Origin of the sequence: Clostridium sp. AM43-3BH, assembly GCF_003479985.1 — a bacterium.
Taxonomy (GTDB): domain Bacteria; phylum Bacillota; class Clostridia; order Lachnospirales; family Lachnospiraceae; genus Otoolea; species Otoolea fessa.
In genome coordinates this window covers 1-56,835 of the sequence record NZ_QUIH01000005.1, presented here as the reverse complement: position 1 = coordinate 56,835, position 56,835 = coordinate 1, and the positions used below count along the sequence as shown (strand labels likewise).

The window sequence follows — 56,835 nt, the reverse complement described above, 5'->3', positions numbered from 1 at the left end:
TCCGAGGAGGACGGCGTCAAGGCTGCCGAGCTGGAGGGCGAGTTCGCCACGATGAACGGCTGGGAGGCAGAGTCCGACGCGGCGAACCTTTTAAATGGTCTGGGAATCGAGACGGATCTCCACTACAAACAGATGGCAGATCTGACCGGTGCCCAGAAGGTCAAAGTTCTTCTGGCACAGGCACTGTTCGGAAACCCGGACATCCTGCTTCTCGACGAGCCGACAAACCACTTGGATCTCGATGCGATCGCATGGCTCGAGGAGTTCTTGATCAACTTTGAGAATACGGTTATCGTGGTATCCCATGACCGTTACTTCTTAAATAAAGTCTGCACCCAGATCGCAGATATCGACTATGGCAAGATTCAGCTCTATGCCGGAAACTACGATTTCTGGTACGAGTCCAGCCAGCTGATGATCAAGCAGATGAAGGAAGCCAACAAGAAGAAGGAAGAGAAGATCAAGGAGCTGCAGGAGTTCATCCAGCGATTTTCTGCCAATGCTTCCAAGTCTAAGCAGGCAACCTCCAGAAAACGTGCTCTGGAGAAGATTGAGTTAGATGAGATCAAACCGTCCAGCCGTAAGTACCCGTATATCGACTTCCGTCCGGAACGTGAGATCGGTAATGAGGTATTAAGCGTAGAGAACCTGTCTAAGACTATCGATGGTGTGAAGGTTCTTGATAATATTTCCTTCATTCTCGGACGCGAGGACAAGGTAGCATTTGTAGGACCGAACGAGCAGGCAAAGACCGTTCTCTTCAAGATTCTTTCCGGCGAGATGGAGCCGGATGAGGGATCCTATAAATGGGGTCTGACCACCAGTCAGGCATATTTCCCGAAGGACAATTCGAAAGAGTTCGATAACGACGACACGATCGTAGACTGGCTGACCCAGTACTCTCCGGTTAAGGATGTGACCTATGTCCGCGGATTCTTAGGACGTATGCTGTTTGCCGGTGAGGACGGCGTGAAGAAGGTCCGCGTTCTTTCTGGTGGTGAGAAGGTGCGCTGCATGCTTTCTAAGATGATGATCTCCGGTTCCAATGTCCTGATTCTGGACGAGCCGACCGACCATCTGGATATGGAGTCCATTACCGCTCTGAACAACGGTATGATCAAGTTCCCGGGCGTGCTGTTATTCTCCTCCCGTGACCACCAGATCGTTGAGACGACCGCAAACCGTATCATGGAAATCGTAAACGGCAAGCTGATCGATAAGATTACTACTTACGATGAGTATCTGGCAAACGATGAGATGGCGAGAAAACGTCAGGTATTTACTGTTACGGATAGTGAGGAAGAGGACGACTAAGAGCTGGAATCAAAGTGATTTAGACAAAAGTCTGAAAGATAAAAGACAGCCCCAGACGCTGCATGTGAGCGATGCCTGGAGCTGTCTTTTGCACACCTATGGTATTAATGTCCTGTTCACTGCGATCAATCCTTCTTATGGCGTGATTCCAGATAAACCAGGTAATTGATGTATTCGATCAACTGCTTTTTCGTGGAAGTCTGGAAGGATGAGATACGTCCATTGACCTCTCCATAGGTGACATTTTTAAGAAATGGTTTCGCCATTTCGGGCGGATTCTTCGGGTAGGAGGTTCGACCGAGAATATAATCAGCGCTGACCTGATAATAATCCGCCAGTTTTATCAGATGCCGAAGAGGCAGATCTGTCCGGTTTGTTTCATAGCGGGAATAGATTTGCTGAGTTGTACCCAGCAGACTGGAAATTTCCGCCTGCGTTTTTCCTTTGTCCTCCCGTAAATCACGGAGCCGGTCACCAGCAGCAATCATTTAAAGCACCTCCCGCATACATCAAATATTTGTGAAAACAATCTATCATACAAGTATGCGCAGAACTAAAAGATACAATTAACTGGTGTAGAAACAGCAAAAAATACATTTATAAAAATGTAAACAAAAAAGAATATCCGCTCTATGGAATAAAACGGCAGCCGGGTTTTTGTTTTACTGTTTACAGTCTGCCCGAATTAGTTTAAAATAAAAGGAAACAGGCAATTCTGCTTTGAATGAAAACGGCAGGATTGTGGATAAGAAACAGAAAGCGAGGACAATTTTCATGAGTCAGAAGCCAGTTCTGGTGATCATGGCGGCTGGTATGGGCAGCCGGTACGGCGGCTTGAAGCAGATTGATCCGGTCGATCGGGAAGGAGATCTGATCATCGATTTTTCGATCTTCGACGCAGTCGAGGCTGGATTCGAAAAGGTCGTATTTATTATCAAGAAATCGATTGAGAAAGAGTTTAAGGAACATATTGGAAACCGCATGGAAAAGCACGTGCAGGTGGAGTATGTGTATCAGGAAAATGACCGTCTTCCGGATGGGTTTGAGGTTCCGGAGGGACGCGTCAAACCGTGGGGAACCGGTCATGCGATTCTCTGCTGCAGCGAGGTGATCGACGGACCGTTTGCGGTGATCAACGCGGATGATTACTATGGAAAATCGGCGTTCAAGGCGATCTACGATCGTCTGGCATCCTGCGGCGATGATGACAAATATCAGTATGCGATGGTTGCCTATCATCTCTACAACACATTGACGGAAAACGGCCATGTGGCGCGCGGCGTCTGTACAGTGGATGCGGATGGACATCTGGCGGATATCCACGAGAGAACGCGCATCGAGAAGCACGGCGATCAGGCGGAATATACCGAGGATGACGGCGCAACCTGGGAGCAGCTGGGGGAGGATACGCTTGTATCGATGAACCTCTGGGGCTTTACTTCCAGCATCTTAAAGGAGTTAAAGGCGCGCTTTGTTCCATTTTTGGAGAAAAACCTGTCGGTAAATCCACTCAAATGTGAGTATTTCCTTCCGTTTGTGGTGGATGAACTTTTGAAAGAGGGGAAAGCCGAGGTGACTGTGTTAAAGAGCGTGGATCGCTGGTATGGCGTGACCTACAAGGAAGATAAGAAGATGGTGACAGACGCGATCCAGGGGATGAAGGACAGCGGTCTGTATCCGAAAAAACTTTGGGAAGAGTAAGAATGAAGAGATAGGTATTAGGAAGGAAAAATGGGTATGAGCAAGTTGATGAAAAGCCTGCCGTTTCGGCTGGTGCTGGGTGTAGCGATCGGTATTATTGCCGGTCTTATAGCAAATGAAAGTTTTATGAATCTCGTTGTGACGCTGAATTATATTTTTGGGCAGATTATTTCGTTCTGTGTACCGCTGATCGTCATCGGCTTTATTGCCCCGTCGATCACGAAGCTTGGAAAGAATGCCTCCAGATTGCTTGGAGTAGCGCTGATTCTGGCGTATACATCGTCTCTTGGCGCGGCGCTGTTTTCGATGGCAGCCGGATATACGCTGATTCCGCATATGTCGATTCAGTCGGCAGTCGATGGACTGCGCAGTCTGCCGGAGGTTGTCTTTAAATTGGACATTCCGCCGATCATGGGCGTCATGAGTGCGCTGGTATTTTCCGTTATGATGGGTCTGGCAGCGACCTGGACCAAGGCGGTGACGGTAACGAAACTCTTAGACGAGTTCCAGAAGATCGTTCTGGAGATTGTACAGAAGATTGTCATTCCGATTCTTCCGGTTTACATCGCATTTACGTTCTGTTCCCTGGCATATGAGGGAACTATCACAAAACAGGCGCCGATCTTCATTTCGGTTATCCTGATTGTTATGGCAGGCCACTATATCTGGATGGCGCTGCTGTATACACTGGCTGGTATTTACTCTGGCCGTGACCCGAGAGGCGTTATCAAGCATTATGGTCCGGCATATCTGACGGCAGTCGGTACGATGTCTTCTGCGGCGACCCTGGCAGTGGCGCTCAGCTGTGCCAAAAAGGCAGAGCCGCTTCGTGACGATATGGTTGATTTCGGTATTCCGCTGTTTGCGAATATCCATCTGTGCGGTTCGGTTCTGACCGAGGTATTCTTTGTCATGACGGTATCCAAGATTTTGTACGGCGCCCTCCCGGATATGATGACGATGGTTCTGTTCTGTGTTCTTTTAGGTGTATTTGCCGTAGGTGCACCGGGTGTTCCGGGCGGTACGGTTATGGCATCCCTGGGACTGATCACCGGTGTCCTCGGTTTCGATGCGACTGGAACGGCGCTGATGTTGACGATCTTTGCGCTTCAGGACAGTTTTGGTACTGCCTGCAACGTAACGGGTGATGGTGCGCTGACCCTGATGCTGACGGGATATGTGGAGAAACATGGGATTAAACATCAGGATTTACACGTAGATTTATAAAAATGAGAGAGGTGGGGCAGGCAGCAGCCGCCCCGAAACAGGTCTGTGAATGCGCCGCTGGCTCTTCGCACTATCGTTGTTCGCTTGCTTTCACTACACTTGTTCGTCTGTGTCGGACTTGCGTCCGCCCCATTCGGACAAGCGTGTTCAAGATGCGTACAACTGATAGGCGAAAGCCTGCTCTGCATCCACAGACCAGTTTCGGAGCGTCTGCCACCTGCCTGCTGTCTTTTTATGTATCGGAAAAACCTTATTTGATAAAAAGGAGAGATAGAATGAAAAAAATGATTTCCTGGAACGTAAACGGCTTGCGGGCGTGTGTGGGAAAGGGATTTCTGGATGTATTCCATGAGCTGGATGCGGATATTTTCTGTATTCAGGAGAGTAAGCTGCAGGAAGGGCAGATTGATCTGGAGCTTCCGGGGTATTATCAGTATTGGAGCTATGCGGAGAAGAAGGGATATTCAGGAACGGCGTTATTTTCGAAGGAGGAGCCGATTAGCGTGAGCTACGGTCTTGGCATTGAGAAGCACGATCATGAAGGGCGCGTCATTACGGCGGAGTACCCGGATTATTATGTGGTGACCTGCTATACGCCGAACTCCCAGAATGAGTTGGCGAGACTTCCGTACCGGATGCAGTGGGAGGATGATTTCCGCCAGTTTTTGAAGAAGCTGGAGGAGAAAAAGCCGGTTATTTTCTGTGGGGATCTGAATGTGGCACACACGGAGATTGACCTGAAAAATCCAAAGACGAACCGGAAAAATGCCGGATTTACGGATGAGGAGAGAAGCAAGTTTACGGAGCTTCTGGACTCTGGATATATCGACACGTACCGCTATTTTTACCCGGATAAAGAGGGCGTTTATTCCTGGTGGTCGTACCGGTTTAAGGCGCGCGAGAAGAATGCTGGGTGGCGGATTGATTATTTCTGTGTTTCCAAGAGCCTGAAGGACCGGCTGGCGGGCACACAGATTCATACGGAGATACTGGGTTCGGATCACTGCCCGGTAGAATTACAGATAAAGGATCGGGATGAGACATGAATTTACTGACAGCAGAACATCTGAAAAAATCATATACGGAACGGCTGCTTTTTGATGACGTGGCATTTTCCATCGGTGAAGGTGATAAGATTGGTCTCATCGGCATCAACGGAACCGGAAAATCTACTCTTCTAAAGATTGTAGCCGGTCTGGAAGAGCCGGATGAGGGTACGGTAGTAAAGGGACGAAATCTCTATATCCGTTATCTGCCTCAGAATCCGGAGTTTGAAGCGGGACGGACCGTCTTAGACTGCGTGATCCGGGAAAATATGGCGCATGAGCACGCCTGGGATCTCGAGGGCGATGCGAAATCCATGCTGAATAAGCTTGGAATCACCGATTATAGTGCCAAGGTGGAGACACTTTCGGGCGGACAGAGAAAGCGCGTTGCCCTCGCAGCGGTGCTGTTATCGACGGCGGATCTGTTGATTTTAGACGAGCCGACGAACCATCTGGACAGTGCGATGGCGGACTGGCTGGAAGAGTACCTGAAAAAATTCCGCGGCGCGCTTCTGATGATCACGCACGACCGGTATTTCCTTGATAACGTGACGAACCGCATCGTCGAACTGGACAAGGGAAAGCTGTACAGTTATCAGTCCGACTATGAGGGCTATCTGGAATTAAAGGCAGAGCGCGAGGCGATGGCGGTGAGCTCGGAGCAGAAACGCCAGAATATCCTGCGGACGGAGCTGGCGTGGATCCGACGCGGCGCACAGGCACGCAGCACGAAGCAGAAAGGGCGTATTCAGCGCTTCGAGGCGTTGAGTGCGGTGGAAGCGCCGAAAGTAGATGGAAATGTGGAGATGAGCTCGATTTCCAGCCGTCTCGGACGAACCACGGTCGAGGCACACCATCTTCATAAGGCGTATGGTGACCGCCTCCTGATCGATGATTTTTCCTATATCTTCTTGAAGGATGACCGCATCGGCATCATCGGACCGAACGGCAGCGGCAAATCGACGCTGATGAAGATGATTACCGGCTGGGTGAAACCGGATTCGGGCGAGACGATCATCGGCCAGACCGTAAAAATGGGTTATTTTTCACAGGAAAACGAAGATATGGATCAGTCGATGCGCGTGATCGACTACATTAAAAATGTGGCAGAGTACGTGCGGACGGCGGACGGGCTGGTATCGGCATCCCAGATGTTGGAACGGTTCCTGTTCCCGTCCCATATGCAGTACACGCTGATCGGCAAGCTATCGGGCGGCGAGCGGCGCAGACTCTATCTGCTCCATATCCTGATGGGCGCGCCAAACGTCCTTCTGCTCGACGAGCCGACCAACGACCTGGATATCAGCACGCTGACGATTCTGGAGGATTATCTTGATCATTTCCAGGGGATCGTGATTACGGTATCGCATGACCGGTATTTCCTTGACCGCGTAGTGCGCCGGATCTTCGCCTTTGAGGGCGGCGGCGCGATCCGTCAGTATGAGGGCGGCTATACCGACTATCAGGCAGCCTGTGGGGAACGCATAGCGGCAGAGATGGAGGAATCCGGTCAGGAACACGGCAGAGGCCAGAAGATCGGAGGCGCTTCTGGTGCGGGAACGTCAGATGCAGCGGAGACGGCAAAGGATAAAAACCGCGGCCGCCAGCGCGAGAAAAAGCTCAAATTCAGCTATATGGAGCAGAAAGAGTGGGAGACGATCGAGGATGATATCGCGGCGCTGGAAGAGGCAATCGCGGATCTAGAGCAGCAGATGCAGGACTCTGCCCGCGATTATACGGCTCTGAACGGCATCATAAAGGAAAAAGAGGAAAAAGAAGCTCTTTTGGAAGAAAAGATGGACCGCTGGATGTATCTGAACGATCTGGCGGAAAAAATAGAAGCGCAGGCAGCTGCTCACAAGTAGGCACTTTTGGAACCGAAAGTGCCGTATGAAAACGTGGAGGGGATACAGGTGAAAGCAGAAAAAATCGTGAGACAGAAGATAAGAACCCCTGATTTTACACCGGGAATCAAGCGGACAGAGACGGGAATGCACTTGTGCGTCGAGGCACCGGGGACATTCTGCCATCTGACAATTTATGAGACAGGTAAAAAACAGGGTGTCCGGATCCCATTTTCCCCGGAAGAACGGGTGGGGGATCTCTGGATGATGGAGCTTGCGGGCGATGATTTTTCGGGACTGGAATACACGATCGAGACCGAGCAGGGGGAGCTGCCGGATCCGTGCGGGCGCATCTATACAGGACATGAGCGCTGGGGCGATTTAAAAGCGGCGCTCCGTCCGGTGCGCTGCCGTTTCCCGAAAGAAACGTATGACTGGGAAATGGATCAGCCGCTGAAACATCCGTATGATGAGACGATCCTGTACCGGCTGCATGTGCGCGGATTTACCCGTCATACTTCTTCTGGCACCGGGGAGCGGGGAACGTTCCGTGCGCTGACGGAGAAAATTCCCTATTTAAAGGAATTGGGTATCACAGCAGTTGAATTAATGATGCCGAATGAATTTCAGGAAGTGATGATGGAGGATGGGGCAGACGGGAATCCGTATGCGACCGGGACACCGACCGGACGGCTCAATTACTGGGGCTATGGGGCGGGATACCTGTTTGCGCCAAAAGCTTCGTACACATCCGGGAAAGAGAAAGAACCGGAGCGGGAATTTAAGGATCTGGTGAAAAAATTTCATAAAAATGATATTGAAGTGCTGGTTGAGCTTTATTTTACCGGCGAGGAGAGCGCGGCACTGGCGCAGGAGGCGGTTCGTTTCTGGGTTTACGAGTATCATGTAGATGGCGTGCACCTGTCCGGGTTTGCGCCGACCGAACTGCTGGCGTCGGATCCGCTGTTAGCTGATACGAAGCTATTAGCTGGTTCCTGGGATGGCGTGCGTGTGCCAAAAACGGCAGCGGCACCGAAGCTGCGGGAGCGCCGCTGGCATCTGGGCGAGTACAATGAAGGATTTTTGATCGATATGCGCCGGGTATTAAAGGGCGATGAGGATCAGGTCGGCCGTCTCATTTACCAGACACGCCGGAATCCGGACGCGTATGGCGTGATCAACTATATGGCGGCGACAAATGGCTTTACGATGATGGATATGGTTTCCTGTGAGCAGAAGCACAACGAAGCGAACGGGGAGAATAACCGGGACGGAAGCGATTATAATTATACGTGGAACTGTGGCGTCGAGGGCACGACGCGGAAAAAGAAGATTGTGCAGATGCGGAAAAAACAGCTCCGCAACGCATTTTTGCTGCTCTTTCTGAGCCAGGGAACGCCGATGTTTTTAGCGGGCGATGAGTTCGGCAATTCCCAGAACGGCAACAATAATGCTTACTGTCAGGACAATGAGATTTCCTGGCTCAACTGGCATCAGCTGGAGACAAACCGGGATATTTACGAATTTGTAAAATATATGATAGCGTTCCGCAAAGCGCATCCAGTGTTCCATCTGCCGGTGGAGCCGAAAAATATTGATTACCTCGTCTGCGGACACCCGGATGTTTCCTACCACGGCGTCAAAACATGGTGCCCGGAGTTTGAAAACTTCCGCCGCCAGCTCGGCATTCTCTACTGCGGCGAGTACGGGCGAAGAGCGGACGGCACCAGCGATGACTATTTCTTTGTCGCCTACAATATGCACTGGGAGCCGCATGAATTTGATCTTCCGAAACTTCCGAAGGGAATGCAGTGGACTCTGTGCATCAACACAGACGACGCAGACAATAACGGAATCTGTCCGCCAGAAAGCCTGGAGGCAGGGCAGGAGCCGCAGGAAGAGCTTCGCCAGTATATGGTTCCGCCGCGGAGTATTCTGGTATTTCGCGGCTTTAAGCCAATTTCCGGTCCGGCATCCGAAAAGGATGGCAAAAAAGCCGGGAAAGTGGTAAAATCGGTAAAACGGCAGAATGTCAGAAAAGAACCGGCAAAGGAAGCGGAGACTGTGGTTGCGGTAGCGCGCGAACTGTAAGAACGGAATTGAAAGAGGATAAAGCAAGTTGAAAAAGAAACTTTTTAGAGGGCTGGCAGCCGCCCTGTGTGCTGCCATGATGGCAGGGAGCGCGGCGCTTCCGGCATATGCGGCGGGTCCGTCACGGGAGTCAGTTCCCTATGCGGATTCCTATGCCTCCTATCAGTGGGCTTTTTTAAATACAGGTGAACTGCGTCTGGTGCCGAGCCATACGGCGGCAGTGGATGCAGCGATTGGGGCGATTACCGGCAGCCCGACGCTCTCAGCAGATGGAACGGTCCGTTCTCTGGAAGGGATCGATATGAATATTGTCCCGGCATGGAAGAAATATGACGCGAAAAGTGGAAAACGTCAGGTGATTGTGGCGCTGATTGATACGGGGGTTGACATAACTCACCCGGAGCTTAGCGGTTCGATCTGGACGAATACGGGGGAAATTCCGGGCGATGGCATTGACAATGACGGAAATGGTTATATCGATGACGTTTACGGCTGGAATTTCTATGATAATAATGCCCAGGTATTTACCGGGGCGGATGACAATCATGGTACCCACTCGGCGGGCACGATCGCGGCGGCGAGAAATGGAGTCGGAACGGTTGGAATCTGCGATCCGGCGTATGTGAAGATCATGGTGATCAAGACGCTTGGAACATCGTCCGGTGTCGGAACCGTCAGCAACGTGGTTAAGGCGATCCGGTATGCGCGGGCGAACGGCGCGTCGATCTGCAATCTGAGCTTTGGCACGATGAAATATAGCGAGGAGCTGTATCAGGCGATCAAGGATTCGGGGATGCTGTTTATTGTGGCGGCTGGAAACGGCGACGCCTCCGGCAATGGCTACAGCATCGATGAGCAGCCGATGTACCCGGCAAGCTTTGAACTGGACAATATCATTTCCGTGGCAAACCTGCGCTTTGACGGTCAGCTCGACCGTGCGTCCAATTACGGGATGAGAAGCGTGGATCTGGCAGCGCCGGGCAATTATATCCTGAGCACGATCACGGGCAATGACTATGCCTACATGAGCGGCACATCGATGGCGGCGCCGATGGTGACCGGAACGGCGGCGATGCTGTACTCCTACGATGCGTCCCTGTCGCTTATGGATGTGAGAAACCGTATTCTGCAGTCGGCGCGGCCGCTTGAGAGTCTGTCTGGCAAGGTGGCAACCGGCGGTATGCTGGATGCCGGGGCGGCAATGCCGTAGATGGGAAGTTACTGTTCGCAGGTAGGCACTTTTGGAACCGAAAGTGCCGTAAGAAAACGTGGTGGCAGCAGGAATTTGCCGTATTTAAATGCGAAGCCACGGCAAATTCCGTTACTGGGCACGTATGCGTGAACAGTAACGATGGGAAAAATGAAAAGAAAGATTGTTAAAAAAATATTGAAATTCTTGTTTGTATATGATACTATGAACGGGTGAGATAATTGCCCTGCAGATTCATATGTTTATATGTATGAAGACGGAGTAATTACCATGATTTCTTCGGGGCAGGGCGAAATTCCCTACCGGCGGTATAGTCCGCGAACCGCGATGGCGGCCGATTCGGTGAGATTCCGAAACCGACAGTATAGTCTGGATGAGAGAAGAGGCAGGAGTCAGAGAGTGTACCGTTTGAGCGTAAGCAGGCTGGTGTACATCGGCTAAGTTGCGATTTATTATCCCAGGTCCCGAACAACCTGGGATTTTTTTAGTTTTACAAATGCAGCTAGTCCGGCACTTGATTCATACTCCTCCTTCGGAGAAATGAGTTTTAAAACCGAAAGGAGATTTAAGATGAAGACAGGAAAATGGAGTATTCAAAAATTGATTTATACGGCGATGCTGGCAGCGGTTGCTGGCGTGCTGATGTCATTGGAATTTTCGGTTCCGATGATGCCGCCGTTTTATAAGGTGGATTTCAGTGATGTACCGTCTGTGATTGCCGTGTTTCTGATGGGACCGGTATCCGGTATCTGTGTAGAAGTCATCAAGCTGTTAATCAAGCTGATTACTGTCGGAACTAACACGATGTACGTCGGTGAGCTGGCCAACCTGATTGCGGCGTTCCTGTTCGTATGGCCGCTGTGGTTCCTCTATCAGAAGCTGGGCGCTAACCGTAAGGCAGCTGTAGAAGCACTTCTGATCAGTATCGTGATCCGCACCGCGTGTGCATGCTTTATCAATGCGAACATTACGCTTCCGTTATATGCGAAAGCGATGAGCCTGCCGCTGGATAAAGTGATCCGCATGGTAGCGTCGGTCAACCCGGCGATCAAAGACCTGAATGGATTTATCATCCTGGCGACGATCCCATTCAATGTATTGAAAGTGGGACTCAACTATATCGTTGGACAGCTTTTGTTTGTACGCCTGCGTGCGGCGAAGATTGTGCCGAAAGCAGTATAAAATGAAATAAGAGGAATGGTTTGACGGATTTGGCTGTTTGCTGTGAAACGGCAGAACCATTTCATAGAAAGGATTGTCGGGAAACCGCTGGGAAAGCTGCCTGGGGGAAGAATCCCGGACAATCCTTTTTTGTTTGATGGAACGTGCAAAGACATATCTGTTTTTATAAGAGGAGGAGATACTATGATACGTAACTATAGAGATTTGACAAGATGGGAAATGGAGCAGGTGGACCGTGAGAACACGATTGTCCTGATTCCGCTCGGGGCTCTGGAACAGCACGGCAATCAGGCACCACTGGGAACGGATGATATTATCGCGGAGGCGATGAGTCAGGAGATCAAAAAGGCACTGGAGGCAGAGGGGGAAGAAGACTTCCCGATGCTGCTGTTTCCGGTGATTCCGGTGGGCTTAAGTACAGAGCATAAGAATTTCTGTGGTTCGGTCACAGTCCGGCCGGACACTTACTATCATCTCTTATATGATATATGCGTCAGCCTGGCGCATCACGGTTTTAAGAAGCTGGCTTTTTTGGTATGCCATGGTGGGAATGCGCCGATTGCGCAGGTTTTAAGCCGGGAACTTCGGAGTGAGCTGGGGATTGCACCGTTTATCCTTTCATCGGGGGCATTTGGTCATCCGGATGTAAAAGCAACGATTTCAAAGGGGAATATCTGGGATTTCCACGGTGGAGAGATGGAGACATCGATGGTAATGGCGGTCGATGAGAGTCTTGTGAAGCTGGAACTTTCGGAAGCGGGAGAGCCGACGGCGTTTGAGAAGACCCGCGCCCTGAAGCCATACGGTCCGGTTTCGATCGGCTGGGTGTCGGAGGATTGGAAAACAAAAGACGGATCGCCGATTGGAATTGGAGGAGATCCGTCTGGTGCAAGCGCCGAGAAGGGGCGAATTATATTAGAGACGAGTGCGCGGGAACTGGTCCCGGGGCTGTTAGATATCCGGGATTGGAATGAATAGGAATCAAACTTAAAAATGGGGTGTCTATGTCATCCGAATACCAGTGTTATTTACCAGATTCCCAGCGTCCGGATGAACCGCATGGTAATACCAGTCCGGTGCGGGTAACCGGAAGTCCCAGCTCGTCCGATTTCACTGTGCCGCCGTGGGTGGAGGCAACTTCGGTTGAGAGCATATAGGTCAGGACGGACGGCGCCAGCCCGGTGGTGTAGGAGTTGATGAGGAAGAAGAGCGGGTTGTCCGATAACAGTTTCGTACAGAGCTGCACGAACGGGTAAATCGAAGTTTCGATCTTCCAGATCTCGCCTTTCGGTCCGCGGCCGTAGGACGGCGGGTCCATGATGATTCCGTCGTAATGGTTGCCGCGGCGGATCTCACGCTCAACAAATTTCACACAGTCATCGACGATCCAGCGGATGGGTGCATTTTCCAGCCCGGAGGAACGGGAGTTTTCCTTCGCCCAGGCTACCATGCCCTTGGAGGCGTCCACATGGGTCACGCTGGCGCCGGCTGCGGCTGCCGCCAGGGTAGCGCCGCCTGTGTAGGCAAAGAGGTTTAAAACCTTGATTGGGCGTCCGGCATTGCGGATGCGGTCACCGAACCAGTCCCAGTTTGCCGCCTGCTCCGGGAAGAGACCTGTGTGCTTGAAGCTGAACGGTTTTAAGTTAAAGGTCAGTTCTTTGTAATGGATCGACCACTGCTCCGGCAGGTCGAAAAATTCCCATTCGCCGCCGCCCTTGGAGCTTCTGTGGTAGTGTCCGTTCATCTTTTTCCAGCCGCGGTGTGTCTTGGGGGTGTTCCAGATAACCTGCGGGTCCGGGCGAACCAGAAGATAGTCGCCCCACCGCTCCAGTTTCTCTCCTTCGGAGCAGTCAATCACTTCATAATCGTTCCATCCATCTGCAATCCACATAAAATTTTATCCTTTCAAAAAAATGAGGCGCAAACCCCGGAAAAGGGTATCTGCCGCCTTTATAATCGGTGTTATCCATAAGCCATTTCCATCCAAATGGCATAAATGGTTACTGTTCCCGGGTAGGCACTTTTGGAACCGAAAGTGCCGTAAGAAAACGTGGTAACAGCAGGAATTTGCCGTATTTAAATGCGAAGCCACGGCAAATTCCGTTACTGGGCACGATGCGTGCACAGTAACCATAAACGCAGTCTGTCTGACCGGAAAAACGGTTCAGTTGAAATGCATACCTAATTATATCGGTCATTGATTGGCGTGTCAAACCTTTTGAACGGCTTCCTGCCAAAAAAAAGTAAATAAATTGAAAGATAAATCTCCTTGAAGATTCCTATATCTCCTGTTAAAATGTATATTAGGTAAAAGATAGATTGCACGTATCTGGAACAAAACAAGGCGTTATAAGCATCTGATGCAGTCTCCACACGACGGGAAGTGTGCGAATGCGCAGCAGGTGGGAGAATAGACGTTATCAATCGTGAACTGGGAGGGCTTGTATATGAAGAAACAGAAACTGGCAGTCTGCGTCCTTTCCGCAGCGCTGATGATAGGGGCGGCGACCCTGACATCTTACGCGGCAGAAGGCTGGCAGCAGTCTGGAAACAGCTGGATATATGTGGACAACAATGGCAACAAGGTGACGAATACCTGGAAGAAGGGCGCAGACAATCTCTGGCGCTATCTCGATTCCCAGGGCAACATCGCGTCGAACTGCTGGGTGGACGACGAATACTTTGTCGAGAGTACCGGCATCATGGCGACTGACAAGTGGCTGAAACTGCCGAAGCGCAATCCGGCATGGAACGAGACTTCCGCTACGACGGTCTGGTACTATTTCTCCACCAGCGGAAAGATGGTATCCGACGGCTGGTCCAAGATCGGAGGCAAGTACTATTACTTCGACGGTGATGGAGCGATGCAGACGGGCTGGGTGGATGATGACACCTACTACACGAATGCAGATGGTGTCATGCAGATCGGCTGGGCATATCTGGAAGATCCGGATGATACCAAAAAGGACGATGATGAAGTGAAACCCGGCGACGACGATGAGGATCATCATTGGTACTACTTTCAGAGTTCAGGAAAGAAATATGTGCCTTCTTTAGGCGGTGCTAAATATAAACAGTATAAGATTGACGGAACCTACTACTGCTTCGACGAAAACGGAGCGATGCAGACCGGCTGGGTCGATATGGGAAATTCCTCTGGATTTGCAAATTACCGTTATTATCAGAGCAACGGTCAGGTACAGACTGGCTGGCTCTCCACGACTCCGCCGGAGGAGGATGATTACAATCTGGATCTCGGCAGCGATGTACAGTGGTATTATTTTTCAAGCAACGGCGAGCCGAAGGTGGGTCCGAAGATTTCTGACGCTTCGACGAGCAACCTGGTCCGCATCAACAATATTACCTACTTATTTAATGAGAAGGGCAACCCGGTCTATGGTCTGAGACGTCTGGAGGTAGGAACGAGCGGTCAGTATGCCTGCTATTTCTTCGGCGCGGACAAGGCGACCAGCTCAGTCGTAAAAGGCAAGGGAAATGTAGTAGAGGGCGACGGAACGACCGGACAGTTCTATTTCACTGACAGCGGCAACAAGGCTGGACGCGGCTATTCAGGTGTGGAGGATGGATTCCTGTACTACATGGGTAAGCTTCAGAAGGCAGACAGCGGTACCAAGTATGAAGTCATTGAAGTCAATGACAAAAACTATCTGGTAACGACGAGCGGCAAGGTAGTGAAATCCAGCACCGTGAAGGATGCGAACGGCACAAAGTTTAAGACAAGCTCTGCGGGTGTTGTCACAGAGGTGGACGGCACAAGCGACGATGGCAGCGACGAGGCTAGAACCCCGGTGGAACCGACGTATTGGGAGGATTAATTAAAAAAGCTGGGAGTCTTCTCGACTGAGATAAAATTTCTGCATGGAAATATATTCTTGTGGATAAACAGGAGTTTCTTCTATATAAAAGGTGTAATTACCCACCGGAAGAAGAAACTCCTGTTTTTTCTTGAAAAATATAGATTTTTTCTTAAAAAAACACTTGCATTTCCCGGAAAGCTGTGTTATTATAACGAAGCTGTGGCATGATAGCGATGAAACGAGAGGTTGCTGCTTATGATAAGCAGGTTATTCCGCGGAGCGAATGTCAAGTTAGGAAACTGGCGACAAGTCACTGTACAAGAATAGAGTATCCTGAAGACAAATGACGGATTTGGTGTGTGGACTGCGAGGACACACACGGGTATGTGTACAGTCACCGCTTGTCGTGCTTAATAGTACGAAAAGGAGGCGACTTTTTTTATGGCAAGTCAAGTAATGAGAATCACACTGAAAGCTTATGATCATCAGCTGGTAGATACATCCGCTGCAAAAATCATTGAGACTGTAAAGAAAAACGGATCAAAGGTGAGTGGACCGGTGCCGCTGCCAACTAAGAAAGAGGTAGTAACCATTCTGCGAGCAGTTCATAAGTACAAAGATTCCAGAGAGCAGTTCGAGCAGAGAACTCATAAGAGACTCATCGATATCATTGCTCCGAGCCAGAAGACAGTTGATGCACTGCAGAGACTGGAAATGCCGGCTGGCGTGTCCATCAACGTAAAGATGAAAAACAAATAATTAAGAATCCTATACTAGTTTAGATAGAGACATCTGGACAGTTCTAGGATGAACGCGGGAGTTTGACGAACGCGTTCCGCTGTAGAAAAACAGGAGGTCAGATTAATGAAGAAAGCGATTTTAGCTACCAAAGTCGGAATGACTCAAATCTTCAACGAAGACGGAGTTTTAACTCCAGTAACCGTTCTTCAGGCTGGACCGTGTGTTGTTACACAGGTTAAGACAGAAGAGAACGATGGCTACAAAGCAGTACAGGTTGGTTTTGTAGACAAGAGAGAAAAACTTGTGACAAAGCCGGTTAAGGGTCATTTTGACAAGGCAGGCGTTGCTTACAAGAGATATGTAAGAGAGTTCCGCTTAGAGAATGCTGAAGAGTATTCTGTAAAAGACGAAATCAAGGCAGACATCTTCGCAGCAGGCGATAAAATTGATGCAACTGCTATTTCCAAAGGTAAAGGTTTCCAGGGTGCCATCAAGAGACACGGCCAGCACAGAGGACCGATGGCTCACGGTTCCAAGTTCCATCGTCATCAGGGTTCCAACGGTTCTGCAACCACACCGGGACGCGTATTTAAGGGCAAAGGAATGCCGGGTCACATGGGCAGCGTAAAAGTAACTGTTCAGAACCTGGAGGTTGTTAAGGTTGATACTGAGAACAACTTACTCCTTGTTAAAGGCTCTGTACCGGGACCGAAGAAATCCTTAGTAACAATCAAAGAGACAGTAAAGGTCGCTAGATAAGGCTTTTACGGGAAAGGAGGAACATACAGATGGCAAACGTATCTGTTTTCAATTTAGAAGGCAACGAAGTTGGCACATTAGAACTGAATGATGCTGTATTCGGTGTAGAAGTAAATGAACATCTGGTTCACATGGCAGTTGTAGCACAGCTTGCTAACAAACGTCAGGGAACTCAGAAAGCAAAAACCCGTTCCGAAGTTTCCGGCGGTGGTAAGAAACCGTGGAGACAGAAAGGTACCGGACATGCAAGACAGGGTTCAACAAGAGCTCCGCAGTGGACGGGCGGCGGCGTAGTATTCGCTCCGACACCACGTGATTACACAATCCGTTTAAATAAGAAAGAGAAGAGAGCTGCTCTTAAATCTGCTCTGACAAGCCGTGTAAACGAGAACAAGTTCATCGTAGTTGAGGCTATGAACTTCGACGAGATCAAGACAAAGAAATTTGTTGAGGTTATGAACAACCTGAAAGTAAACAAAGCTTTAGTTGTTCTGGATGAGGCTTGTGACAAGGCTGTATTATCCGCTAGAAACGTGGCAGACGTTAAGACTGCTTCCGTAAGCACCATCAACGTTTACGATATCCTGAAATACAACACAGTAGTAGCAACCAAGGCTGCTGTAGCTTCTATCGAGGAGGTATATGCATAATGGCAAACGTACAGTACTATGACGTAATCCTCAAACCGGTTGTAACTGAGAAGAGTATGAATGCTATGACAGACAAGAAATACACCTTCCTGGTACACACCGAGGCAAACAAAACTATGATCAAAGAAGCCGTTGAGAAGATGTTCCCGGGCACCAAAGTTAAGAGTGTCAACACCATGAACATGGACGGCAAGACAAAGAGAAGAGGCATGACCTTCGGTAAGACAGCTGCAACAAAGAAAGCTATCGTTCAGCTGACCGAGGACAGCAAAGAGATCGAGATCTTCGCTGGTTTATAATTCATCCTCAATAGACAATTATACGACGAACACTATGTCGTGAAAAACATGAAGAAACGCCAGGAGGCGTTGAACGAAAGGAGTCAAAGTCATGGGAATTAAATCTTACAGCCCATATACACCTTCCAGAAGACATATGACCGGCTCTGATTTCTCTGAGATTACAAAATCCACACCGGAGAAATCCTTAGTAGTTTCTTTAAAGAAGAACGCAGGTCGTAACAACCAGGGTAAAATCACCGTTCGTCACAGAGGCGGCGGTTCCAGAAGAAAATATAGAATCATCGACTTCAAGAGAAATGCAAAAGACGGTATCGCAGCAACCGTACTTGGTATCGAGTACGATCCGAACCGTACAGCAAACATCGCTCTGATCTGCTACGCAGACGGCGAGAAAGCTTATATCCTTGCTCCGGCTGGTTTACAGGTTGGACAGAAGGTTATGAGCGGTGCAGAGGCTGAGGCAAAAGTTGGTAACTGCTTACCGCTTTCTGAAATCCCGGTTGGTGCACAGATTCACAACATCGAGCTTCTTCCGGGCAAGGGTGGTCAGCTGGTTCGTTCCGCTGGTAACTCTGCTCAGTTAATGGCTAAAGAAGGCAAATATGCAACCCTTAGATTACCGTCCGGAGAGATGAGAATGGTTCCGATCAGCTGCCGCGCTACTATCGGTGTAGTTGGCAACGGCGACCACAACCTGATCAATATCGGTAAGGCTGGTAGAAAACGTCACATGGGTATTCGTCCGACTGTCCGCGGTTCTGTTATGAACCCGAATGACCATCCGCATGGTGGTGGTGAGGGCAAGACCAGTATCGGTCGTCCAGGTCCTTGCACACCTTGGGGCAAACCGGCACTCGGCCTGAAGACCAGAAAGAAAAACAAACAGTCTAATAAGTTAATCGTAAGAAGAAGAAACGGTAAACAGTAATAGGAGGTATACTAATGGGTCGTTCATTAAAAAAAGGACCATTTGCAGATGCTCATCTTTTAAAGAAAGTAGATGAGATGAACGCAGCAGGACAGAAACAGGTTATCAAAACCTGGTCCCGCCGTTCCACAATCTTCCCGCAGATGGTTGGACATACAATCGCAGTTCACGATGGTAGAAAACATGTTCCGGTATACGTGACAGAGGACATGGTTGGACATAAACTCGGTGAGTTCGTAGCCACTAGAACTTACAGAGGCCACGGAAAAGACGAGAAGAAAGCAGGACGTAAGTAAGTTACGCTTGAAAGGAGGTTTCACCAATGGCTAAAGGACATAGATCCCAGATTAAAAGAGAAAGAAATGCTAATAAGGATACGAGACCGTCGGCTAAGCTGTCTTACGCCAGAGTATCCGTTCAGAAAGCATGCTTCGTATTAGATGCCATCAGAGGCAAAGATGTGAAGACAGCGCTTGGTATTGTAACATACAATCCTAGATATGCTTCTACTTTAATTAAAAAATTACTCGAGTCTGCTGTTGCTAACGCAGAAAACAACAACCAGATGAATCCGGAGAACCTGTACGTTGCAGAATGCTTCGCTAACAAGGGACCGACAATGAAGAGAGTAAAACCGAGAGCACAGGGCCGCGCTTACAGAATCGAAAAGAGAATGAGCCACATCACAATCGTGCTTGATGAGAAATAAGAGGAGGCAATTATGGGACAGAAAGTTAATCCGCACGGCTTAAGAGTCGGTGTTATTAAAGACTGGGATTCCAGATGGTATGCGGAAGCTGATTTTGCAGATAACCTGGTAGAGGATCACAAAATCAGAACCTTCCTTAAGAAGAAATTATACAGCGCCGGTGTTTCCAAAATCGAAATCGAGCGCGCTTCTGATAAAGTAAAAATCATTCTTTACACTGCTAAACCGGGCGTTGTTATCGGTAAGGGCGGCGCAGAGATCGAGAAGACAAAAGCTCAGGTTCAGAAATTAACTGACAAGAAAGTTTTTGTAGACATCAAAGAAGTTAAGAGACCAGACAGAGACGCTCAGCTCGTTGCAGAGAACATCGCTCAGCAGCTTGAGAACCGTATTTCCTTCCGTCGTGCGATGAAGTCCGCTATGGGCAGAACCATGAAGGCTGGAGCTAAGGGTATCAAGGCTTCCGTATCCGGACGTCTTGGCGGTGCTGATATGGCTCGTACAGAGTTCTACAGCGAGGGCACTATCCCGCTTCAGACATTAAGAGCAGATATTGACTACGGTTTCGCTGAGGCAAACACAACATACGGCAAGACCGGTGTTAAGGTTTGGATCTACAAAGGCGAGGTACTTCCTGCGAAAGGAAATAAGGAAGGGAGCGATAAATAATGTTAATGCCGAAAAGAGTAAAGCGTCGTAAACAGTTCCGTGGTACCATGGCCGGCAAGGCGCTTAGAGGAAATGTAATCAACTACGGTGAGTACGGTTTAGTCGCTACAGAACCGTGCTGGATCAAATCCAACCAGATCGAGGCAGCCCGTGTTGCCATGACCCGTTACATCAAACGTGGTGGTAAAGTTTGGATTAAGATTTTCCCGGATAAACCAGTAACTGCTAAACCGGCTGAGACTCGTATGGGTTCCGGTAAAGGCGCACTTGAGTACTGGGTAGCAGTAGTAAAACCAGGCCGCGTAATGTTCGAGATCGCGGGTGTACCAGAGGAGACAGCGAGAGAAGCGCTTCGTCTTGCTATGCACAAACTTCCGTGCAAGTGCAAGATTGCTTCTAAAGCAGATTTAGAAGGCGGTGATAACAGTGAAAATTAATAAGTATGTAGAAGATTTAAAAGCTAAGACATCTGCAGAATTAAACGAAGAATTAGTAGCTGCTAAGAAGGAACTCTTCAACTTAAGATTCCAGAACGCTACCAACCAGCTGGATAATACAAGCAGAATTAAAGAAGTTCGCAGAAACATCGCTCGTATTCAGACTGTTATTACAGAGAAAGCGAACTAATTATCATAGATTCCTAAAATAGGAAAGGAGATATCTACCGTGGAAAGAAATCTTAGAAAAACACGTACCGGTAAGGTAGTAAGCAACAAGATGGACAAAACAATCGTAGTTGCTATCGAAAACCACGTAAAACATCCTTTAATCGGTAAGATTGTTAAGAGAACTTATAAATTAAAAGCACACGACGAGAACAACGAGTGCGGTATCGGTGATACTGTAAAGGTAATGGAAACAAGACCGTTATCCAAGGATAAGAGATGGAGACTCGTCGAAATTATCGAGAAAGCGAGATAATTTCTAAATCAGAAAGGAGTATTGGGCATGATTCAGCAGGAGACCAGATTAAAGGTTGCCGACAATACCGGTGCGAAAGAATTACTCTGTATCCGCGTTATGGGCGGCTCTACTAGAAGATATGCAAATATTGGCGATGTAATCGTTGCCAGCGTTAAAGATGCAACACCAGGCGGTGTTGTAAAGAAAGGCGATGTAGTGAAGGCCGTTGTTGTACGTACCGTTAAGGGCGCACGCCGTAAAGATGGTTCCTACATCAAATTTGATGAGAACGCAGCCGTTATCATCAAAGACGACAAGAACCCGAGAGGAACCCGTATTTTTGGGCCGGTTGCCAGAGAGCTTCGTGAGAAACAGTTTATGAAGATTGTTTCCCTGGCTCCGGAAGTACTGTAGGAGGTGTCAGCTGTGCATAAAATTAAAAAAGGCGACCTGGTAAAGGTTATCACAGGTAAAGACAAAGACAAAACCGGAAAAGTTCTTTCCGTTAATGTAAAGAAGAATACAGTCCTGGTTGAGGGATGCAACATGGTAACAAAGCATACCAAACCGTCTGCAGCTAATCAGCAGGGCGGCATCATCCATCAGGAAGGCGCGCTTGACATTTCCAACGTTATGCTGGTAGTGGATGGCAAGGCTACGAGAGTTGGCTTCAAAGTAGAAGACGGCAAGAAAGTCCGTGTTGCTAAGGCAACCGGTAAAGTAATTGACTAATACAGAGAGGAGGAACGTTAAAATTGGCTAGATTAAAAGAAATGTATCAGAGCGAAATCGTAGACGCTATGATCAAAAAATTCGGATATAAAAATATCATGGAAGTGCCGAAGCTGGACAAGATTGTTATCAACATGGGCGTTGGCGAGGCAAAAGAAAATGCTAAAGTTCTGGACTCTGCTGTAAGAGATATGGAAATCATCACTGGCCAGAAGGCAGTTCTTACAAAAGCGAAAAAATCAGTCGCTAACTTCAAACTTAGAGAGGGTATGGCTATCGGCTGTAAAGTTACCCTGCGTGGCGAGAAGATGTATGAGTTCGCTGATCGTCTGATCAACCTGGCTCTTCCGCGAGTAAGAGACTTCCGCGGTGTAAATCCGAACGCATTTGACGGCAGAGGCAACTACGCTCTGGGTATCAAAGAGCAGCTTATCTTCCCGGAGATCGAGTACGATAAAGTAGATAAGGTAAGAGGTATGGATATCATCTTCGTTACCACTGCTAAGACCGACGAAGAAGCACGTGAGCTGTTAACTCAGTTCAACATGCCATTTGCTAAATAATAGGAGGATTTATCATGGCTAAAACTTCAATGAAGATTAAACAGCAGCGTCCGGCAAAATTCTCCACCAGAGAATATAACCGCTGCAGAATCTGCGGTCGTCCGCATGCATATTTAAGAAAATACGGCATCTGCAGAGTTTGCTTCCGTGAATTAGCTTACAAGGGCGAAATTCCGGGCGTAAAGAAAGCAAGCTGGTAGGCATTGAGCACTTGATGAGGTAGTTTCGAATCTAGTGCGAAAGCCCGTCCCGAGACTTAGTGAGTCAGAGTCGAAGACGATAGACGAGCTTAGTCGAGTGGACGATGCCTATATTATAGAGGACACATCCTAGTGTTCCCAAAACCCACCGAAACCCACTTACAGTAAGTGGTAGTCAAATTATAAGGAGGCACACTCAAAATGACAATGAGCGATCCGATTGCAGATATGCTTACAAGAATCCGTAATGCTAACACTGCAAAACATGATACAGTAGATGTTCCGTCTTCCAAGATGAAATTAGCAATCGCTGACATCCTGGTAAAGGAAGGTTTCATCAAGAAATATGACGTTGTTGAGGACGGCAATTTCAAGACTATCCGTATTACCTTAAAGTACGGTAAAGACAAAAACGAGAAAATCATCTCCGGCATCAAGAGAATTTCCAAACCGGGTCTGCGTATCTACGCAAACAAGGAAGATATGCCGAAGGTACTGGGCGGTTTAGGTGTAGCTATCATCTCCACCAACCAGGGCGTTATCACTGACAAGCAGGCAAGAGAACTCGGCGTAGGCGGAGAAGTTCTTGCATTTGTTTGGTAGGCATTGAGCACTTTACGAGGTCTTTTCGAGTTTAGTGCGAAAGCCCGTCCCGAGCCTTAGTGAGTCAGAGTCGAAGACGATAGACGAACTTAGTCGAGTGGACGAAACATTATAGATACAACTGAAAACAGAGAAGCCGCTCAGGCTTCTCCGAAAATCTAAGTAGGAGGTAAAAGGCATGTCACGTATCGGAAGAATGCCAGTTGCGATTCCGGCGGGCGTAACCGTAACAATCGCAGAGAACAATTTAGTGACTGTAAAAGGTCCGAAGGGAACTCTTGAGAGAGAACTCCCGGTTGAGATGAACATCAAAGAAGAGGATGGTCATATCGTAGTTACCAGACCGAACGACTTAAAGAAAATGAAATCTTTACACGGTCTGACAAGAACCTTAATTAACAACATGATTCATGGTGTAACAGAAGGCTATGAGAAAGTCCTGGAAGTTAACGGTGTTGGTTACAGAGCAGCGAAGCAGGGCAAGAAACTGGTTCTCAGCCTTGGTTACTCCCATCCGGTAGAGATGGAAGATCCGGAAGGCATTGAGACTGTTCTGGAAGGACAGAACAAGATCACTGTTAAAGGTATCAGCAAAGAAAAAGTTGGCCAGTATGCAGCTGAGATTCGGGATAAGAGAAGACCTGAGCCATACAAGGGCAAAGGTATTAAGTATGCCGATGAGGTTATCAGACGTAAAGTTGGTAAGACTGGTAAGAAATAATTAAGGAGAGTGTGAAGATGGTTAGCAAACAGTCAAGAAGCGAAATTCGCGTTAAAAAACACGTTAGATTACGCAACCGTTTTTCTGGCACAGCCGAGAGACCGCGTTTAGCAGTGTTTAGAAGTAATAATCATATGTATGCTCAGATCATTGATGATACAGTTGGAAAAACTTTAGTAGCAGCTTCCACTGCCGAGAAGGAAGTTAAAGCTGAACTGGAGAAGACGAACGATGTTGCAGCAGCAGCTCACGTTGGAACTGTAATCGCTAAGAGAGCGCTTGAAAAAGGTATTAAAGAAGTTGTCTTCGATAGAGGCGGATTTATTTACCACGGAAAAGTTCAGGCATTAGCAGATGCAGCCCGCGAGGCTGGTCTGGAATTCTAGTAGGAAGGAGAACATACACATGAAACGTACAAAAATTGATGCCAACCAGTTCGAGTTAGAGGATACTGTAGTGGCAATCAAACGTGTATCCAAGACCGTTAAGGGCGGACGTACAATGCGTTTTTCCGCTTTAGTAGTAGTTGGAGATAAAAACGGCCACGTTGGTGCTGGTATGGGAAAAGCTGCTGAGGTTCCGGAAGCAATCCGCAAGGGCAAAGAGGCAGCTGCCAGAAACCTGATGGAGGTTCCGTTCGATGAGAACAATAGCATCCCGCACGATTTCCTCGGCAAATTCGGAAGCGCTAACGTACTTCTGAAGAAGGCTCCGGAAGGTACCGGTATTATCGCTGGTGGTCCGGCTCGTGCCGTACTGGATCTGGCTGGTTACAAGAACATCCGTACAAAATCCCTTGGTTCCAACAACAAGGCAAACGTAGTTCTTGCTACCCTGGCAGGCTTAGGTTCTTTAAAGACTCCGGAAGAGGTTGCAAAACTTCGCGGTAAGTCTGTAGAAGAAATTCTGAACTAATAGGAGGAGATAAAAATGGCAGAGAAATTAAAAATCACATTGGTTAAGTCTCCTATTGGCGCTATCCCGAAGCAGAAAGCAACGGTTGCAGCTCTTGGTTTAAACAAGACTGGCAAGACAGTTGAGCAGCCGGACAACGCCGCTATCAGAGGCATGATCCAGAATGTTAGACATTTAGTTAAAGTAGAGGAAATCTAAGATATTTGCAAGGAGGTGCAGTCATGGATTTATCCAATTTAAAGCCGGCGGTAGGCTCTAAGCACAGCGACAGCTTCAGAAGAGGTCGTGGTCACGCATCAGGCAACGGTAAGACTGCTGGTAAGGGACATAAGGGACAGAAAGCTCGTTCCGGCGCTCCGAGACCAGGATTTGAAGGCGGTCAGATGCCGTTATATAGACGTCTCCCGAAGAGAGGCTTCACAAACAGAAATTCTAAGACCATCGTTGGTATCAACGTAAGCGCTCTTGAGAGATTCGAGAACGACACAGTTGTTACGGTTGAAACATTAATCGAAGCAGGCATCGTAAAGAACCCGCGTGACGGCGTTAAGATCCTCGGCAATGGCGAGCTGACCAAAAAGCTGAACGTAAAGGTTGATGCGGTAAGTGAAGGCGCGAAAGCTAAGATCGAGGCCGTTGGCGGAACCTGCGAGGTGATCTAATATGTTAAAAACGCTCCAGAATGCATTTAAGATAAAAGAGGTCAGAGAAAAACTCCTCTATACGTTCTTTATGCTGGTTGTGACCCGTATCGGATCGCAGCTGCCGATTCCCGGAGTTAATACAACATTTTTCCAGGAACTGTTTACAAGACAGTCCAATGATGCGTTTGGTTTCTTCAATACGATTACCGGCGGTTCGTTCACGAACATGTCGGTATTCGCATTGAGTATTACCCCGTACATCACTTCTTCCATTATCATGCAGCTTCTGACAATTGCAATTCCGAAATTAGAGGAAATGCAGCAGGAGGGCGAGGACGGAAGAAAGAAGATTGCGGAATATACGCGTTACCTTACGGTTGCACTGGCGCTGATGCAGTCCGTCGCTATGGCGATCGGTTTCGGCGGCAAGGGACTTTTAGTTGAGTTTACTGCCCTGAATGTGATTGTCGCTATTGTGACAATGACAGCCGGAAGTGCCATGCTGATGTGGATCGGTGAGCGAATCACCGAGAACGGCGTCGGAAACGGTATTTCTATCGTGCTTCTGTTCAATATCATTTCAACCATGCCAAGCGATATGATTACGCTCTATGAGCGTTTCCTGCAGGGCAAGATCGTGGCGGTTGCAGTTGTAACAGCCGTGATTATCGTAGCGGTTATCGTAGCGATGGTTGTATTTGTTATCATTTTACAGGATGCAGAGCGGAGAATTCCGGTTCAGTATTCTAAAAAGATGCAGGGACGTAAGATGGTTGGCGGTCAGTCCACAAGCATCCCGTTAAAAGTAAATACAGCAGGTGTTATTCCTGTTATCTTTGCTTCATCCCTGATGTCTTTCCCGGTGGTAATTGCTGGATTTTTCCAGGTTAATTATGACACCATCGGAGGAAAGATTCTTCTGGCTCTGAATTCCAGCTCCTGGTTTAATCCAGAGCGTCCGGCTTATTCAGTTGGTTTAATTGTCTACATCGCGTTGATTATTGTGTTTGCGTATTTCTACACATCCATTACATTCAACCCGCTTGAAGTAGCAAACAACATGAAGAAATCTGGCGGCTTCATCCCGGGCATTCGTCCAGGAAAGCCAACATCCGATTACCTGGATGGAATTCTGGAGTATATTATACTGATTGGTGCCTGCGGACTGATCATTGTCTGCCTGGTTCCGATTATTGTCTCTGGACTGTTCTCAGTGAGCCGTCTCTCCTTCGGAGGTACTTCTCTTATCATTATCGTAGGTGTAGTACTTGAGACAATCAAAGCAGTCGAATCACAGATGCTGGTTCGCAACTATAAAGGATTCTTAAACGACTAAGACAACTCGCTTTCTGGGCGGGAGCTTGCTTACTTTACGGCTGGAGGTGGCCGGAGACAGCTCCTGCCTGGAGGCGATTCTGTTGTATATAGGGAGATTGTAACCATTATGAAGATTGTTATGTTAGGAGCACCGGGAGCCGGAAAAGGAACACAGGCTCAGAGAATTGCAGAAAAATACGGCATTCCGCACATTTCTACCGGAGATATTTTCCGTTCCAATATCAAGGCAGGCACAGAGCTTGGTAAAAAAGCAAAATCGTTCATCGATCAGGGCCTTTTAGTACCGGACGAGGTAACGATCGGCATGCTTCTTGACCGGATCCATGAGGCTGACTGCAAGAACGGCTATATTCTGGATGGATTCCCAAGAACGATCCCGCAGGCTGAGAGTCTGACAGAGGCACTGGCAGCAAACGGCGAGGCGATTGATTTCGCGCTCAACGTAGATGTGCCGGATGCAAACATCGTAAACCGCATGGCAGGACGCCGTGCGTGCTTAAAGTGCGGCGCTACCTACCACATCCAGTTCGCAGCACCGAAAAAAGAAGGAATCTGCGACAAGTGCGGTTCTGAGCTGGTGCTTCGTGATGATGACAAGCCGGAGACTGTACAGAAACGTCTGGAAATATACCATGACCAGACACACCCGCTGATCGAGTACTATGAGAAGAAGGGCGTTCTTCATACGGTAGACGGTACACAGACCATGGAAGACGTATTCAAGAACATTACGGATATTTTGGGAGCTTAAAACATGGCAGTGACGATAAAATCTCCCAGGGAGATTGAACTGATGCGTGAGGCGGGAAGAATTCTCGCCAAAACGCATGAGGAACTGGCGAAGAATCTTCGGCCGGGTATGTCCACCTGGGATATTGATCATATGGGAGAGGAAATCATCCGGAGTTACGGCTGCATTCCCTCGTTCAAAAATTACAACGGCTATCCCGCATCGATCTGCGTCTCTGTCAATGATGAGGTTGTACATGGAATCCCGCACAAGGAACATTTTCTCGATGAGGGAGACATCGTCAGTCTGGATGCAGGAGTGATCTACAAAGGATACCACTCAGACGCAGCCCGGACTTACGGCATCGGAGAGATCGACGATGATGCCAAAAAACTGATTGAAGTTACCAGACAGAGCTTCTTTGAGGGAATTAAATTTGCCAAAGCTGGCAATCATCTCAATGACATCTCTGCAGCGATCCAGAAATATGCCGAAAGTTTCGGTTTTGGTGTTGTCAGGGATCTGGTTGGTCATGGAATCGGTTCCCATCTGCATGAGGATCCGGAGATTCCGAATTTTGCAAGAAAAAGAAAAGGAATTCTCTTACAGCCCGGCATGACGCTCGCGATCGAGCCGATGATTACCGAGGGCAGCTACGAAGTAGTCTGGCTCGATGATGACTGGACCGTCATGACGGAAGATGGCGGCTGGGCTACTCATTATGAAAATACGATTCTAATTACAGAAAATGAGCCTGAGATTCTGTCGTTATAGATAGAAAATAGGAAAGAACCTTTTGTGAAATTCGAAGCGTTGATTTGGCTGGCTTCAGCTGGCTGCCACTGGTTATTTCTCCAAACTGGTTGCACTTTGTGAAATGGACAAAAATCGTTTGTTTCAGACAAACCTGCATGTTTTTTGGATGTTTCAGGCAGAGTGGGAGAAATGGCAGCGTATCTGCTGGAGCTACGTCAATCAGCAGCGATGTTTTTTAGAAAGTGTCTGTCTAAGCAGAAACGGAGATCAGAATGACGGAATATGGAATGGCCTGTCTAGTCCGCTCGCTGGCGGGGCATGACAAAGGCAATTATTATATCATAGTCAGAGAAGATGCACGCTACGTGTATCTGGCAGACGGACGCACTAAAACCGCCGCCAAGCCGAAACGCAAGAAGAGAAAGCACGTGCAGTTCTCCCACAAATGGGATGAGGCGCTGGCAGCCCAGTTTGCGGACGGCGCGGCAGTCCAGGATGAAGCGATCCGCTATTTCATTCAGAAATCATTGCAGGGAGGTATATAGAATGTCGAAAGCAGATGTAATTGAGATTGAGGGCGTAGTAGCAGAGAAGCTGCCGAACGCTATGTTTAAGGTAGAACTGGAAAACGGACACATCGTACTTGCTACGATCAGCGGAAAACTCCGTATGAACTACATCCGTATTCTGCCGGGCGATAAGGTTACAATGGAAATGTCGCCATACGATCTCTCTAAGGGAAGAATCATTTGGAGAGATAAATAAAGACCAATCCATTTTTCTCAATAAAAATATTGAGAGAAGTGTAAATTTCGCTTGCATTATAGGATTTTAAATGTTATAATGCTTTAGCGAACTTTGTTGAAGCATCAGGTAAGATCCGCCCTTTTGTCCTCTCACGGCAGGGGGATGGAACGAGTCTGTTGTACCTGTAAGTCCGACACAGGACTACAATAGGTTATAAAAAATTGTATGTCCGAGATTGGACGGACTATTACGGAAAGGAGAATTGCTGTGAAGGTTAGATCATCGGTTAAACCAATTTGCGAAAAGTGCAAGATCATCAAGAGAAAAGGCAGTATCAGAGTAATCTGTGAGAATCCGAAGCACAAACAAAGACAGGGCTAATTTGATTTAGCACCTATTTTTTCGCGTGGCTTTCTATTATGAACCACTCGGATGAGTTGTTCAGTAGTTTAAGCAAATTTATACATTATCAACGAAGAAGTAAGAAAAACTAATGGAGGTGTACTACACACATGGCTCGTATTTCAGGTGTCGATTTACCAAGAGAGAAACGCGTAGAGATCGGCTTGACTTACATCTACGGTATCGGTAGAGCAAGTGCAGCCCGTATCCTGGCCGAAGCTGAAGTTAATCCTGACACTCGTGTTAAGGACTTAACTGACGACGAAGTTAAGAAGCTTGCGGCAATCATCGCTGACAGTCAGGTGGTTGAGGGTGATCTGAGAAGAGAGATCGCTATGAACATCAAGAGACTGCAGGAGATTGGATGCTACAGAGGCATCCGTCATAGAAAGAGCCTTCCGGTTCGTGGTCAGAAGACAAAGACCAACGCTAGAACTCGTAAGGGTCCGAGAAAGACAGTAGCAAACAAGAAGAAATAATTAAGTAACAAGGAAACTGAATCAGGTTAGGTTTAGCAACAGGATTCAATATTTGAGAAAGTAGGTTAGTTTAAAATGGCTAAAAAAGTGTCCACTGGCAAGAAAGTGACAAAAAAGCGTGTAAAGAAAAACGTTGAACGCGGACAGGCGCACATCCAGTCATCTTTTAATAACACAATCGTTACTTTAACAGATGCACAGGGTAATGCCTTATCATGGGCAAGTGCAGGCGGTCTGGGATTTAGAGGTTCAAGGAAATCTACTCCATATGCAGCTCAGATGGCTGCAGAAACTGCAACGAAGGCAGCTCTTATCCATGGCTTAAAGTCTGTAGACGTTATGGTAAAAGGTCCGGGATCCGGTCGTGAAGCAGCAATCCGTGCTCTTCAGGCATGTGGTCTGGAAGTAACAAGCATTAAGGACGTAACTCCGGTTCCGCATAACGGATGCCGTCCGCCGAAACGTAGAAGAGTCTAATTAGGAGGTGCAAGTAAAGTGGCAGTAGATAGAGTTCCTGTACTTAAAAGATGTAGATCTCTTGACCTTGATCCGGTTTATTTAGGAATCGACAAGAAATCAACGAGAAAATTAACGAGAGCCAACAGAAAGATGAGCGAGTATGCACTCCAGCTGAGAGAGAAGCAGAAAGCAAAATTCATCTACGGTGTGTTAGAGAAACCGTTTAGAAATTACTATGCAAAAGCATCCAGAATGAACGGTCAGGTCGGTGCTAACCTGATGATCCTTCTGGAGTGCAGACTGGATAATGTATTATTCAGAATGGGCTTTGGCCGTACAAGAAAAGAGACACGTCAGATCGTAGATCACAAGCACGTTCTCGTAAACGGCAAGAGCGTAAACATCCCGTCCTACTTAGTTAAGGCTGGCGATGTAATCGAGATCAAAGAGAAGTATAAATCTTCACAGAGATATAAAGATATCGCTGAGGTAACCGGCGGAAGAATGGTACCGGCATGGCTGGAAGTTGACGCTGAGAACCTGAAAGGTACTGTTAAAGAGTTACCGAGCAGAGACGAAATTGACGTTCCTGTAAACGAAGTGCTTATCGTCGAGCTGTACTCCAAATAATAAGAAGTATTACTATTATGTTAGTCCAGAATCTCCCATGTATCTGCTTTGGCAGCTGCTTGGGAGATTCCGAGACTACAAGAGTATGGCAGACCCTCAAAAATGTTCCCAAAAGGAGGGGCTATCGTGTTCGATTTTGAAAAACCAAAAATTGAAATTGCTGAGATTTCCGAAGACAAAAGATATGGCAAATTTGTGGTTGAACCGCTGGAAAGAGGCTATGGTACCACATTAGGCAATTCTTTAAGAAGAATTATGCTTTCCTCTTTGCCTGGTGCAGCAGTAAGTCAAGTGAAAATCGACGGCGTTTTGCATGAGTTCAGTTCTATCCCTGGTGTAAAAGAGGATGTAACTGAAATTATCATGAACATCAAGAGTCTGGCGATCAAAAACAGCAGCGAGACGAATGAGCCGAAGACGGCTTATATCGAGTTCGAGGGCGAAGGCGTCATCACAGCAGCTGACATTCACGCTGATTCTGACATTGAGATTTTGAATCCGGACCAGGTCATCGCTACATTAAGCGGCGGCGCGGACAGCAAATTCTACATGGAGCTGACGATCACGAAGGGCCGCGGCTACATCAGCGCAGATAAGAACAAGAGTGAAGATCTTCCGATCGGAGTTCTGGCTGTTGATTCTATCTACACACCGGTGGAGCGTGTCAATATGACCGTTGAGAACACCCGTGTGGGTCAGGTGACAGATTATGATAAGCTGACATTAGATGTATACACAAATGGAACGCTGGCACCAGACGAAGCTGTCAGCCTGGCAGCAAAGGTTCTGAGCGAGCATCTGAACCTCTTCATTGACCTTTCCGAGAATGCCAAGACCGCAGAGGTTATGGTAGAGAAGGAAGACAACGAGAAAGAGAAAGTGCTTGAGATGAACATCGACGAGCTGGAGTTATCCGTTCGTTCTTACAACTGTTTAAAGAGAGCCGGAATCAATACAGTGGAGGAGCTGTGCAACCGCACACCGGAAGATATGATGAAAGTCAGAAATCTGGGCCGCAAATCCCTGGAAGAGGTTCTTGCAAAACTGAAAGAATTAGGTCTGCAGCTCAACCCGAGCGAAGAGGCTTAAGATACCGCGTGGGTGGACGTGCTTTGCAGTGCGTCCCTTTCATGCAGATACGGGGACGGGTAAGTCCGAATGGCACAGGTCCCTGCATAACCATCAAACAATTATATTTTATATAGCAGACATTCAGTAAGTCCAAAGGGCATGAGTGTCGGCTTCCGCAAATGGAGGAGAAAGAATCATGGCAGGATATAGAAAACTTGGAAGAACTTCCAGTCAGAGAAAAGCAATGCTGCGCAGCCTGGTAACCGCACTGTTATTCAACGGCAAGATCGTTACCACTGAGGCAAGAGCAAAAGAAGTGAAGAAGATCGCTGAGGGTCTGATCGCTCTGGCAGTAAAAGAGAAAGATAACTTCGAGACCGTTAAAGTTACCGCTAAGGTAGCTCGCAAAGACGAGAACGGCAAGAGAGTAAAAGAAGTTGTTGACGGCAAGAAAGTTACCGTTTACGACGAAGTAGAGAAAGAGATCAAGAAAGATAAAGCTTCCAGACTTCACGCTAGAAGACAGATGCTGAAGGTTCTCTACGATGTAACAGACGTTCCGACTGCAAGAGCAGGCAAGAAGAAAAACACTAAGAAGGTAGATATGCCGGCTAAGCTGTTTGATGAGCTTGCACCGAAGTACGCTAACCGCAATGGTGGTTACAGCCGTATCGTTAAGATCGGTCAGCGTAAGGGCGACGGCGCTATGGAAGTTCTGTTAGAGCTGGTATAATTTAGATAGATTCGTTTGTTTAAGTTGTATCAAATCTTCGTTCTTTTACGCAAGTTTTGAATCATAAGATGATTTTATACCCCCGGTTTGGGAGACAGAGAAATCTGTCTTCTGAACCGGGTTTTTTGACGTTAGAATGGAATTTTTCAGGTTTTCCATTTACCTTGAGAAAAAGTCAGGGTTTTAATAACACTTGAATGAAAAAAATAGAAAGAATGGCGCAAAAATAGCAGACTGAATTTTACGGTTTTCCGCATACTAGGATTAAACGATTTTATCGAACAAGTTCTTGGATTCAAACAGAGTGTACATCTGCATTTCGTTGAGATTCGCCGCAGTGCGGAATCTACGGAACGGGGGAGGTACATAAGAGTAGAAGGAGGAAAAACCGTGCGAAAAAACTCTGGTATGTGGAAAACAATAAGTCGGAAGGAAAAACTTCGCCGTGTTCTGCTGATAATCTTTGGTGCGGGGGTCATTGCGCTTGCCGGTGTGTCTTATCAATATGTGAAGAACGCGGTTCCCGACCGCATCAATGTGGTGGTGGATCGGCAGGAGCAAGTTCGCTTTGGGCTGCCGTTTCGGGCATTGCTGGAAAGTGAGAGCGAGGAGGTGGTTCTAAACGGCAGCTCTAAAATTCCGTCCGACCAGATCCATCTGCAGCTCAACCAGCCCTTTTCCATCTATTCTGAACAGGAGGGAACGTACCGTTTAAGTCTCAAACTCTTTGGAATATGGAAATTAAAGGATATCGAGGTAGATGTGTCGGACGTCCAGTACGCGGTTCCCTGTGGGCTGCCGGTGGGTATTTACATGAAATCCGATGGACTGATGGTGATTGGAACCGGAAGGGTGACGGCACAGACGGGGGAAGTGATAGATCCGGCGGACGGGATCCTGCGTTCTGGAGATTATATCGAGGCAATCAACGGGACGCCGGCGACGGACAAGAAAGATATGATACGGGCGGTCAAGGAAGCGGGAAATATGGCTCTGACACTTTCAGTGCGCCGCGAGGGAGAGACGATGGATGTACAGATGACGCCGGTACAGACGCAGGAGGGAGACTATAAGCTTGGGCTGTGGATCCGCGACGATACGCAGGGCATCGGTACGATGACCTATGTATGTGCTAACGGCGCGTTTGGAGCGCTGGGACACGGTATCAGCGACGGCGACACGGGACTTCTGGTGCAGACCTCCGGCGGCGAACTATACGATACGGAGATTCTGGGCGTGGAGAAGGGAAGTTTCGGAAAGCCGGGCGTGATGTCGGGCGTTATTTACTATGGAAATCAGTCGCGGCTGGGAAGTGTGGAGGCGAATACGGATCAGGGCATTTTCGGGACGGCAAATCCGCGCTTTTTAAGCCGGGTAAAGAACCCTGCAATTCCGATCGGTTACCGTCAGGACGTCAAAAAAGGCCGTGCCTGCATCCGCAGCAGCGTGTCCGGGGAATTGAAAGACTACGAGATTGAGATTCAGAAAATAGACCACTCCTCCAACCGCCACAACAAGGACATGGTCATTCGCGTAACCGATCCGGAACTTCTGTCCCTGACCGGCGGGATCGTCCAGGGCATGAGCGGCAGCCCCATCATCCAGAACGGAAAACTCATCGGAGCAGTCACGCACGTTTTTATTCAGGATTCGACGCGAGGGTATGGGATTCTGGTGGAGAATATGCTGGGACATTGAATCTGGATGCAAAGTAACTGTTTACAAGTGGGAATTTTCTGAACTGAAAATTCCATATGATACAGTTCTGGCAGCAGATTTTGCCGATTTTGAATACGCAGCATCGGCAAAATCCTGTTGCTGGGCACACGTGTGTGAACAGTAACATGCAAAGTACAAAGTTTTTGCTCTCTTTATTGACAGGATATAAAAAAAGCGTATATAATAGAGCAAATTACATATTTGGCAAAACAGTTGAAAAGCTGCGACGCAAAGCTATAGGGCCTGTAAAATGGCAGCCAGTTGCATTAACACGATAACAGAGTATGTTATAGTTGTATGGCTATGGCGTAACTCTGTTTTTTTATAGGAATTTATCGAAACTTGATCTGCAAAGATGGAATTTTCATGTTCAGAAACCGGTCGTGGAGGCTTTTTAATTGCGTGTATTTTGTGTGTCTTTCGACCGGAATCGGTAAAACGTGGTGATAAGGGATCGTTAGATAGGCGTATGGCGGCTGGGCGGTAGAAGGTTTATAGCGGAATCTTAACAGATACGGTTAGCTACAATACATGCTTATATATAGTTTGCATCTTGTGTAATTTGTTTTGCATCAAAAGAATTGATAGACAAAATGAGCGTTGAGTGTCGAACTGCGCGATCAAAACGAGTTGAAACTTGTTAAAAAAAGAATTTATAATTATTTTAATCATCACAGGTGCCGAGGAGGAGAATATTATGGCAGAAATGAAGATTGCGATCGCAGAGGATAATCGTCAGGCATTGGATATGCTTGGAAATATACTGGAAAGTGATAAGGAGATTCAGGTGGTCGGAAAAGCGGAAAACGGAACCGATGCCTATAATATGATCGTAAAGACAAAGCCGGATATTGTATTTCTGGACGTAGTGATGCCGGGAATGGATGGAATTTCGGTTATGGAGCGCATCAAGACAAATCAAGACTGTTCAGCTGACACTTCCTTTGTTATGATTACAGCTGCGAGCAGCGAGAATCTGACAGCGGATGCTTTTCGGATGGGCGCCTGTTATTACATAGTAAAGCCATTTTCGAAGGAGGCGGTTTTAGACAAGGTACATCGCCTGAAGAATTACAGGAACCGCGCTTCGACCCTGGCGGGCAACCGGAAGGTGGAGCCGTATATGGTGTCGGCGGAATATGAAAGACAGAATCTGGAGAGCGATGTGACGCAGATTCTGCATGAGATTGGGATTCCGGCTCATATTAAGGGATATCAGTACCTGCGGGATGCGATTATTTTGTCAGTCAGTGATAAAGAAATGCTCGGTTCTGTGACGAAAATCCTGTACCCGACCATCGCCAAGAAGCGCCAGACCACTTCAAGCCGTGTCGAGCGGGCAATCCGCCACGCGATTGAGGTCGCATGGAGCCGCGGCAAGATGGACACGATCAACGATCTATTTGGATATACCGTCAGCACAGGGAAAGGAAAGCCGACCAATTCGGAATTTATCGCATTGATTGTTGACAAGATTTGCCTGGATTATAAGCGGGATGTATAAAATCGTGCGGTGCTTTTTGGAGCCGAAAGTGCTGTAAGCCTTTTTAACACGATTGTAACACATTTATGAAAGTGACTGATTGCATGGGTAAATGTGTGTATGATAAGATAAAGGGGAAATAAAAGATGCAGGACTGAAAAACTGCCCCTGTATAAAACAGCTGGACAGAGAGGTCAGGAAAGCAGCTAAAAGAACGGAGAATTGCCTATGAAAAAAAAAGTACCGGCGTACAATGGAACCCTGCGGGATCACACGATTATGTGTCCGTATTGTATCAGTGAATGTTCAGGAATCCGCATCTTTGGAAAGCGTATCAAATCGATCGCCTTCTCAACGGATGTGGCAATCATCAAAAATATCAACGCGGATGCGATCATCGCAGTTTATCCGTTTACTCCGCAGGCAGCTATCTCACAGTCGATCATCAGCATCTCGGATGTGCCGGTGTTTGTCGGGGTCGGCGGCGGTCTGACCGGAGGAAAGCGTTCCGTCCGTCTGGCGCTTCAGGCAGAACATCAGGGAGCCTACGGTGTAGTGGTCAATGCGCCGATCGCGGATGAGGTCATCACGGAGATCAAGCGGGTGGTTGACATTCCGGTCATTGCGACGATTGCTTCGGTTCACACGGATGTCCGCCGCAAACTGGAGGCGGGAGCCGATATTTTAAATGTATCAGGCGCTGCCGCCACCGCATCGATGGTAGCCGAGATCCGGAAGGAGTATCCGGACGTTGCCATTATCGCGACCGGAGGACCGACTAATGAATCGATTTTGGAGACGATCGAGGCAGGAGCCAATGCGATCACGTACACGCCGCCGTCCAACGGCGAGCTGTTTGCGCGGACGATGAAGAAATACAGGGAGATCAATCCCTGATTATACAAAAGCCGGGGCCGAAGAGAAAACATAATTTTCTTTTCGGCTCCGTCTTTTATTTTTGTTTCATAGGAAATTGCGTCCTATGAAACAAAAAAACGCTCCGCGAGGATGCGCACTCGCGCGAAGCAGAAACATGTCGCAAGCGACCGCGCTCGGCGCGAGAATGTGCCAAGGCACATTCTTTTTCATGCGGTAAAATTTATAATTCATCCGGTACTATGCAAAATATCCAATTCAGAAAATACAGTCTGCAAATCGGAACTATTTGTCATATATTTCCCGATTTTTTTCTCTGTCGCCTACTTTCTAATTCCCTGATTCTATTGTATAATAATTTTAATAGGGTGCCAGATCGCGAGCGGGCACGGTTGGGAGGTAGTAGCTATGAAGAATATTCTGTTTATTGCATCGGAGGCGGTTCCATTTATCAAAACAGGAGGTTTGGCAGACGTTGTCGGATCCCTTCCAAAATGTTTTGATAAGCAGTATTTTGATGTGCGTGTCATGATCCCGAAGTATCTGTGCATCAAAGAGTCATTCCGCAATGAAATGAAGTATGTGAACCATTTTTATATGGATTATCTGGGACAGAACCGGTATGTGGGCATCCTGGAATATGAATATGAGGGCGTGACCTTCTATTTTATTGATAATGAGAGTTATTTCTGGGGTGATCGCCCGTATGGGGACTGGTATTACGATCTGGAGAAGTTTTCTTTCTTCTGCAAGGCGGCTCTCTCATCCCTGCCGGTGATCGGCTTCAAGCCGGATGTCATCCACTGCCACGACTGGCAGACGGGACTTATCCCGGTGCATCTCAAGGACAAATTCCACGGCGGCGAGTTCTTCCGGGATATCAAGTCCGTCATGACGATCCACAACCTGAAATTCCAGGGTGTGTGGGATGTGAAGACAATCCAGCATTTCTCTGAGCTGCCGGACTACTATTTTACACCGGATAAGCTGGAAGCTTACAAAGACGGCAATATGTTAAAAGGCGGCATCGTATACGCGGATGCGATCACGACGGTCAGCAACACCTACGCGGAGGAGATTAAGACTCCGTTCTACGGCGAGGGACTGGACGGTCTGATGCGTGCGAGAAGCAACAGTCTGCGCGGTATCTTAAATGGTATTGATTACGATGAATTTAATCCGGAGACAGATAAACGGATCGTACAAAATTATAACGCAAAGACATTCCGCAAGGAGAAATCCAAGAATAAAAAGGCGCTGCAGGCGGAGCTGGGACTGGCGCAGGACGAGAAAAAGTTCATGATCGGTATCGTCTCCCGTCTGACCGACCAGAAGGGACTTGACCTGGTACAGTGTGTGATGGATGAGATCTGTACGGAAGATGTACAGCTGGTTGTGCTGGGAACCGGAGATGAACGGTATGAAAATATGTTCCGCCACTATGACTGGAAGTACAATGATCGTGTTTCCGCTAATATTTATTATTCGGAAGATATGTCGCATAAGGTATATGCAGCCTGTGACGCATTCCTGATGCCGTCGCTGTTTGAACCATGTGGGCTGAGCCAGCTCATGGCGCTTCGCTACGGAACCGTGCCGATCGTGCGTGAGACGGGTGGCCTCAAGGATACTGTATGGCCATACAATGAATACGATGGAACCGGAACAGGATTTTCCTTTGCTAACTACAATGCACATGAGATGCTCGACTGCATCCGCTATGCAAAATACATCTATTATAATAAGAAGCGCGAGTGGAACAAGATCGTAGACCGCGGCATGGCGGCTGATTTTTCCTGGCAGACATCGGCTGGAAAATATCAGGAATTGTATGACTGGCTGATAGGATATTAATGACGAACCGAGTGATTTAGGACAGTGGCATATGTGTGGAAGAAAACAGAGGAATTAAGATAGTACAGGAGAGAAACATGACTTTTTTTCAGGAATTGACATCAAACCAGACGCTGATGACCGGCGTGACCGGGTGGGTGGTCGCCCAGGTGCTCAAGACGATTCTGGACATCGGGCTGAACCATTCGTTCAACCCGGAGCGTCTGATTGGCTCCGGCGGTATGCCGAGTTCCCACTCATCCACTGTATGTTCGCTGGCAACGGCGGCGGCGCTGCGGTACGGAGTGGGAAGCTTTGAATTTTCCATCAGCTTTATTCTGGCGATGGTTGTTATGTATGACGCGATCGGTGTCCGGCAGGAGACAGGAAAGCAGGCAAGAGTTCTGAACCGCCTGCTTTTCGATGATTTCCTCAAGCTGGACGGCGTGGTATTACAGGAAAAATTGAAGGAATACGTGGGGCATACGCCGATACAGGTAGCAGCAGGCGCGATTTTAGGCATTTTGATTGCATTTATTCTCGATCCGATGTTCATATAACGAACATCGGATCTTTTCATTTTGGCTGATAGATGGTATAAATATAGGGATAACGTGTATCTAAGCGTTAAATGAAACTGAGGAAATGAGAACAGAACAATGGAACAGAGAAGAGACATAGAAAATATCAAACCAGCCTGCCGGTTAATTCTGGCGAGTGCGTCTCCGCGCCGCAGAGAGCTTTTGGAGCGGATTGGGCTGAAACCGGAGATTCATCCGAGCACTTTGGAGGAAAATCCGCTCTGTACGGAACCGGCGCAGGTTGTGATGGAACTGGCGGGACAGAAGGCGCGCGATGTGATGGCGCAGGTGCGTGAGGAGGCGCGGACGACGGAAATCCCATTTTCCGGGATTATCATTGGTTCCGATACCGTTGTCAGTGTGGATGACGAGATTTTAGGAAAACCGGCGGATCGGGATGAGGCGCTTGAGATGATCGGACGGATCCAGGGGCGCAGCCACCGTGTATACACGGGCGTGGCGATCCTGACTGAGGATCGGGAGAGCTGCTTTGCGGTTGAGACGCGGGTGGATGTATATCCGATGAGCGATGCGGAGATCGAGGCGTATGTAGACTGCGGCGAGTCGATGGACAAGGCGGGCGCATACGGCATTCAGGGAAGCTTTGCCGCGCATATCCGCGGAATCGACGGTTCTTACACGAATGTGATGGGGCTGCCGGTCGGAAGGCTTTATCAGGAATTGAAGCGGATCTGCCCGGAGAAGATAGAAGATCTGCTCAAGCATACGGCCTGAGGTGGATGGCTGATGGAAAGAAAGTTACTGTTCACGGGTAGGTACTTTTGGAACCGAAAGTGCCGTAAGAAAACGTGGTGGCAGACCGTGAACCAGAGTGGAAGGATTGACAGAACGCAGCGCTGCTGGTCATATGTGTGAACAGTAATAAATCAGCCGCTCAGAGAGAATATGTGACAGGAATTGCTAAAATATGCAGGAGAAAGGGAGTATCCATGCAGAAACAGAAAAGGAAGACAAACCATATCCACCGGGCGGCGTGTGCCCTGCTTGCGGGGCTGGCGCTCAGCCTGGGGCTTTTGACTGGATGCGGCTCGGACGGCAGCACGATCGTGGTGGGAAAGAAGAATGAAAAAGGTTATTCCCGCGCGGAAGTGATGGTGATCGCCATGACGGAGAAAAAACGCTATGAGGAGGTCTGTACGGATCAGATCTGGGGCGTTTCAGTTGGAGAAAAGGGCGATGATTTTGAAACGTATCTAAAAAAACAGATCCGTTCGTTTATGGATGAGCTGAAAATCATGAACCTGCTGGCAGCCGACCGGGGGATTTCCCTGACTTCAGAGGAGCGGGCGGCGATGGACCGGGCAGCAGCCGAGTATTTTGGGCGTCTGCCGCAGTCGGCGATTGACTCGATGGGCGTGACAGAGGCGGATGTCCAGCATATCTATGAGGATTATGGTCTGGCGGAGAAGCTGGCGGGACAGCTCACGGACAATGTGGCGCTGGAGGTCAGCGACAGTGAGGCAAAGGTGATCCATGTTAGTCAGATAAAGACATCGGATGAGAGCGAGGCAGACGCCTTCCAGCGGGCGGCATCGCAGGAAGATGCCGATTTCCAGTCCTGTGCCGATGAAGCGGGGCTGACGGTGAGTGACCGGGTGCTGGGGCGCGGCGATGAGTCGGATGCCTATGAGAAAGAGGCATTTTCCCTTGCCGAGGGCACAGTCAGCCAGGTGATCCATGCGGACGACGCGTACTATGTGCTCAAATGTACGGACGATTACGACGAGGACGAGACGGCGGCGCGCAAGGAGCGCATCTACGAGGAGCGGAAAAAACGCGCCTTTCAGGAGATCTACGACCGGTTCAGCAATACGATCTCCGTTTCTTACAGCAGCGGGCTCTGGGACAGTCTGGATCTGACCTCGGAGTTCGAGAAAAATGACGCGGATTTCTTTGAGATTTACGCGGAATATGCGATCAAATAGGTAGTCTGTACCTGGGGCGGGTGGATAAAAAGTAAACTTATTTTTAAAAAAGGATAACAATTCGGAACAACCGCTTGACTACCGGGGAAAATTCTTCTACAATGAACGGTAATGTCCGGTCAGGCGGACATACTGTGGAGGAAAAATACATGAATATCATAAAAGCGGTCAATCTTGTATTTGATTATATAAGACGCGATGAAGAGGGGCAGGTAGAGGAAGTAAAGCGCGCCCTGGATCATGTGAATCTGGAGATTGAGAAAGGCAGCTTTGTGGCAATCCTGGGACACAATGGTTCCGGCAAGTCCACATTTGCCAAGCAGATCAATGGCATTTTGAGCCCGACCGACGGTACGCTTTTTGTATCGGAGATGGATACAAGGGACGAGGCGCATCTGTGGGATATCCGCAAAAATGCGGGCATGGTCTTTCAGAACCCGGATAACCAGATCATAGGAAATATAGTGGAAGAGGACGTCGGATTCGGTCCGGAAAATATCGGAGTTCCGACCGAGGAGATCTGGAAGCGAGTGGATGAGAGCTTAAAGGCAGTCGGGATGACGATGTACCGCAAGCAGTCCCCGAACCATCTGTCCGGCGGACAGAAGCAGCGTGTGGCGATCGCGGGCGTCATGGCGATGAAACCAGAATGTATCGTGCTCGATGAGCCGACGGCGATGCTCGATCCGAACGGACGCAAGGAGGTTATCCGCACCGTCCATGAGTTAAACCGGGCGGAAGGAATCACGATGGTGCTGATCACCCATTATATGGAAGAGGTGGTCGATGCAGACCGCGTGATCGTCATGGATGACGGTCATATCGTGATGGACGGCACGCCGAAGGAGATTTTCTCCCGCGTGGAGGAACTAAAACAATACCGGATGGATGTGCCGCAGGTGACGGAGCTTGCGTGGGAGCTGCAGAAAAAGGGAATTCCGCTTCCAGATGGAATCCTTCGTAAATCGGAGCTTCTGGACGCACTGGTACCGCTTTTGAAAGAGGAATAGAGATGGCAATACAGGTAGAAGATTTGTGCTACACCTACGGCGAGGGCACGGCGTTAGAGCGCCAGGCATTAAAGCACGTAAGTTTTGAAATTCAGGACGGCGAATTTGTCGGTCTGATTGGTCATACCGGATCGGGAAAATCAACCCTGATCCAGCATTTAAACGGTCTGATCAAGCCGACCAGCGGCGACATTAAGTATCAGGGTGTCAGCATTTACAGCCAGGGTTATAAATTAAAGGATCTGCGGAGTAAAGTGGGGCTGGTGTTCCAGTATCCGGAGTACCAGCTCTTTGAGGCAGATATTTTTACGGACGTCTGTTTCGGACCGAAAAATCTGGGACTTCCGCAGGAAGAGGTGGAAAAACGTGCCCGCCATGCCTTAAAGCTGGTCGGCATGGATGAAAAATTTTATAAGCAGTCCCCGTTTGAACTTTCCGGCGGACAGAAACGCCGCGTCGCGATCGCGGGTGTACTGGCGATGCGTCCGGAGATGATGATCCTCGACGAGCCGACGGCGGGACTCGATCCGCAGGGGCGCGATGAGATTTTAGGTCAGATTGAGCGCCTGAACCGGGAGCATGGGCTGACGATTTTGGTGGTTTCCCACAGCATGGAGGACATGGCGCGCTACGTGGACCGCATCATGGTCATGAACGACGGCGTGAAGATGTTTGACGATACGCCGAAGGAGGTATTCCGCCATTACAAGGAGTTAGAGGCGATCGGTCTTGCCGCGCCGCAGATCACTTATGTGGTGCAGGAACTTCGGGAGCGCGGGATTCCGATCGACGACGCGATCACGACGGTAGAAGAGGCGCGGGAGGCGATTCTGGCGCTGTATAACAAGCGGAGGGAGAAACAATGATACGGGATATCACAATCGGACAGTATTATCCGGTCGAATCAGTGGTTCACCGGCTGGATCCGCGTACCAAGCTGTTTGGAACGCTGATCTACATTATTTCATTATTTTTCGCGGATAACCTGCTCTGCTATGCGGCAGCGACCGTATTTCTGGCGATGGCGGTCCGCGCCTCACGCGTACCATTTAAGTTTATCGTGCGGGGACTCAAGGCGATCGTGTTCCTGTTACTTATCAGTATCAGCTTTAACCTGTTTCTGACAAATGGACGGGTGATTTTTCAGATAGGATTCTTAAAAGTGACGCATGAGGGCTTGCGGCTGGCAGTTTTCATGGGTCTGCGCCTGATGTATCTGGTGATTGGTTCCTCTGTCATGACGCTGACGACGACCCCGAACCAGCTCACGGACGGCTTGGAGCGGAGTCTGGGATGCTTGAACCGTCTCCATGTGCCGGTGCATGAGATCTCGATGATGATGTCGATCGCGCTGCGTTTTATCCCGATCCTGATTGAGGAGACGGATAAGATCATGAAGGCACAGATGGCGAGAGGCGCTGATTTTGAATCTGGCAATCTCGTACAGCGGGCAAAGAGCATGATCCCGATTCTGGTGCCACTTTTCGTATCGGCGTTCCGCCGCGCGACGGATCTGGCGATGGCGATGGAGGCGCGCTGCTACCGGGGCGGAAGTGGGCGCACGAAGATGAAGCCGCTGCATTATGAGAGGAGAGACCGGATTACCTACTTGATTCTTCTGGCTTATCTGGGAATTGTGATTGTACTGCGGATCGTTTTTTAGCGAAAAAGGGGTTACTGTCCGCGGGTAGGCACTTTTGGAACCGAAAGAGAGGTGCATAGGCTGTGCAAGCTGTGTGCCTCTTGATTTTTGTATTTTGGTTAGTTACAGCTAACATAAGGTGGAATGGAGAACAACAGAAGGAGGACTTCAATGGAATTAAAACAGCTTGAATATTTTATGGTTGCCTGTGAAAAAGGTAGTTTTAATCAGGCAGCAGAATGCCTATACACATCCCAACCGAATGTCAGCAAGGTGATCGGGATGCTGGAACAGGAGCTGGGGCGTGCGTTATTTGAGCGGACAAGCAGAGGGCTCAGGGTTACCCCATATGGAGAAACGGTCCGGGAGTATGCACACAATATTTTAAATCATGTGAGTCTTATTAACTCGCTGGCAGAAGATACGCAGGAACGGAAATTTACCGTTTCTACCTACCCGAGCAACATGATTGCGAGGCTTCTGACAGATTTTTATAAGAAATATGGCTGCGAGTGCCAGATTTCCCACCGGGAAGGCAGTGTGGAGGAGATTAGTGATCAGGTATCCCAGGGAATTTCGGAGTTGGGGATTGTGTATGTAGCACAGAAACAGGTTCCGGCATTCCGGCATATTTTGTCCCACAAAAAATTGTCTTTTCAGGAACTGGATGTCAAACCTGCCTGTGTTTATGTGGGACCAAATCATCCGCGTTATGAGGATGAGAGTATCGATTTTACCGAGCTTCCGCAGTTAAAATTCGTCAGCGGAATCCGGGATTTTTTCTCAATGGAGCATCATTTAAACCATGTGAGCCTGGGAGCGATCAGTACGGATATGCTGAATACGGTTGTACATACCAATAGCGATCATATGACAATGAATCTCCTGATGCAGAGCGATATCTGCAGCCTGGGAATTGATTTTTTATATGAGGATTATAAACAATATCCAATCCGTAATCTGAAGATCCGGAATAGTGAACCATTTCTGGTAATCGGATATATTTACCAGAATGAAGAAAAGCTGAGTGCGGAGGCAGCGTGGTTTTTAGAACATTTCAAAAAAATGCTTTAATTGTTTAGATATAACAAATCGTTATAGCAATCCCCCTGTAAAACGATAGTGGTTAGTTGTGCGTAACTATGTTATCCTTTTATCTGCCGGTAAAAACGAATTGTTTTAACAAAGTAGATAAAAGAGATGCAGGCTTTCAAACCTGCGTCAGGCATAACAGGAGGACATATATGAAAAAAAGTAAAAGACTCATAGCGGCAGCTGGTGTTCTTTCCGTGGCTGTCTTGGCTGGATGTGGCGGAAACGCTTCAAACAGTACAGAAGGGACAAAATCAGAGCAGAGTGCATCGGCAGAGAGCACGAAGGATGAACTGGTATTTGTTAATTACCGGGATATCCGTGATCTGAATCCACATCTGTATGCAGGTGAAATGTATGCACAGGAAATGCTCTACGAGACCTTAGTCAATATTACAGAAAATGGGTATGAGGGCTGCCTGGCAGAGAGCTGGGATATCAGTGAAGATGGAAAGACCTACACGTTCCACATCCGTGATGGAGTGAAATTTTCGGACGGAGAGGTGTGTGACGCCAACGCGATCAAGGCAAACTTTGATGCAATCATTGAAAACAAAGATCGTCACACCTGGCTGGAAATGATGAATCTTCTGGTTGGGGTTTCGGCTCCGGATGATAAAACCTTTGTGATCGAACTGTCGGAGCCGTACTATCCTCTGCTGACAGAGTTGGGAGTTACCCGTCCGTTTGCAATGATTTCTCCGAAGGCGATGAAGGACGGAAGCACAAAGGATGGCGTAAACGAATACATTGGAACAGGTCCATATGTCCTGACCGATTTTGTGACAGATGAGTATGCAGTATTTGAAGCAAACGAAAACTATTGGGGGGAGCAGCCGTCCATCAAAAAGATTACGGTAAAAGTAATACCGGATAATCAGACGCGTATCATGGCACTGGAAAAAGGGGAAATTGATCTGATTTTCGGTAAAAATATGATTGATGCGGATGCAATTAACCAGTATACGGGAAATGACAATTTTACGGTTGCGTTATCGGATCCGACCTCGACCCGGCAGATTGTACTGAATACAACCCGTGATATTCTGGATGAGAAGGAAGTGCGTAAGGCACTTCAGCATGCGACAAACAAAGCAGCGATTTCAGAAGGTATTTTTTATGGTCTGGAACAGCCGGCGGATACACTGTTTGCATCTACCGTTCCTTACTGCGATATCAATCTGACCCCATATGAGTATGATGTGGAAGAAGCAACGAAGATGCTGGAGGAAGCAGGCTGGACGTTGGCTGGAGACGGCGTACGTGAAAAAGACGGCCAGAAAATGGAACTGGAGCTGCTTTATAACAGCGATAGTGTGACGGAAAAAGCGATTGCGGAGTACCTCCAGAGCGAATACCAGAAGCTGGGTGTCTCCCTGAACATTCATGGAGAGGAAGAACAGTCTTACCGTGATAGTATGAAGGCTGGAAACTTTGACATGGTATTTAATATCTGCTGGGGAACTCCGTATGACCCGCAGTCCTCCCTGGCGGCGATGCGCGCTCCGGTTTATGGAGATTTTGCGGCACAGCAGGGACTGGAAGATAAGGCAGATATCGATGATGCGATTACAGAGATCCTGGTTTCCACGGATGAAGAGCGCCGTCAGGAGCTGTATACATTTGTGCTGACCCGTCTGCATGAGGATGCGGTCTATATTCCGCTTACTTATGAGTGCAATAAGGCAATCTACCGTTCGGATCTGCAGGGCTTCCATTTTACGCAGACTCAGTATGAGGTTCCGTTCGCTGATTTCTATTTTGGAGAGAAGAAATAAAGGAAAAATAAATGAAACAATATATCATAAAACGAATCCTGTCGGCAATTCCGCTTCTTATTATCATTTCGTTTGTGTGTTTTGTGTTTATTAACCTGATACCATCCGATCCGGCGGAGGTGGCACTGCGCATCCGCCAGGTACCGATTATTACAGAAGAGGCGGTGGCACAGGTAAGGGCGGAACTTGGATTGGACAAACCATATCTGATACGATATATTTCCTGGCTGGCTGACTGTCTGAGGGGAGATTTTGGAATCAGTTACGTCAATCCGAGCCGTACAGTTGCGGGCGAACTGATGCGCTGTCTTCCGGCGACTCTGCAGCTTGCGGGTGTATCGTTTGTGATGGTTCTGGTACTGAGCATTCCGATTGGAGTGCTCTGTGCCGTTTATAAGGATGGTGTGTTTGACCGCATCATGCGGGCGATTGTTTTTATGACAACGGCGATGCCTGCATACTGGGTAGGGCTTCTTCTGATCTGGCTGGTTTCGATCAAGCTGGATCTGCTTCCAACGAGCGGAAGCGGGAGCTTTAAACACCTGATTCTGCCATCGTTTACGGTATCATTGAGTTATATATCGACGTATATCCGCCTGATCCGCAATAATATGTTGGAAAACATGAAACAGGATTATGTTCTCTATGCCAATGTGAGAGGCATTCCAAACCGGCAGATTCTTCTTAAACACATTTTGAAAAATTCGATGCATACTTGTATTGTAGCGATCGGAATGAGCATACCGCAGCTGATTTCCGGAACGATCGTCGTTGAGAATGTATTTGCCTGGCCGGGGCTTGGGACACTCTGTATCAGCTCGATTTTTAACCGGGATTATCCGGTGATCCAGACGTATGTGCTATTGATCGGAGTACTATTTGTCGGATTTAATTTATTATTTGATATTCTTCAGACAATTTCAGATCCGCGTCTTAGAAAGGAGAGTCATTGATGGTAGGACGATTGATTCGAAACCGGGCGGCCGTTGGAACGATTGGTCTGGTGCTTATCGTGGCGCTCATAGGGATCTTTGCACCGTTTATCGCACCGAATGATCCGTATGCAACGGATATTTTAAATAAATTTGCCGGATTCAGCCAGCAGTATCCACTTGGTACCGATAATCTGGGACGGTGTATTTTGTCGAGAATGATTTATGGAATCCGTCCGACGCTGGGGCTGGCAGTCCTGACCATGCTTGGAACGATTGGCCTGGGAGCGTTGATGGGACTTTTGGCAGGTTATTTCCGCGGGATCGTGGAAGAGGTGATCATGCGCACAGTCGATGTAATGCTTTCATTTCCGAGCCAGATCATGGTGTTTGCAGTGGTAGCCCTGTTGGGAATCAGCGTGCAGAATGTAATTCTGGCCAATGTGTTTATTAAATGGGCCTGGTATGCGCGGATGATCCGGACAGGTGTTATGCAGTATCGTGACCGGAACTTTGTGCGCTTTTCACGATGTATAGGAACACCAGAATCTTTTATATTATTTCGCCATCTTGTACCGTCAATTGCGGCAGATCTGGCAGTTTTATCCTCTCTGGATGTCGGATGGGCGATTATCAATATTTCAACCCTCTCATTTCTGGGACTGGGTGTACAGGCACCGACACCGGAATGGGGAGCGATGCTGAGCGAGGCGAAGAATGTCCTCACCAGCAATCCGGTACAGATGCTGGTTCCGGGAATTGCGGTGGTAATTCTGGTAGCAGCGTTTAACCTGATGGGAGATGCCCTGCGGGATGTGCTGGATCCGAAGGAGGTGCAGAAATGAGCCTGAATCATGAGCGGGTGCAGCCGATTCTGCGGGTGGATGGACTGAATGTAGAACTGAAAATCAGAAATAAACAGAAAAAATTGGTCGAGAATGTAAGCTTTGAGGTAGAGCCGGGGCAGTGCCTGGGTATTCTGGGAGAATCCGGAAGCGGAAAAAGCATGACGGTAAAAGCAATTCTGGGACTTCTGGACCGCCAGTTCCGGATAGAAGGACAGGCATGGTTTGAGGGAAAGGATCTATGCCGGGCAGGACGGGATGAACTGCGGCGGCTGCGTGGGCAGAAGATAGGCATGGTTCTCCAGAATCCGATGACCTGCTTTGATCCACTTTACCGGATTGGAAGCCAGATGGCCGAGACCTTTGCAGCCCATACAGATTGGGATCGGGCAAAGATCCGGGAGATTTCCCTGGAAGTATTGGAAAAAATGAGAATTCATAATCCGGAGGAAGTGCTGGGGCAGTATCCACACCAGCTTTCCGGAGGAATGCTTCAGAGAATCATGATTGGGCTGGCACTGGCGATGAAGCCGGCACTTCTGGTGGCAGATGAACCGACAACGGCAATCGATGCCATCACCCAGGCTGAAATTTTGAAGGAATTTCAGCGGATCAAGGAAGAAAGTCATACGGCGATGATATTTATCTCCCATGATTTGGGGGCGGTTTCGAAGATTGCGGACGAGATCGTCGTGATGAATGGAGGAAAACTGGTCGAACAGGGCGATTTTGAACATATCTTAAGGCATGCAAAGGATCCGTATACACGGATGCTTGCAGAGACACGGCGCTCGGTCATGGAGCGCTACCGGCTTTGCCTGGATAATCAGGAGGAATTATGCTTGAATTAAAAGATATATGTGTCAGCTTCCGGAGTGAGCGTCAGGATAAATTGTTTGGAACCTCCAGGGACCAGGTGCTGTTTGACGTATCTTTGCAGGTGGAAAAGGGAAGCTGCCTGGGGATCTTAGGAGAAACTGGAAGCGGAAAATCGACGGTTGGACGTGTCCTTTGCGGACTTTTAAAACCGGATTCCGGGCAGGTGCTTCTGGATGGGGAGGAGATTTATCGAAACCGTCAGGGGAGAAAGAATCTGCAGAAGAAAATCAGTATTGTTTTTCAGGATTATACAACCTCGGCGAACCCGCGTTTCCGTATACGGGATATTCTGGCGGAGGGACAGCGGGCAGCAGCACGTAAAAAGGGAATCCGGAAGCTTTCAAGAGAGAAAATAAAAAAAGGTGCCGGAGAGCTGATGGAGATGGTGGGACTAAGTTCAGATTTTCTGGATCGATATCCCCATGAATTGTCCGGCGGTCAGCTCCAGCGAGTCTGCATTGCCCGGGCGGTAGCCTGCGAACCGGAGATAATTCTGTTCGATGAGGCGATTTCATCTTTGGATGCACATACGCAGGTGCAGGTTATGGATCTGCTTATAGATTTAAAGGAGAAACTGAATCTGACGTATGTATTTATTACGCATGATTTGACGTCGGTTACCTATCTGTGCGATGAGGTGCTGTTTTTATACCGCGGACATATCACAGAATGCCGTCCGGTCCGGGAGCTGGGAAAGACAACGGATGAATATGCGCGCAGGCTGCTGCAGGCGATCGTTTAGATGGAATTGAGTAAAAGGAGCAGAAAAGTTCTCAGAACAGGAAATAGAACATGAAAATATATGAAACGAAGGTGGAGGCAGGCACGAAGCAGTGGCTGAAAATTCCGGTGGATGAGGAATGCAGCCTGAAAGCGGCGGCTTTCTGTGGTTCAAGACCGGGAAAACGGTTGATTGTTACAGCGGGGGTACATGGCTGTGAGTACATAGGAATTCTGGCAGTTTCCCGTCTGATTCAGGAACTGGATCCGAGGCAGATGAAGGGAGAGGTTGTATTTCTTCCGATTGCTAATGAAGGTGGATTTTATAAGGAAATCAAGCAGCTGGTACCGGAGGATGGTGTCAATTTAAATCGGGCATTTCCGGGAACGGAAATGGGAAGCCGGTCAGCGAAGATAGCAGCAGCTGTGGAAACGTATCTGTATCCAGATGCGGACTTCCTCGTGGATCTCCATAGTGGAGATATTCACGAGATGGTAGTTCCGTTTGCCTTTTTTCCGGTGGCAGCAGGCGAGACGGTAGAAAAAAAGGCGGCTGCAGCGGCAAGAGCGATGTCTTTGTCGTGGAGAGTGGCATCAACGGCGAAAAATGGTCTGTACAGCTGGGCAGCGCAGAAAGGAATCCCGGCTCTTCTACTAGAACGGGGCGGACTGGGACGTTGGACAGAACGGGAGGTGGATGCATATCGGATAAACCTGTATGAACTGCTGGTTCATCTGGATATTTTGCCAGAAAGTATTCTGGAATCAGTCAAAGGAATGAATTTAAAAGATTCAGAAAGCTCCCCGGAATCAGAGGTACTTCCATCCGGGAAAATAGAGCAAAGGGAGATTCGGATCATGCGCTATCTGGAGGCACCGGGAAATGGATTCTGGTATCCGGCTATCCGGGAAGGAAGCTGCCTGAAAAAAGGAGATTTACTGGGAGAAATCCGGCGGCTTGACGGCAGCCTGATGTATCGTTATGAATCAGAGCTTGACGGCATGGTCTTTTACTATACCTTGTCACTGGGGGTAAGTGAGGGAGAACCGCTGGTAGCATATGGCGAATGCTAAGAAAAAAGCATCTTTGGATGAAAGGATCCAAAGGTGCTTTTTGCATAGGAAAAGACGGTCAATAAAAAAATATCTGTCAAAAAAAGGGGATTATATGGTATGATAAATAGCAGAAAATAGATTTTTGAGGATAAATATAGAAATAGAGGAATATATATGAGACGAATTAAGCTAGTGGTTTCTTATGACGGAACCGCCTACTGCGGGTGGCAGCTTCAACCCAACGGAGTGACCATTGAGGAGGTGCTGAACCAGGCACTTTCTTCTCTTTTAAAAGAGGATATCCAGGTCATCGGGGCGAGCCGGACGGATTCGGGTGTCCATGCGATGGGAAATGTGGCAGTTTTCGATACCGAGAGCCGGATTCCGGGGGATAAGATCTGCTTTGCACTCAACCAGCGTCTGCCGGACGATGTGCGGATCCAGGCATCGGAGGAGGTACCCCTTACCTTCCATCCACGCAAGGCAAACTGTGTGAAAACCTATGAATACAAGATTTTAAACCGCAAGATCGATATGCCGCTGCAGCGCTTATACAGCTATTTCTGCTATTTCAATCTGGATTTAGAGAAAATGCAGAAAGCGGCATCCTATCTCATCGGTGAGCACGATTTCAAGAGCTTTTGTACGGTGCGGACCCAGGCGGAGGAGACGGTGCGGACCATCTACAGCTTAGATATCACCAAGGTAAATGACCTTATTACTATCCGGATCAGCGGCAGCGGCTTTCTCTACAACATGGTCCGCATCATCGCCGGGACGCTGGTTAAGATCGGCATGGGCGTTTACCCGCCGGAGAAGATGGAGGAGATTCTGGAGGAGAAAAACCGAGCGGCAGCAGGTCCTACGATCCCAGCACGCGGGCTGACGCTCGTAAGCCTGGAGTATGAAAAAGAGCTGGCACCGTACCTGGAGGGCGAAAATAAGCACTGGCACTATGTGCTCGATCAGAGAAATGTCCCGGAGAAAGGGCTTGCATACCTCACGATCGAGCGCTGTGAGCCGGAAGAGCTTGACGGCGTGCTGCGCCGCGTGATCCATCAGGCATACCGAAACGGCGCGAAACGGGTGTTTGTGCGGGATACGTTTGGAGAAGAGGGGAGCATCTGCGGATATTACCGGCTGAGACGGCAGCCGGAGACGGAAGAAGGCTGGCTGGAAGCCGTCTACGAGGGTGAACATCGGTGAGCATGAGTAGAACATTTGATTATCTGGTCTGTTTCAGCGTCTATTCGCTGATTATCCTGATTATAGGAAAATCATCGTTCGGTGAGAGCGATTCGATAGGGAAATTTTTTATCGGAGAACGGAAATGCGGGTTCTGGCGGCTGTTTTCCACCTTCGTCGGGACCTGGGTGTCCGCTGCGACCATTCTGGGATACACGGGCAATGTTTTTGAAAATGGAACCTCCGTGATCGCTGTGACGGTTATCCCGTGGTTCATCGGCGCGGGGCTGCTGTATCTCATCAGCGGTCGTATCTATGACTGCGACATGCTCACGATCCCGCAGTTTATCGGGGAGCGCTACCATTCCCGCTTTCTGCGGACCTGCTGTGCGCTGCTGCTCTCGGGCGGTTACGTTTTTTATCTGGTGATCCAGATAAAGGGATTTGGAATTGCGGCGGCGACGCTTTTAAATATTGATTATAAAGTTGCAATTTTTTTGGTTTATCTGTTTATTCTGTATTCTACCTTTGGAGGATTCAATTCGGTTACCAAGACGGATGGCGGAAACCTTATCATGCTCACGATCAGTATAGTGGTTGTCTATTTTGTCGTGGTCGGAGGAATAGAGGGAAGCGGATTTTTGACAAACGCGGAGGTGTTTAGCCGAAATGCGGCGGGCAGCGGGACGGACAGTTTTGGAAATCTGATGAAAGATTACAGCCTTACCATGTACCTCACGATGTTTTTTGGCTGGGGTATGGGGCTGGCAGCGAACCCACAGTATCTGATCCGGATTGTGGCGGCAAAGAGCCGTGAGACGGCGCGGAAAGTCCTGATCTGTTCGCTGGTGTTCTTGACATTTTTTTATTTCTGCCTGACTCAGATCGGTCTGGGGCTTCGGATCCTGTTTCCTTATCTGTCCTATTACTTCGGATCAGACGATATTTTTGTCTACGCAATTAATTATTTGCTCCGATCGCGGTTCAGCGGATTTTTCTTAATCAGCGTGATCGGCGCGTGCATGTCGACGGCGAACTCGCAGCTGCTTCTGATTGGCTCGATGATGTCCTACGATGTGGCGGCGCAGTATGGAAAATGGAAGAAAACAGAGGACCGTATCCTGGGGCTGACGCAGCTCTTTATCTTTCTCGGCGGAACGCTGGCGCTTCTGCTCTCCTTAAATCCACCGTCCAACAGCCTGTTTTTCGGCGCGGATATCTGGGGATTGTTTTCAGCAATTCTGACGCCACTTCTCTACGGCACGCTTTATTATAAGCGGGCAACGAGGACGGGCGCATGGGCGGCATTTGTGACAGGGGTAACCGGGACGGTGCTGCTTCAGCCACGCGAGCTGCCGGTTTACTGGGGATTTCCGGTGACGCTGTGTTCGACCCTGGTTTTTGTCCTTGCCCCGGTGCTGGAGAGTATATGGAAAAAACGTGCTTGCTAAAGGCGGGCATTTGGAAACATGAAGCTGTCAGACAACAGCGAGAAGGAGGCGAAAACGAGCGATGAATAAATGGCTGAAACGTCTTTCAAATTGGTTTTTCCAGATTGAAAATGAGGTCATGATTCCCTTTGTTCTGGTGGGAATCCTTGTCATCGGAAGTTTCAGCGTGATTTCCTATTATAATGGCTACACGATGCAGAAAAACAGCGAGCTGGAGCTGGCGGATACGCTGTTTGAGGATGTAAACCGCGATCTGCATTTTCTGGAAAAGCGTCTGCCGGAGGAGGAGATCGCGGAAAAATACCGGAATTTTGAGCGCGGGCGGATTCGGATTCTGGATCGTGACGGTGAGGAGATCACGGCTGGAACCCGTTGGGAAAACACATCGGTACTGGCAGTCAGCAAGGGGGACAATCCATTTGGCTGGCGGCTGGAGTACCGGATGGATGAGAGAATATTCGGGGAACGCATCTTAGAGCAGCAGAGCTATTTGGTAGTCGGCGCCATCGCGTCGCTGATTCTCATCTGCCAGGCAAGCATTTTCATTTCCCACAGTATCACGCGCCCCATCCGCCGGATGAGCCATACCTGTAAGGAAATCGAGGAAAACAAGGGCAGTTATCAGAAATACCGGTTTGAGGCGGTCAGCCGCCACGACGAGATCGGACAGCTGGCGGTTACCTTTGAGGGGCTGCTCAAAAACATGGATAATTACACGAAAATGGAATATACCAGCCGGATGGCAGCGACGCTGGCGCATGAGATCAAGAACCCGATCGCGGGCATCCGCTCCGGCATTCAGCTTTTAAAGGGCAGGACGGTCAAGGACGGCGATAAAATGCTCTGTGACAGCATGATCCATGAGATCGACCGTGTCACGGCGCTGATCATGAACCTTCTGACTTTGTCAATCCGGCGTGAATCACCGAAAACGGAGATTTCTGTGACCGGTGTTTTAAAGGAGATCGGAATGATCTATGCGAAAGGACCGGACAGCCGCCGCGCATCGCTTTTTGTGGAGGCAGAAGAGGGACTGAGGGCGTGTCTCAATGAAAATGAGTTTCGCCAGATCATTCACAACCTGATCAGCAACAGCCTGAGGGCGCTGGTACCGGACCGCGAGGGCCAGATCAAGCTCATGGCAGCCGCGCAGGAGAAAGAAGTGCTTGTGACGGTGCGGGACAACGGGAAAGGCATGACGGAGGAAGAAGTCTCCAAGGCGCTGGAACCATTTTATACAAAGAGCATCAACGGAACCGGGCTGGGGCTCTCAATCGTGAGCCGCCTGGTGGAGTCAAATGGAGGAACGATGGAGATCGTGAGCAAGCCGGGGGTAGGGACAGACGTGGTTTTAAAATTTCCGGGGAAAATGGTATAATGTGAACACTTGACGAGGTATTTTCGAGTCTAGTGAGAACATATACCTGAGCACTTAATGAGGTGTTTCACGAATTTAGTGGTCATGGTATAATGTTATGAAACAGGGAGGAGGATGCACATGGATCGAATTTTGATTGTGGACGATGAATTTCTGATTCGCTATACACTGGAGGAAGGACTGAAGGACCGGGGATATGACGCCTATTCAGCCGCAACCGTTGAGGAAGGACTGGAGTTTGTCAGGAAATATCATCCGGGGGTGCTCCTTCTCGACAATCTCCTCGAAAACAGTGTCGGGATGGATGAGATTGTCAATTTCAAAAATGCAGATGAGGAACTGCAGGTCATCATGATGACGGCGTACGGTTCCGTCTCCCAGGCGGTTGAGGCGACGAAGCGCGGCGCATATGATTATATTTTAAAGCCGTTTGATGTGGATGAGATCGATATGCTGATCAAGCGGTGTCTGGAGCAGAAGCGCAACCGGGATTCACTCGTCTTCCTGAAAGGCGATGTGCCGCAGTTTTTAGGTGTCAGTGAGGCAGCTGCCCGGATCCGGCATCTTATTCAGGTGCTTGGGGAAAATTTGTCGGTCAATGTACTCCTGCGCGGGGAGACGGGAACGGGCAAGGAGGTTGTGGCGCGGCAGATTCATGCGAACAGCGCCCGCAAGGATAACCTGATGGTACGCATTAACTGCGGTGCGATTCCGGAAAATCTGATGGAGAGCGAGCTCTTTGGCTACGAGCGCGGCGCGTTTGCGGGGGCGCTCAAGACGAAAAAGGGCTTGATTGAGCTGGCGGACGGCGGTACGGTCTTTTTGGACGAGATCGGCGAATTGCCGATGGCGATGCAGACGAAACTTCTGACCTTCCTGGATGACCGGAAATTTAAGCGGATCGGCGCGCTGGAGGACACGGCGGTTGATGTTCGGATCATTGCGGCGACGAACAGAAATCTCGAGGAGGCGATCAAGGCGGGGCAATTCCGGGAGGATCTGTTCTACCGGCTGAATGTTATGCAGATCGAGATTCCGCCGCTTCGTGACCGGCGCGAGGATATCCCGGTGCTCTGTGACTATTACCTTGACTATTATAATAAAGCCTTTGCCCGCAATATTGAAAAAGTGGATCCGGATTTCATGCGGGAGCTGCTCTTGTATGACTGGAAGGGCAATGTCAGGGAGCTTAAAAATATTTTTGAGCGCTGTTTTCTCTTCAGCCAGGGAAATATCCTGGAAAAACACGTGGAGCTGGCGCCGGTCGAGCGGGAGGCAAGGCCGGAGAGCGGGGACTGCATCTATCTGAAAGATCTGAAAAAAGGACCGATCGACCTCGAGCAGGAGGTCGCGGCGCTGGAGAAACGATATATGTCGGAGGCGTTGAAACTTTCCGGCAATAACCTGACGCGGGCGGCGGCGCTGCTCGGTGTCACCCGGTTCTCAATGAAACGGAAGATGGAGCGGGAAGACGGGGAGAAGTAGAAAAAGCAGAAAAACTGTATCAGGAGGAAGGACGAAAACGGTTGTCTGGTAAACCGGGTGCAGGAATGAATGGTAAAAAGGTGCAAAAAATCACATCGTGCAAAAACGCACGCCTAAAACGTGCGTT

Annotated in this window: 65 protein-coding genes and 2 riboswitches (1 of these 67 only partly in view); of the genes, 63 read left to right on the top strand and 2 right to left on the bottom strand. The window is 48.6% G+C overall.

Translation table 11 applies throughout. The features are described 5' to 3' along the window. Nucleotides 1–1,314: the 3' portion of an ATP-binding cassette domain-containing protein gene (locus DW931_RS09135; RefSeq protein WP_022360588.1), read on the top strand. Its footprint begins 324 nt before the window's first position; the window shows 1,314 of its 1,638 coding nt (coding positions 325–1,638); the start codon falls outside the window, past its left edge; the stop codon is at nucleotides 1,312–1,314. 125 nt (nucleotides 1,315–1,439) lie between these two features. Here DW931_RS09135 and DW931_RS09130 read toward each other — a convergent pair whose 3' ends face one another. Beyond that, nucleotides 1,440–1,802, bottom strand: coding sequence for a helix-turn-helix transcriptional regulator (locus tag DW931_RS09130; RefSeq protein ID WP_022360587.1), 363 nt, complete (start codon nucleotides 1,800–1,802; stop codon nucleotides 1,440–1,442). A gap of 286 nt (nucleotides 1,803–2,088) precedes the next feature. Here DW931_RS09130 and DW931_RS09125 point away from each other — a divergent pair, with 286 nt between their 5' ends. From DW931_RS09125 to DW931_RS09090, 8 genes are all read left to right on the top strand, one after another. Further along, nucleotides 2,089–3,015 (top strand): sugar phosphate nucleotidyltransferase, encoded by a 927-nt coding sequence (locus tag DW931_RS09125; protein WP_118469111.1) that lies wholly within the window; start codon nucleotides 2,089–2,091, stop codon nucleotides 3,013–3,015. A gap of 36 nt (nucleotides 3,016–3,051) precedes the next feature. Continuing rightward, complete coding sequence (locus DW931_RS09120; protein WP_118469113.1) at nucleotides 3,052–4,242, top strand: dicarboxylate/amino acid:cation symporter; 1,191 nt, start codon at nucleotides 3,052–3,054, stop codon at nucleotides 4,240–4,242. A gap of 275 nt (nucleotides 4,243–4,517) precedes the next feature. Continuing rightward, nucleotides 4,518–5,288: an exodeoxyribonuclease III gene (locus tag DW931_RS09115; protein WP_107000799.1), complete on the top strand. Its 771-nt coding sequence runs from the start codon at nucleotides 4,518–4,520 to the stop codon at nucleotides 5,286–5,288. Continuing rightward, nucleotides 5,285–7,153 carry an ABC-F family ATP-binding cassette domain-containing protein gene (locus tag DW931_RS09110; RefSeq protein ID WP_118481967.1) on the top strand — a complete coding sequence of 623 codons (1,869 nt, stop codon included), beginning with the start codon at nucleotides 5,285–5,287 and terminating at the stop codon, nucleotides 7,151–7,153. The genes DW931_RS09115 and DW931_RS09110 overlap by 4 nt, the downstream gene beginning before the upstream one ends. A 48-nt stretch (nucleotides 7,154–7,201) precedes the next feature. Next, nucleotides 7,202–9,223, top strand: a complete 2,022-nt coding sequence (locus tag DW931_RS09105; protein WP_243015238.1) for an alpha amylase C-terminal domain-containing protein — start codon at nucleotides 7,202–7,204, stop codon at nucleotides 9,221–9,223. A gap of 28 nt (nucleotides 9,224–9,251) precedes the next feature. Continuing rightward, nucleotides 9,252–10,433, top strand: coding sequence for a S8 family peptidase (locus DW931_RS09100; protein ID WP_243036935.1), 1,182 nt, complete (start codon nucleotides 9,252–9,254; stop codon nucleotides 10,431–10,433). Nucleotides 10,434–10,704: 271 nt separating this feature from the next. Continuing rightward, nucleotides 10,705–10,822: riboswitch (FMN riboswitch) on the top strand. A 181-nt stretch (nucleotides 10,823–11,003) separates the two neighbouring features. Beyond that, a complete protein-coding gene (locus DW931_RS09095) occupies nucleotides 11,004–11,615 on the top strand; it encodes an ECF transporter S component (protein ID WP_118481968.1) in 612 nt (203 codons plus the stop codon). Between the two features lie 183 nt (nucleotides 11,616–11,798). After that, complete coding sequence (locus DW931_RS09090) at nucleotides 11,799–12,593, top strand: creatininase family protein (protein ID WP_107000797.1); 795 nt, start codon at nucleotides 11,799–11,801, stop codon at nucleotides 12,591–12,593. 46 nt (nucleotides 12,594–12,639) lie between these two features. Here the strand turns inward: DW931_RS09090 and DW931_RS09085 are convergent, their stop codons facing one another. Next, nucleotides 12,640–13,506 carry a class I SAM-dependent methyltransferase gene (locus tag DW931_RS09085; protein ID WP_107000796.1) on the bottom strand — a complete coding sequence of 289 codons (867 nt, stop codon included), beginning with the start codon at nucleotides 13,504–13,506 and terminating at the stop codon, nucleotides 12,640–12,642. Nucleotides 13,507–14,062: 556 nt separating this feature from the next. Between DW931_RS09085 and DW931_RS09080 the strand changes: the two genes are divergently transcribed. From DW931_RS09080 to DW931_RS08810, 54 genes are all read left to right on the top strand, one after another. Next, nucleotides 14,063–15,451: a cell wall-binding protein gene (locus DW931_RS09080; protein WP_118481969.1), complete on the top strand. Its 1,389-nt coding sequence runs from the start codon at nucleotides 14,063–14,065 to the stop codon at nucleotides 15,449–15,451. Nucleotides 15,452–15,874: 423 nt separating this feature from the next. Next, a complete protein-coding gene (gene rpsJ, locus DW931_RS09075; protein ID WP_022360576.1) occupies nucleotides 15,875–16,192 on the top strand; it encodes a 30S ribosomal protein S10 in 318 nt (105 codons plus the stop codon). 105 nt (nucleotides 16,193–16,297) lie between these two features. Then, the gene (gene rplC, locus DW931_RS09070) at nucleotides 16,298–16,933 is read left to right on the top strand and encodes a 50S ribosomal protein L3 (RefSeq protein WP_022360575.1); all 636 of its coding nucleotides are present in this window, start codon (nucleotides 16,298–16,300) and stop codon (nucleotides 16,931–16,933) included. Nucleotides 16,934–16,962: 29 nt separating this feature from the next. Further along, on the top strand, nucleotides 16,963–17,583 hold the full coding sequence (gene rplD / locus DW931_RS09065) for a 50S ribosomal protein L4 (protein ID WP_022360574.1): 621 nt from the start codon (nucleotides 16,963–16,965) through the stop codon (nucleotides 17,581–17,583). Beyond that, nucleotides 17,583–17,882, top strand: coding sequence for a 50S ribosomal protein L23 (rplW, locus tag DW931_RS09060; protein WP_022360573.1), 300 nt, complete (start codon nucleotides 17,583–17,585; stop codon nucleotides 17,880–17,882). Before rplD ends, rplW begins: the two co-directional genes overlap by 1 nt. A 91-nt stretch (nucleotides 17,883–17,973) precedes the next feature. Then, nucleotides 17,974–18,813: a 50S ribosomal protein L2 gene (gene rplB / locus DW931_RS09055; RefSeq protein ID WP_022360572.1), complete on the top strand. Its 840-nt coding sequence runs from the start codon at nucleotides 17,974–17,976 to the stop codon at nucleotides 18,811–18,813. Between the two features lie 14 nt (nucleotides 18,814–18,827). Further along, nucleotides 18,828–19,109, top strand: a complete 282-nt coding sequence (gene rpsS, locus DW931_RS09050) for a 30S ribosomal protein S19 (protein WP_022360571.1) — start codon at nucleotides 18,828–18,830, stop codon at nucleotides 19,107–19,109. 26 nt (nucleotides 19,110–19,135) lie between these two features. Beyond that, nucleotides 19,136–19,522 carry a 50S ribosomal protein L22 gene (rplV, locus tag DW931_RS09045; RefSeq protein WP_022360570.1) on the top strand — a complete coding sequence of 129 codons (387 nt, stop codon included), beginning with the start codon at nucleotides 19,136–19,138 and terminating at the stop codon, nucleotides 19,520–19,522. A 12-nt stretch (nucleotides 19,523–19,534) separates the two neighbouring features. Then, entirely contained in the window at nucleotides 19,535–20,191 is a 657-nt protein-coding gene (gene rpsC / locus DW931_RS09040) for a 30S ribosomal protein S3 (RefSeq protein ID WP_022360569.1), read from the top strand. Then, nucleotides 20,191–20,628, top strand: a complete 438-nt coding sequence (gene rplP, locus DW931_RS09035) for a 50S ribosomal protein L16 (RefSeq protein WP_022360568.1) — start codon at nucleotides 20,191–20,193, stop codon at nucleotides 20,626–20,628. The genes rpsC and rplP overlap by 1 nt, the downstream gene beginning before the upstream one ends. Next, complete coding sequence (gene rpmC, locus DW931_RS09030; RefSeq protein WP_022360567.1) at nucleotides 20,618–20,818, top strand: 50S ribosomal protein L29; 201 nt, start codon at nucleotides 20,618–20,620, stop codon at nucleotides 20,816–20,818. The genes rplP and rpmC overlap by 11 nt, the downstream gene beginning before the upstream one ends. A 39-nt stretch (nucleotides 20,819–20,857) precedes the next feature. Then, nucleotides 20,858–21,112, top strand: coding sequence for a 30S ribosomal protein S17 (gene rpsQ / locus DW931_RS09025; protein ID WP_107000794.1), 255 nt, complete (start codon nucleotides 20,858–20,860; stop codon nucleotides 21,110–21,112). Nucleotides 21,113–21,139: 27 nt separating this feature from the next. Then, nucleotides 21,140–21,508, top strand: coding sequence for a 50S ribosomal protein L14 (gene rplN, locus DW931_RS09020; protein WP_022360565.1), 369 nt, complete (start codon nucleotides 21,140–21,142; stop codon nucleotides 21,506–21,508). Nucleotides 21,509–21,520: 12 nt separating this feature from the next. After that, nucleotides 21,521–21,826: a 50S ribosomal protein L24 gene (gene rplX / locus DW931_RS09015; protein ID WP_022360564.1), complete on the top strand. Its 306-nt coding sequence runs from the start codon at nucleotides 21,521–21,523 to the stop codon at nucleotides 21,824–21,826. Nucleotides 21,827–21,849: 23 nt separating this feature from the next. After that, entirely contained in the window at nucleotides 21,850–22,389 is a 540-nt protein-coding gene (gene rplE / locus DW931_RS09010) for a 50S ribosomal protein L5 (protein WP_022360563.1), read from the top strand. A gap of 14 nt (nucleotides 22,390–22,403) precedes the next feature. Further along, nucleotides 22,404–22,589: a type Z 30S ribosomal protein S14 gene (locus DW931_RS09005; RefSeq protein WP_022345134.1), complete on the top strand. Its 186-nt coding sequence runs from the start codon at nucleotides 22,404–22,406 to the stop codon at nucleotides 22,587–22,589. Between the two features lie 201 nt (nucleotides 22,590–22,790). After that, a complete protein-coding gene (rpsH, locus tag DW931_RS09000) occupies nucleotides 22,791–23,192 on the top strand; it encodes a 30S ribosomal protein S8 (RefSeq protein WP_022360562.1) in 402 nt (133 codons plus the stop codon). A gap of 178 nt (nucleotides 23,193–23,370) precedes the next feature. Next, on the top strand, nucleotides 23,371–23,913 hold the full coding sequence (gene rplF, locus DW931_RS08995) for a 50S ribosomal protein L6 (protein ID WP_022360561.1): 543 nt from the start codon (nucleotides 23,371–23,373) through the stop codon (nucleotides 23,911–23,913). A 17-nt stretch (nucleotides 23,914–23,930) separates the two neighbouring features. Beyond that, nucleotides 23,931–24,299, top strand: coding sequence for a 50S ribosomal protein L18 (gene rplR, locus DW931_RS08990; protein WP_022360560.1), 369 nt, complete (start codon nucleotides 23,931–23,933; stop codon nucleotides 24,297–24,299). A 19-nt stretch (nucleotides 24,300–24,318) separates the two neighbouring features. Then, the gene (gene rpsE / locus DW931_RS08985; protein WP_022360559.1) at nucleotides 24,319–24,828 is read left to right on the top strand and encodes a 30S ribosomal protein S5; all 510 of its coding nucleotides are present in this window, start codon (nucleotides 24,319–24,321) and stop codon (nucleotides 24,826–24,828) included. A 15-nt stretch (nucleotides 24,829–24,843) separates the two neighbouring features. After that, nucleotides 24,844–25,026, top strand: a complete 183-nt coding sequence (rpmD, locus tag DW931_RS08980; protein WP_022360558.1) for a 50S ribosomal protein L30 — start codon at nucleotides 24,844–24,846, stop codon at nucleotides 25,024–25,026. Between the two features lie 23 nt (nucleotides 25,027–25,049). Then, nucleotides 25,050–25,490 carry a 50S ribosomal protein L15 gene (gene rplO / locus DW931_RS08975; RefSeq protein ID WP_022360557.1) on the top strand — a complete coding sequence of 147 codons (441 nt, stop codon included), beginning with the start codon at nucleotides 25,050–25,052 and terminating at the stop codon, nucleotides 25,488–25,490. Between the two features lies 1 nt (nucleotide 25,491). Continuing rightward, nucleotides 25,492–26,808, top strand: coding sequence for a preprotein translocase subunit SecY (secY, locus tag DW931_RS08970; protein WP_107000793.1), 1,317 nt, complete (start codon nucleotides 25,492–25,494; stop codon nucleotides 26,806–26,808). Between the two features lie 108 nt (nucleotides 26,809–26,916). After that, nucleotides 26,917–27,561, top strand: a complete 645-nt coding sequence (locus DW931_RS08965) for an adenylate kinase (RefSeq protein WP_022360555.1) — start codon at nucleotides 26,917–26,919, stop codon at nucleotides 27,559–27,561. A 3-nt stretch (nucleotides 27,562–27,564) separates the two neighbouring features. Further along, a complete protein-coding gene (map, locus tag DW931_RS08960) occupies nucleotides 27,565–28,314 on the top strand; it encodes a type I methionyl aminopeptidase (protein WP_118626947.1) in 750 nt (249 codons plus the stop codon). A 269-nt stretch (nucleotides 28,315–28,583) separates the two neighbouring features. Then, nucleotides 28,584–28,841 (top strand): hypothetical protein, encoded by a 258-nt coding sequence (locus tag DW931_RS08955; RefSeq protein ID WP_243036934.1) that lies wholly within the window; start codon nucleotides 28,584–28,586, stop codon nucleotides 28,839–28,841. Nucleotide 28,842: 1 nt separating this feature from the next. Continuing rightward, complete coding sequence (gene infA, locus DW931_RS08950; protein ID WP_022360552.1) at nucleotides 28,843–29,061, top strand: translation initiation factor IF-1; 219 nt, start codon at nucleotides 28,843–28,845, stop codon at nucleotides 29,059–29,061. A 249-nt stretch (nucleotides 29,062–29,310) separates the two neighbouring features. After that, nucleotides 29,311–29,424: a 50S ribosomal protein L36 gene (gene rpmJ / locus DW931_RS08945; protein ID WP_003497809.1), complete on the top strand. Its 114-nt coding sequence runs from the start codon at nucleotides 29,311–29,313 to the stop codon at nucleotides 29,422–29,424. 131 nt (nucleotides 29,425–29,555) lie between these two features. Continuing rightward, nucleotides 29,556–29,924: a 30S ribosomal protein S13 gene (rpsM, locus tag DW931_RS08940; protein ID WP_022360551.1), complete on the top strand. Its 369-nt coding sequence runs from the start codon at nucleotides 29,556–29,558 to the stop codon at nucleotides 29,922–29,924. A gap of 75 nt (nucleotides 29,925–29,999) precedes the next feature. Next, the gene (gene rpsK / locus DW931_RS08935) at nucleotides 30,000–30,401 is read left to right on the top strand and encodes a 30S ribosomal protein S11 (protein ID WP_022360550.1); all 402 of its coding nucleotides are present in this window, start codon (nucleotides 30,000–30,002) and stop codon (nucleotides 30,399–30,401) included. A gap of 18 nt (nucleotides 30,402–30,419) precedes the next feature. Continuing rightward, the gene (gene rpsD / locus DW931_RS08930; protein ID WP_107000789.1) at nucleotides 30,420–31,013 is read left to right on the top strand and encodes a 30S ribosomal protein S4; all 594 of its coding nucleotides are present in this window, start codon (nucleotides 30,420–30,422) and stop codon (nucleotides 31,011–31,013) included. 126 nt (nucleotides 31,014–31,139) lie between these two features. Further along, nucleotides 31,140–32,102: a DNA-directed RNA polymerase subunit alpha gene (locus DW931_RS08925; RefSeq protein WP_107000788.1), complete on the top strand. Its 963-nt coding sequence runs from the start codon at nucleotides 31,140–31,142 to the stop codon at nucleotides 32,100–32,102. A gap of 178 nt (nucleotides 32,103–32,280) precedes the next feature. Further along, entirely contained in the window at nucleotides 32,281–32,817 is a 537-nt protein-coding gene (locus DW931_RS08920) for a L17 family ribosomal protein (protein ID WP_022360547.1), read from the top strand. A 408-nt stretch (nucleotides 32,818–33,225) separates the two neighbouring features. After that, nucleotides 33,226–34,515: a SpoIVB peptidase gene (spoIVB, locus tag DW931_RS08915; RefSeq protein WP_182426668.1), complete on the top strand. Its 1,290-nt coding sequence runs from the start codon at nucleotides 33,226–33,228 to the stop codon at nucleotides 34,513–34,515. Nucleotides 34,516–34,729: 214 nt separating this feature from the next. Next, nucleotides 34,730–34,805: riboswitch (cyclic di-GMP riboswitch) on the top strand. Nucleotides 34,806–35,233: 428 nt separating this feature from the next. Further along, nucleotides 35,234–36,040 (top strand): sporulation transcription factor Spo0A, encoded by an 807-nt coding sequence (gene spo0A, locus DW931_RS08905; RefSeq protein WP_117796494.1) that lies wholly within the window; start codon nucleotides 35,234–35,236, stop codon nucleotides 36,038–36,040. 207 nt (nucleotides 36,041–36,247) lie between these two features. Further along, nucleotides 36,248–36,916 (top strand): hydrolase, encoded by a 669-nt coding sequence (locus tag DW931_RS08900; protein WP_117796493.1) that lies wholly within the window; start codon nucleotides 36,248–36,250, stop codon nucleotides 36,914–36,916. Between the two features lie 387 nt (nucleotides 36,917–37,303). Then, nucleotides 37,304–38,749 (top strand): glycogen synthase GlgA, encoded by a 1,446-nt coding sequence (gene glgA, locus DW931_RS08895; RefSeq protein WP_022358456.1) that lies wholly within the window; start codon nucleotides 37,304–37,306, stop codon nucleotides 38,747–38,749. A gap of 77 nt (nucleotides 38,750–38,826) precedes the next feature. After that, complete coding sequence (locus tag DW931_RS08890; protein WP_117796491.1) at nucleotides 38,827–39,288, top strand: divergent PAP2 family protein; 462 nt, start codon at nucleotides 38,827–38,829, stop codon at nucleotides 39,286–39,288. Nucleotides 39,289–39,387: 99 nt separating this feature from the next. Continuing rightward, the gene (locus DW931_RS08885) at nucleotides 39,388–40,044 is read left to right on the top strand and encodes a Maf family protein (RefSeq protein ID WP_118481857.1); all 657 of its coding nucleotides are present in this window, start codon (nucleotides 39,388–39,390) and stop codon (nucleotides 40,042–40,044) included. 215 nt (nucleotides 40,045–40,259) lie between these two features. Beyond that, entirely contained in the window at nucleotides 40,260–41,255 is a 996-nt protein-coding gene (locus DW931_RS08880) for a peptidylprolyl isomerase (protein ID WP_118481856.1), read from the top strand. A gap of 149 nt (nucleotides 41,256–41,404) precedes the next feature. Continuing rightward, a complete protein-coding gene (locus DW931_RS08875; protein WP_022359383.1) occupies nucleotides 41,405–42,265 on the top strand; it encodes an energy-coupling factor transporter ATPase in 861 nt (286 codons plus the stop codon). Nucleotides 42,266–42,267: 2 nt separating this feature from the next. Next, on the top strand, nucleotides 42,268–43,131 hold the full coding sequence (locus DW931_RS08870) for an energy-coupling factor transporter ATPase (RefSeq protein ID WP_118481855.1): 864 nt from the start codon (nucleotides 42,268–42,270) through the stop codon (nucleotides 43,129–43,131). Further along, on the top strand, nucleotides 43,128–43,928 hold the full coding sequence (locus DW931_RS08865; protein WP_118481854.1) for an energy-coupling factor transporter transmembrane component T: 801 nt from the start codon (nucleotides 43,128–43,130) through the stop codon (nucleotides 43,926–43,928). The genes DW931_RS08870 and DW931_RS08865 overlap by 4 nt, the downstream gene beginning before the upstream one ends. A 150-nt stretch (nucleotides 43,929–44,078) precedes the next feature. Beyond that, on the top strand, nucleotides 44,079–44,981 hold the full coding sequence (locus DW931_RS08860; RefSeq protein ID WP_107000780.1) for a LysR family transcriptional regulator: 903 nt from the start codon (nucleotides 44,079–44,081) through the stop codon (nucleotides 44,979–44,981). Between the two features lie 170 nt (nucleotides 44,982–45,151). Continuing rightward, on the top strand, nucleotides 45,152–46,777 hold the full coding sequence (nikA, locus tag DW931_RS08855) for a nickel ABC transporter substrate-binding protein (RefSeq protein ID WP_118481853.1): 1,626 nt from the start codon (nucleotides 45,152–45,154) through the stop codon (nucleotides 46,775–46,777). Between the two features lie 11 nt (nucleotides 46,778–46,788). Continuing rightward, on the top strand, nucleotides 46,789–47,730 hold the full coding sequence (gene opp1B, locus DW931_RS08850; protein ID WP_117796486.1) for a nickel/cobalt ABC transporter permease: 942 nt from the start codon (nucleotides 46,789–46,791) through the stop codon (nucleotides 47,728–47,730). Further along, nucleotides 47,730–48,554, top strand: a complete 825-nt coding sequence (opp1C, locus tag DW931_RS08845; RefSeq protein WP_107000778.1) for a nickel/cobalt ABC transporter permease — start codon at nucleotides 47,730–47,732, stop codon at nucleotides 48,552–48,554. The genes opp1B and opp1C overlap by 1 nt, the downstream gene beginning before the upstream one ends. After that, complete coding sequence (locus DW931_RS08840; RefSeq protein ID WP_107000777.1) at nucleotides 48,551–49,405, top strand: ABC transporter ATP-binding protein; 855 nt, start codon at nucleotides 48,551–48,553, stop codon at nucleotides 49,403–49,405. Before opp1C ends, DW931_RS08840 begins: the two co-directional genes overlap by 4 nt. Continuing rightward, on the top strand, nucleotides 49,393–50,175 hold the full coding sequence (locus tag DW931_RS08835; protein ID WP_118481851.1) for a dipeptide/oligopeptide/nickel ABC transporter ATP-binding protein: 783 nt from the start codon (nucleotides 49,393–49,395) through the stop codon (nucleotides 50,173–50,175). The genes DW931_RS08840 and DW931_RS08835 overlap by 13 nt, the downstream gene beginning before the upstream one ends. A gap of 50 nt (nucleotides 50,176–50,225) precedes the next feature. After that, nucleotides 50,226–51,227, top strand: coding sequence for a succinylglutamate desuccinylase/aspartoacylase family protein (locus DW931_RS08830; RefSeq protein WP_118481850.1), 1,002 nt, complete (start codon nucleotides 50,226–50,228; stop codon nucleotides 51,225–51,227). A gap of 156 nt (nucleotides 51,228–51,383) precedes the next feature. Then, a complete protein-coding gene (truA, locus tag DW931_RS08825; protein WP_107000774.1) occupies nucleotides 51,384–52,415 on the top strand; it encodes a tRNA pseudouridine(38-40) synthase TruA in 1,032 nt (343 codons plus the stop codon). A 2-nt stretch (nucleotides 52,416–52,417) separates the two neighbouring features. Then, complete coding sequence (locus DW931_RS08820; RefSeq protein WP_118293461.1) at nucleotides 52,418–53,845, top strand: sodium:solute symporter family protein; 1,428 nt, start codon at nucleotides 52,418–52,420, stop codon at nucleotides 53,843–53,845. 61 nt (nucleotides 53,846–53,906) lie between these two features. Then, entirely contained in the window at nucleotides 53,907–55,223 is a 1,317-nt protein-coding gene (locus DW931_RS08815) for a HAMP domain-containing sensor histidine kinase (protein ID WP_118481849.1), read from the top strand. Between the two features lie 120 nt (nucleotides 55,224–55,343). After that, nucleotides 55,344–56,708: a sigma-54 dependent transcriptional regulator gene (locus tag DW931_RS08810; protein ID WP_107000771.1), complete on the top strand. Its 1,365-nt coding sequence runs from the start codon at nucleotides 55,344–55,346 to the stop codon at nucleotides 56,706–56,708. Nucleotides 56,709–56,835 lie beyond the last annotated feature (127 nt).

Coding starts and splice junctions, on each gene's coding strand:
- DW931_RS09130 (WP_022360587.1), bottom strand. CDS start 1,802: ATGATTGCTGCTGGTGACCGGCTCCGTGATTTACGGGAGGACAAAGGA.
- DW931_RS09125 (WP_118469111.1), top strand. CDS start 2,089: ATGAGTCAGAAGCCAGTTCTGGTGATCATGGCGGCTGGTATGGGCAGC.
- DW931_RS09120 (WP_118469113.1), top strand. CDS start 3,052: ATGAGCAAGTTGATGAAAAGCCTGCCGTTTCGGCTGGTGCTGGGTGTA.
- DW931_RS09115 (WP_107000799.1), top strand. CDS start 4,518: ATGAAAAAAATGATTTCCTGGAACGTAAACGGCTTGCGGGCGTGTGTG.
- DW931_RS09110 (WP_118481967.1), top strand. CDS start 5,285: ATGAATTTACTGACAGCAGAACATCTGAAAAAATCATATACGGAACGG.
- DW931_RS09095 (WP_118481968.1), top strand. CDS start 11,004: ATGAAGACAGGAAAATGGAGTATTCAAAAATTGATTTATACGGCGATG.
- DW931_RS09090 (WP_107000797.1), top strand. CDS start 11,799: ATGATACGTAACTATAGAGATTTGACAAGATGGGAAATGGAGCAGGTG.
- DW931_RS09085 (WP_107000796.1), bottom strand. CDS start 13,506: ATGTGGATTGCAGATGGATGGAACGATTATGAAGTGATTGACTGCTCC.
- DW931_RS09080 (WP_118481969.1), top strand. CDS start 14,063: ATGAAGAAACAGAAACTGGCAGTCTGCGTCCTTTCCGCAGCGCTGATG.
- rpsJ (WP_022360576.1), top strand. CDS start 15,875: ATGGCAAGTCAAGTAATGAGAATCACACTGAAAGCTTATGATCATCAG.
- rplC (WP_022360575.1), top strand. CDS start 16,298: ATGAAGAAAGCGATTTTAGCTACCAAAGTCGGAATGACTCAAATCTTC.
- rplD (WP_022360574.1), top strand. CDS start 16,963: ATGGCAAACGTATCTGTTTTCAATTTAGAAGGCAACGAAGTTGGCACA.
- rplW (WP_022360573.1), top strand. CDS start 17,583: ATGGCAAACGTACAGTACTATGACGTAATCCTCAAACCGGTTGTAACT.
- rplB (WP_022360572.1), top strand. CDS start 17,974: ATGGGAATTAAATCTTACAGCCCATATACACCTTCCAGAAGACATATG.
- rpsS (WP_022360571.1), top strand. CDS start 18,828: ATGGGTCGTTCATTAAAAAAAGGACCATTTGCAGATGCTCATCTTTTA.
- rplV (WP_022360570.1), top strand. CDS start 19,136: ATGGCTAAAGGACATAGATCCCAGATTAAAAGAGAAAGAAATGCTAAT.
- rpsC (WP_022360569.1), top strand. CDS start 19,535: ATGGGACAGAAAGTTAATCCGCACGGCTTAAGAGTCGGTGTTATTAAA.
- rplP (WP_022360568.1), top strand. CDS start 20,191: ATGTTAATGCCGAAAAGAGTAAAGCGTCGTAAACAGTTCCGTGGTACC.
- rplN (WP_022360565.1), top strand. CDS start 21,140: ATGATTCAGCAGGAGACCAGATTAAAGGTTGCCGACAATACCGGTGCG.
- DW931_RS09005 (WP_022345134.1), top strand. CDS start 22,404: ATGGCTAAAACTTCAATGAAGATTAAACAGCAGCGTCCGGCAAAATTC.
- rpsH (WP_022360562.1), top strand. CDS start 22,791: ATGACAATGAGCGATCCGATTGCAGATATGCTTACAAGAATCCGTAAT.
- rplF (WP_022360561.1), top strand. CDS start 23,371: ATGTCACGTATCGGAAGAATGCCAGTTGCGATTCCGGCGGGCGTAACC.
- rplR (WP_022360560.1), top strand. CDS start 23,931: ATGGTTAGCAAACAGTCAAGAAGCGAAATTCGCGTTAAAAAACACGTT.
- rpsE (WP_022360559.1), top strand. CDS start 24,319: ATGAAACGTACAAAAATTGATGCCAACCAGTTCGAGTTAGAGGATACT.
- rpmD (WP_022360558.1), top strand. CDS start 24,844: ATGGCAGAGAAATTAAAAATCACATTGGTTAAGTCTCCTATTGGCGCT.
- rplO (WP_022360557.1), top strand. CDS start 25,050: ATGGATTTATCCAATTTAAAGCCGGCGGTAGGCTCTAAGCACAGCGAC.
- secY (WP_107000793.1), top strand. CDS start 25,492: ATGTTAAAAACGCTCCAGAATGCATTTAAGATAAAAGAGGTCAGAGAA.
- DW931_RS08965 (WP_022360555.1), top strand. CDS start 26,917: ATGAAGATTGTTATGTTAGGAGCACCGGGAGCCGGAAAAGGAACACAG.
- map (WP_118626947.1), top strand. CDS start 27,565: ATGGCAGTGACGATAAAATCTCCCAGGGAGATTGAACTGATGCGTGAG.
- DW931_RS08955 (WP_243036934.1), top strand. CDS start 28,584: ATGGCCTGTCTAGTCCGCTCGCTGGCGGGGCATGACAAAGGCAATTAT.
- infA (WP_022360552.1), top strand. CDS start 28,843: ATGTCGAAAGCAGATGTAATTGAGATTGAGGGCGTAGTAGCAGAGAAG.
- rpsM (WP_022360551.1), top strand. CDS start 29,556: ATGGCTCGTATTTCAGGTGTCGATTTACCAAGAGAGAAACGCGTAGAG.
- rpsK (WP_022360550.1), top strand. CDS start 30,000: ATGGCTAAAAAAGTGTCCACTGGCAAGAAAGTGACAAAAAAGCGTGTA.
- DW931_RS08920 (WP_022360547.1), top strand. CDS start 32,281: ATGGCAGGATATAGAAAACTTGGAAGAACTTCCAGTCAGAGAAAAGCA.
- spoIVB (WP_182426668.1), top strand. CDS start 33,226: ATGTGGAAAACAATAAGTCGGAAGGAAAAACTTCGCCGTGTTCTGCTG.
- spo0A (WP_117796494.1), top strand. CDS start 35,234: ATGGCAGAAATGAAGATTGCGATCGCAGAGGATAATCGTCAGGCATTG.
- DW931_RS08900 (WP_117796493.1), top strand. CDS start 36,248: ATGAAAAAAAAAGTACCGGCGTACAATGGAACCCTGCGGGATCACACG.
- glgA (WP_022358456.1), top strand. CDS start 37,304: ATGAAGAATATTCTGTTTATTGCATCGGAGGCGGTTCCATTTATCAAA.
- DW931_RS08890 (WP_117796491.1), top strand. CDS start 38,827: ATGACTTTTTTTCAGGAATTGACATCAAACCAGACGCTGATGACCGGC.
- DW931_RS08885 (WP_118481857.1), top strand. CDS start 39,388: ATGGAACAGAGAAGAGACATAGAAAATATCAAACCAGCCTGCCGGTTA.
- DW931_RS08880 (WP_118481856.1), top strand. CDS start 40,260: ATGCAGAAACAGAAAAGGAAGACAAACCATATCCACCGGGCGGCGTGT.
- DW931_RS08875 (WP_022359383.1), top strand. CDS start 41,405: ATGAATATCATAAAAGCGGTCAATCTTGTATTTGATTATATAAGACGC.
- DW931_RS08870 (WP_118481855.1), top strand. CDS start 42,268: ATGGCAATACAGGTAGAAGATTTGTGCTACACCTACGGCGAGGGCACG.
- DW931_RS08865 (WP_118481854.1), top strand. CDS start 43,128: ATGATACGGGATATCACAATCGGACAGTATTATCCGGTCGAATCAGTG.
- DW931_RS08860 (WP_107000780.1), top strand. CDS start 44,079: ATGGAATTAAAACAGCTTGAATATTTTATGGTTGCCTGTGAAAAAGGT.
- nikA (WP_118481853.1), top strand. CDS start 45,152: ATGAAAAAAAGTAAAAGACTCATAGCGGCAGCTGGTGTTCTTTCCGTG.
- opp1B (WP_117796486.1), top strand. CDS start 46,789: ATGAAACAATATATCATAAAACGAATCCTGTCGGCAATTCCGCTTCTT.
- opp1C (WP_107000778.1), top strand. CDS start 47,730: ATGGTAGGACGATTGATTCGAAACCGGGCGGCCGTTGGAACGATTGGT.
- DW931_RS08840 (WP_107000777.1), top strand. CDS start 48,551: ATGAGCCTGAATCATGAGCGGGTGCAGCCGATTCTGCGGGTGGATGGA.
- DW931_RS08835 (WP_118481851.1), top strand. CDS start 49,393: ATGCTTGAATTAAAAGATATATGTGTCAGCTTCCGGAGTGAGCGTCAG.
- DW931_RS08830 (WP_118481850.1), top strand. CDS start 50,226: ATGAAAATATATGAAACGAAGGTGGAGGCAGGCACGAAGCAGTGGCTG.
- truA (WP_107000774.1), top strand. CDS start 51,384: ATGAGACGAATTAAGCTAGTGGTTTCTTATGACGGAACCGCCTACTGC.
- DW931_RS08820 (WP_118293461.1), top strand. CDS start 52,418: ATGAGTAGAACATTTGATTATCTGGTCTGTTTCAGCGTCTATTCGCTG.
- DW931_RS08815 (WP_118481849.1), top strand. CDS start 53,907: ATGAATAAATGGCTGAAACGTCTTTCAAATTGGTTTTTCCAGATTGAA.
- DW931_RS08810 (WP_107000771.1), top strand. CDS start 55,344: ATGGATCGAATTTTGATTGTGGACGATGAATTTCTGATTCGCTATACA.